Here is a 54997-nt window from a genome sequence, read left to right on the forward strand (position 1 = left end):
CGCCCCGGCCGCGATCATCGAGCGCATCAGCTCGTAGGCGTTGAGCGGGCCGCCGAAGCCGGCCTCGGCGTCGGCGACGATCGGCACGTACCAGTCGCGCTTGGCGCCGCCCTCGGCGTGCTCGATCTGGTCGGCGCGTTGCAGGGTGCGGTTGATGCGGCGGCACAGTTCCGGCGCGGCGTTGGCCGGGTACAGCGACTGGTCCGGATACATGGCGCCCGCGGTGTTGGCGTCGGCCGCGACCTGCCAGCCGGACAGATAGATGGCCTTCAGCCCGGCGCGGACCATCTGCATCGCCTGATTGCCGGTCATGGCCCCGAGCGAATGGACGTAATCCTCGGTGTTGAGCAGCTCCCACAGCTTGAGCGCGCCACGGCGCGCCAGCGTGTGCTCGATCGGCACCGAGCCGCGCAGCTTTGCCACATCATCGGCGGAGTAGGGGCGCTTGATGCCATCGAAGCGGCCGGTGGGGGCGGGAATGAGGTCTTCGAAGGTGGTGGCCACGGTGTTCGTCCCTTTACATCTTTTAATTTCGCGACCGCCTTATCGCGGAAGGTCACACAAAGATCACACTATAACGACCTGAATTCCTGTTGCAGGGTCACGGCACTGGCAACTAGGCTTGCAACTATGTAAAGACTTTACACCTTCTTCAGACCCGTTGAAGCAGGTTTGGGGCGTGTAGGACATGGCGGAACGCAAATTATTGGCCGGCCATGCGGTCCGGCGCGTGCGGCGGAAGGCGGGGTTGACCCAGGCGGCGATGGCGGAGGCGCTGGGGATCAGCGCCAGCTACCTCAATCTGGTCGAGCGCAATGGCCGGCCGGTGTCGGCAGGGCTGCTGGTGCGGCTGGCGGAGCGGTTCGACTTCGACCCGCGCGCGCTGGCGGCGGCGGAGCCCGGGGGCGGCGCCGACGCGATCCGGCGGCGGCTGGCCGATCCGCTGTTCGCCGACCTGGAAATCGACCGCAACGAAGTCGCCGAGTGGCTCGCCGCGGCGCCGGGCGGGGCGGAGGCGTTCGCGCGCGCCTTCGACCGCGGCGGCGCCGCCGACGGCGCGGTGGAGGACAATCCGGGAGCCTTGGCGCGGCAGGCGATCGAGCGGTGGCGCAACCACTTCGCCGATCTCGACGCGCATGCCGAAGCGCTTGCGGACGAGTTGCGGCTGGGCAGCGACGACCTGTACGGCGCGGTCGCCGAGCGACTGCGCGTCAAGCACCACCTAGCCGTGCGGGTGCTGCCAGTCGACGTCATGCCCGACCTGCTGCTGCGGCTGGACCTGCATGCGCGCCAGCTGCAGTTGTCGGAGCTGCTCGACCGGGCCTCGCGCATGTTCGCCGCCGCGTCGCAGCTGGCGCAGATCGAGGCGCGCACGGAAATCGATGCGCTGACCGACGGCGCCGAGCTGGCCGATCGCGGCGCCGAGAAGCTGTTCCGGCGGCATCTCGCCAGCTACTGGGCGGCGGCGCTGATGATGCCCTACGGCCGCTTCTTGCGCGCGTGCGAGGCGACCGGGTACGATGTGGAGCTGTTGCAGCGTCGGTTCGGCGCCGGGTTCGAACAGGTCGCGCACCGCCTGACGACGCTCCAGCGCGTCGGCGCGCGCGGGCTACCCTTCTTCATGGTCCGAATCGATCGGGCCGGGCAGGCGAGCAAACGTTATGCCGGGGCGAGCGGTGCCGCGCTGGCGCTCGCCGAAGAGCGCTGCCCGCTGTGGCGACTGCACCATGCATTCGACCGGCCGGGGGTGCTGACGACGCAGCTGGTGGCGCTGCTGGACGGGGAACGCTGGCTGACCATGGCGCGAACGGTGACGCCACAAGGTCGCCGTGTCGGTGCAGTGGGGGCGGAGTTCGCCATCGGGCTTGGGGTCGAAGCAAGCCAGGCGGGCAGCCTTGCCGCCGCGAGGGGGCTCGACCTGACGGGCGAGGCGACGCCGATCGGGCTCGGCTGCGCGGCGTGCCTACGCCACGACTGCCCGCAACGCTCTTTGCCGCCGAGGGGACGGGCGCTGACCATCAACGAGCGCGAGCGACGGCCGTCGGCGCTGACCTTTGCGGGGGATTAGACGCCGTTACGTCGCGAATTACTTGCAGGCGAGTTGCGGCGTTGCAACCCCGTGATCGCGGCGGGCGTGCCGTGATGAAGGGGAGAGGCTGGATGTTCGGGATCGGAAGCTTGCTGGGCAAGATCGCCACAGGTCTGCCCGTCGGGCAGGCATTGGGTACGATGCCTTCTGCGATGGTGGACGCGTTGGGCAAAACGATGGGCAAGGCCGGCCCGCTGATCAAGGACCGGGCTGGCATCGGGCAGAGCAAGGGCCCGTTCGGGGCATTCGGCGGGGCAGACATAGCGAAGGCTGGCGGTCTCGGCGCCCGCGACACGCACAAGGCGGCTTATATGGCCGCCTTAGCCCACGCGATGGACAAGGCTCACGGCAGTCACGCATTCAACATGGAAACCCACATCAACGACCTGTGGGTCAGACTGTCGAACCTGCGCACGTCCTCTGGGCAACTCGACGGGTTGCACGAGGCGATCGCAGGCAGCACCCAGCATTCGGCCGAACTCAAGCAGTTGCTGTCGGGCCTCGGTGGCGTCATCCAACAGATGATGCCGAAGATCAAATAGCCATCAGGCCGGCTCCGGCATCTTCTGACCCGCGAGTTGGTTGGCGACCGCGAGCGGAGTCAGCTCGCCCTTCATCCAGTAACGGCGGATGATCTCTTCGCGCTTGGCTTTCGCTTCGAGGTCTTGCTGGGCGGTTCGGGTCTGTTCGAACATGGCCTTACACTCCTGTATCAGGCCCGACGACGCGGACCCGAGTGGATTGGCGTTCCTTCTATCCCGAGTCTGTTACCGGCGTGAGACAGTGCGCGACGGGCGGTGCCGCCGCAGCGATCAGCCGCCGGCGTCGGTCAGGCGGCCGAGCTGTTCAGCGCTTAGCTCCAGCGTCATCGCGGGCAACAGCTCCTCGAGCTGCGCGACCGAGGTGGCGCTGGCGATCGGGGCGGTGACGCCGGGCTGCGCGATCAGCCAGGCGAGCGCGATCTGCCCCAAGGTCGCGCCCGTCTCCGCCGCGACCTGATCCATGGCCGCAAGGACAGGGGTGCCGTTGCCGGCGAGCAGGCCTGCCATCCGGCCGCCGCGGACGCTCTTGCCGGCATCGGCCGCCGAGCGATATTTACCGGTCAGGAAACCAGAGGCGAGGCCGTAATAGGGCAGCGCGCCGACATCGGCCTCGACGCAATAGCGCTGCAACTCGCCTGTGAACTTGTCGCGGGCAACGAGGTTGTATTCGGGCTGGAGGACGTCGAAGCGCGGCCGGCCGGCGGCGGCGGCGAGCGCGTTGGCGGATCGTAGGCGCGCGGCGGTAAAGTTGGACGCGCCGAGCACGGAAACCTTGCCGGCCTCGACTAGCCTGGCAAAGGCGGCGAGATACTCCTCCTGCGCCACCGTCTCGTCGTCCTGATGCGCGTAGTAGAGGTCGATGCGCTCGACACCGAGGCGGCGGAGCGACGCGTCGCAGGCGGCGGCGATGCGGGCGGGCGCCAGCTTCGCGCCGCCTTCTCCGGGGAGCATTCCCACCTTGGTGGCGATCAGTACCCGGTCGCGCTTGCCCGACCGCTTCAGCCACTCGCCGATCACCGTTTCCGACTCGCCGCCTTTGTGGCCGGGGGCCCAGGCGGAATAGACATCGGCGGTATCGACCATGGTGCCGCCACCCGCGACGAAGGCGTCGAGCACGGCGAAGCTGGCGGCTTTGTCGGCGGTCCAGCCGAACACGTTGCCGCCAAGAACCAGCGGCGCGATCGTCAGCTCGGTGGCGCCGAGGCGGCGACGCGATGGCGTCATGGCTGGGCCTCGTTGCCGGTGGTTTCGGAGGGAGCGACCTCCTCCAGGTCCACGCTGTTGGCGTCGAGCATCTCGGCCGCCTCGTTCAGCTGTTGCTGATCGTCGGCGGTAAGGCCGCCGGGTTGCGGGTCCGGCTCGGAGGAGCAGGCGGCGAGGAGCAAGGCGACGGCGGGGAGGAAGCGCATGGGCGTGGTCTACGCTTCCTCACCACCTTCGTCACCCGGCCTTGAGCCGGGGACCGGGATCATTTGTTCTCGAGCGCTTCGCCCGTTTCTCGCAGGCCTTCGCCCGCGGCGCGGCGTGCGCCGCCGGCGGTGTTCGAGATCGCCGCACCTGCGCTGTCAGCAGCGTTTTCGAGGCCGTCGCCCGCGCGATCCACCGCGGTGTCCACGTCGCCCAGCGCGGCGCCCGCGCGATCCGCCGTGTTCTCGGCGGCGCCGATCGCGCTATCCGTCGCGGCGTCGACATCGTCGACCGCGTTCTGGGTGGTCGCGGACAAGTCCGCCGCGGCGGCATTGGCGTCGGCGGCGGTCTGGTTATCGACGTTCACCGTGCAGGCGGTGAGTGCCAATATGCTGGCAGCGGCGAGGACGAGCTTCATGGTGCAACTCCTGAACGGGTCGGCGGCATAACGCAGATCAGCTGCTTAGGCTCCGATTGACCCCATATAAAGATTTCTTTATATGACACTGGATGACCCGTGCCCTCGACATCTTCCGCGCGCTCGGCGACGCGACCCGGCTGCGGATTCTGCAGCTGGTGCGGCGCATGGAGCTGTCGGTGGGCGAGCTGGCGCAGGTGCTGGGCCAGAGCCAGCCACGCGTGTCGCGGCATGTGAAGATCCTGTGCGACGCCGGGCTGCTGGCCCGGCGCAAGGAAGGCAGCTGGGTGTTCGTGGCGCTCGGTCAGTCCGACGCGGTGGCGCCGGTCGCGGCGGCGCTCGATGGTTGGGCGGGAGAAGACCACTGGGCGGTGGCGGACACCGCTCGGTTGCAGGCGGTGCGCGCCGATCGTGCGGCGGCCGCGGCCACCTGGTTCGAGAGCCATGCGGGCGAATGGGACGCGATCCGGTCGCTGCATGTCGCCGAGGAACAGGTCGAGGCGGCGATGGCGGCGGTGCTCGGCGAGGAACCGCTGGGGATGCTGGTCGATATCGGCACGGGGACCGGGCGGATGCTGGAGCTGTTCGGCGAGCGCGCGGCGAGCGCGCTGGGGATCGACCGTTCCTCGGAGATGCTGCGTCTGGCGCGGGCCAAGCTGCAGGGGCGCGGCAATACCGAGCTTCGCCAGGCCGACCTCTACAAATTGCCGCTGGCGGACGGGGGGGCGGATGTGGCGATCCTGCACCATGTGCTGCACTTCGCCGAAGACCCAGCGGCGGCGATCGCAGAGGCGGCAAGGGCATTGGGCGATGGCGGGCGGCTGTTGATCGCGGATTTCGCGCCGCACGATCGCGAAGAGCTGCGCGAGCGTGACGCGCATGTGCGCCTCGGCTTCGCCGACGAGCAGGTCGCGGCCTGGTGCGACGCGGCGGGGCTGATGATGGCGCGGGTCGAGACGCTGGGCGGCAGCGAGCTGACGGTGAAATTGTGGCTGGCGCGCAAGGCCGGGCCTGCGCTGAAGAAGGTGGCGGCGGCATGACGATCTCGGTGGACCAGCTGACGGAAGCGCGCCGCGCTCTCGACACGCCGCTGTATGCGGACGTGGGCGGCGACCTTGAGGTGTCGTTCGAGTTCTTCCCGCCCAAGAACGAGGCGATGGAAGCGCAGCTATGGAGCGCGGTGCGGACGCTGGAGCCGCTGGGGCCGCGCTTCGTGTCCGTCACTTACGGCGCGGGTGGCACGACGCGCGAGCGGACGCATGCGACGGTGGCGCGCATCCAGCGCGAGACCTCGCTGGCGGCGGCGGCGCACCTGACCTGCGTCGAGGCGACCAAGGCTGAGATCGACGCGATCGCCGAGGAATATTGGGCGGCGGGCGTGCGGCACATCGTAGCACTTCGCGGCGACCCGCCGGTCGTAGGCGCGAAATACGCTTCGCACCCGGGTGGGTACGAGAACGCGGCCGATCTGGTGGCGGGGCTGAAGCGGCTGCATCCGTTCGAGGTGTCGGTGTCGGCCTATCCTGAGTGTCACCCGGACTCGCCCGACGCGGCGGCCGATCTCGACAACCTCAAGCGCAAGCTGGACGCGGGCGCCAACCGCGCGATCACGCAGTTCTTCTTCGAGCCCGAGACCTTCTTCCGCTATCGCGACGAGGTCGCTGCCGCAGGAGTCGATGCCGAGATCGTGCCCGGGATCATGCCGGTGATGAACTTCGCCAGCGTCAAGCGGATGAGCGCGATGTGCGGCACGGCCGTGCCGCCCTGGATGGCGCGGCTGTTCGAAGGGCTGGACGATCATCCCGCCGCGCGCCAGCTGGTCGCGGCGACGGTGGCGGCGGAACTGTCGCGGCGCCTGTACGCGGGTGGGGTCAAGCAGTTGCATTTCTACACGCTCAACCGGGCGGAGCTGGCGTTCGCCATCTGCCATCTGCTGGGGGTGCGGGCGAAGGCCAAGGTCGAGGCGGCGGCGGCGTAGTTCCCCTCCCGCTTGCGGGAGGGGGCTAGGGGAGGGCCTGTTCCCCCTAGCGACGAGTAAGAAACAGGCCCTCCCCCGACCCCTCCCGCAAGCGGGAGGGAAGGAGAATGAGCATGACACCACGCGAATCCTTCATTGCCGAGGCTTCCCGGCGCATCCTCGTCACCGACGGGGCGTTCGGGACCGAGATCCAGAACTGGAAGCTGCACGAGGCGGATTACGCCGGTGTATTGGGGCTGGGGCATGATCAGAAGGGCAACAACGACATCCTGGCGATCACCAAGCCCGAAGTGCCCGAGGCGATCACGCGCGCCTATCTCGACGCCGGCTCCGACATCGTCTCGACCAATACCTTCTCCGCGAATTCGATCAGCCAGGCGGATTATGGCGCCGAAGCCCTGGTGCGTGAGATCAACGTCGAGAGTGCCCGGATCGCGCGGCGGCTGGCCGATGACTATGCCGAACGCGACGGGCGACCGCGCTTCGTGGCAGGCGCGATCGGGCCGACCAACAAGACGCTGTCGCTGAGCCCCGACGTCAACGATCCCGGCTATCGCGAGATCGACTTCGATTACCTGAAGCAGGTCTATCGCGAGCAGATCGACGCGCTGGTGGAGGGCGGGGTCGACTTCGTGCTGATCGAGACGGTGTTCGATACGCTCAATGCCAAGGCGGGAATCATGGCGGCGATCGAGGCGGGCAATGACCTTGGGCGCGACCTGCCGATCATGCTGTCGATGACGCTGACCGACCTTTCGGGGCGCAACCTGTCGGGGCACACGGTGGAGGCGTTCTGGCATGCGGTGCGCCATGCCAAGCCGCTGACGATCGGGCTGAACTGCTCGTTCGGCGCGGAGCAGCTGCGGCCGCATGTCAAGGTGCTGAGCGATCTCTGCGACACGTTGATCATGGTCTATCCGAATGCTGGGCTGCCCAATGAACTGGGCGCGTATGACGAGGCGCCGGAGACGACCGCCAAGCTGGTCGGCGAATGGGCGGATCGGGGGCAGGTCAATGTGCTGGGCGGATGCTGCGGGTCGACGCCGGCGCACATCGCGGCGATGGCGGAGCGGGTTCGGGGGCTGGCCCCGCGCAAGGTGCCGGTGCCGGCGGTGCGGACCAGGCTCGCTGGGCTGGAGCCGATGACGATGGCGGCCTAATGAGACCTTCGTCGCGACTGCTCCTTGGTTGCTGGGCAGCCATCCCGATCTGGTTTTTAGTCACATCTGCGCTGCTAGTGAGTGCTTCGGCGCTGACTGGCCACGGATGTTCAAATCCGGCAATCTGTGGACCGCTATTCGCAAAGCTGATTGCACAAACCGGCAATACGATAGGCTATATAGTTGCTTATCCCGGGCTATTGTTTGGCATCCCGATTCTTACATTGTGGTCACTCTGGACGATTGGTTCTTGGGTGTGGCGAAAAGTGCGTTCCTAACGCCGAGATCATCTAGGGAAACTGCAAATTCAATGACCTCCACCTCCTCCTTCGTCAACATCGGCGAACGCACCAACGTCACCGGGTCGGCGGCGTTCAAGAAGCTGATCATGGCGGGCGATTACGCCAAGGCCGTCGAGGTCGCGCGCAGCCAGGTCGAGAACGGCGCGCAGGTGGTCGACGTCAACATGGACGAAGGGCTGCTCGACGCCGAGCACGCCATGACTACCTTCCTGAAGCTGATCGCCGCCGAGCCCGATATCGCGCGGGTGCCGGTGATGATCGACAGCTCGAAATGGAGCGTGATCGAGGCGGGGCTGAAGTGCGTCAGCGGCAAGCCGATCGTCAACTCGATCAGCATGAAGGAGGGCGAGGACCAGTTCCTCGACGCGGCGCGCAAGTGCATGGCCTATGGCGCCGCCGTGGTGGTGATGGCGTTCGACGAGGTCGGGCAGGCAGACACCAAGGAGCGCAAGGTGGAGATCTGCGCGCGGGCTTATGCCCTGCTCACCGGCATCGGCTTTCCGCCCGAAGACATCATCTTCGATCCCAATGTGTTCGCGGTCGCGACCGGAATCGAGGAGCACAACAACTACGCGGTCGACTTCATCGAGGCGGTGCGCGAAATCAAGGTGCGCTGCCCGCACGTCCATATCTCAGGCGGGCTGTCGAACCTCTCCTTCTCGTTCCGCGGCAACGAGCCGGTGCGGCGCGCGATGCATTCGGTGTTCCTGTACCACGCGATCCCGGCGGGCATGGACATGGCGATCGTGAACGCGGGCCAGCTCGACGTGTACGACGCCATCGACCCCGAGCTGCGGACGGCCTGCGAGGACGTGGTGCTCAATCGCGATCCGGAAGCGGGCGACCGACTGGTCGCGCTGGCCGAGCGGTATCGCGGCACCGACGTGGTGGCGGAGAAGGCGGCGGCAGAGTGGCGCGGGCTGCCGGTCACCAAGCGGCTCGAATATGCGCTGGTGAAGGGCATCGATGCGCATGTCGTCGACGACACCGAGGAATGCCGCCAGCAGTTCGCCCGCCCGATCGAGGTGATCGAAGGTCCGCTGATGGACGGCATGAACGTCGTCGGCGACCTGTTCGGCAGCGGCAAGATGTTCCTGCCGCAGGTGGTGAAGTCCGCGCGCGTGATGAAGAAGGCGGTGGCGCACCTGCTGCCCTTCATCGAGGCGTCGAAGGAGCCCGGTGCGAAAGGCAAGGGCAAGATCGTGATGGCGACTGTCAAGGGCGACGTCCACGATATCGGCAAGAACATCGTCGGCGTGGTGCTGCAGTGCAACGGCTTCGACGTGGTCGACCTGGGCGTGATGGTGCCGTGGAGCCGCATCCTGGAGGCGGCGAACGAGAACGACGCCGACATGATCGGGCTGAGCGGCCTCATCACGCCATCGCTGGACGAGATGGTGACGGTCGCGGAGGAGATGAAGCGCGCGGGCATGACGATGCCGCTGCTGATCGGCGGCGCGACGACGTCGAAGGTGCATACCGCGCTGCGCATCTCGCCGGCCTATGACGGGCCGATTGTGCATGTGCTGGATGCCAGCCGTGCGGTGGGGGTGGCGACGACGCTGGTGAGCGACACCGGGCGCGATGCTTATGTCACGGGGGTTGCGGCGGAGTATCAGAAGGTCCGCGATGCACGCGCGGGCAAGGGGCAGAACGATCTCTTGCCGCTGGCCGAGGCGCGGGCGCGGGGGTTCACAGCGGACATGGCGCTGAAGCCGCACCCGCCGGCGCAACCCGGGCGGCATGTGTTCGACGGCTGGGACCTGGCCGAGCTGCGCGCGGCGATCGACTGGACGCCGTTCTTCCGCGCTTGGGAGCTGGCGGGGAACTACCCGGCGATCCTGAGCGACCCGGTGGTGGGGGAGAGCGCGACGGGGTTGTTCGCCGATGCGCAGGCGATGCTGGACCGAATTGTGGGAGAAAAGTGGCTGACAGCGCGCGGCGTGGTGGGACTTTGGCCGTGCCGGCGCGAGGGGGATGATGTGGTGCTATCCTCCCCGCTGGGCGGGGAGGGGGACCAGCCGCAGGCTGGTGGAGGGGTGGCTGCCACCGGCGGTTCCCTTGTGGAGAAGCCCCTCCACCACGCCTTCGGCGCGGTCCCCCTTCCCATGAACGGGGAGGAGCTTAGGCTCCCCTTCCTCCGCCAGCAGATCGCCAAGCGGGAGGGGCGCGCCAACATGTGCCTGGCCGACTTCATCGACCCAGCGGGTGACTGGATCGGCGGGTTTGCGGTGGGCATCCACGGCATCGAGCCGCATCTGGCCGCGTTCAAGGCAGGCCATGACGACTATAACGACATCCTGCTGAAGGCGCTGGCGGACCGGCTGGCGGAGGCGTTCGCGGAGGTGCTTCACCGGCATGTGCGGACCACCCTGTGGGGCTATGCGGAGGGCGAGCAGCTGACCAACGAGGCGCTGATCAAGGAGGAATATCGCGGCATCCGCCCGGCGCCCGGCTATCCGGCATGCCCGGAACATTCGCTCAAGACGGTGCTGTTCGACCTGCTCGATGCGGAGGCGGTGGGGCTGGAGCTGACCGAGAGCTTCGCGATGCTGCCGACCGCGGCGGTCAGCGGCTTCTACTTCGGCCACGCGCAGGCGGAGTATTTCGGCGTAGCGCGGATCGGGCGGGATCAGGTGGAGGACTATGCGGCACGGTGCGGGGTGAGCGTCGCGCAGGCGGAACGGTGGCTGCGGCCGAACTTGGATTAATTGCGGGCCGCGGCGAAGCCGCGTCCTGACGTCGGACGGGTCGACTGTGCCGCCCGCCGGCCGCGCTGGTGGCGTGCGCGCCTGCTTGCGCTGGCGCGGCTCGCCACTGGCGCGTTACTTATGCCCGCCGTGCCCGGCGTTCTGGCCATCGGTGCCTTTGCCGTCGTTCTTCAGGCTGTTGTCCTGCTTCTTGTTGCCGCCTTCGCGCTCGGCGTGGCTGTCGGTCTTGTGGAAGTCGCCCTTCTTCTTGTGGTCGGTCATCGGCTTTCTCCTTCGAGAGCGCAGAACGCCGAAGGGCGGGCAAGTGTCCCGTTCGAGGACGGGGCCGGGCGACACTAACAAAGCCTCGTCCCATCGAGCGGCCTTAACCTTCAATCCGGCTAGCCGACCGGCGCACGCGGGCGCAGCAGGAGGGAAAGGAAACCGATTATGCGCTATGCCCTCCTGCTCGCCCTCGCCGCACCCGCGGCCGCGCAACCGTCCGCGCCGTTCGTCATCGAAGAGACGGGGCAGGGCTATCGCACCCTGGAGGCGGCGGTGGATGCGATCCGCGTCGGGACGGGGACGATCCTGATCGCGCCCGGCGTCTATCGCGAGTGCGTCGTGCAGTCGGGCGGCTCGATCACCTATCGCGCGCGGCAAGCCGGGACGGCGATCTTCGAGCGGACGGCATGCGAGGACAAGGCGGTGCTGGTGCTGCGCGGCGACCGCTCGACGGTGGACGGGCTGGTGTTCCGCAACATCCGTGTGCCCGACGGCAACGGGGCGGGGATCAGGACCGAGATCGGCGACCTGACCGTCACCAACTCGATGTTCCTGGACAGCCAGGAGGGCATCCTGGGCGGCAATGCGGGCGAGCAGCGGATCACGATCGACCGCTCGACCTTTTCGGGGCTTGGCCAGTGTCACGAGACCGAGGACTGCGCGCATTCGATCTATCTGGGGCTGGGCGGGCCGGTGAGGATCACCAATTCGCGTTTCGAGCGCGGGCGCGGGGGGCATTACGTCAAGGTGCGCGCGCCGCGGGTGACGATCACGAACAACTCGTTCGACGATACCGGCGGGCAGCGGACCAACTATATGATCGACCTGCCGGAGGGCGCGCAGGGGCTGATCTCCGGCAACAGCTTCGTGCAGGGGAAGGGCAAGGAGAACCATTCGGGGTTCGTCGTCGTCGCGGCGGAGAAGCGGACGTTCCCTTCCACGGGCTTGCGGATCGAGAACAACGACGCGCGGCTGGCGCCGGGGGCGCCGACCAACCCGGCTTTCGTGGCAGACCTGAGCGGCGACAGCCTGGCGGTGGGGGCGAACCGGCTGGGCGCGGGGATACGGATGTTCGAGCGGCGCTGAGTTCCCCTCCCGCTTGCGGGAGAGGCCAGGGGAGGGGATGTGCGGAGCGGCGGATGACAAGCCCTCCCCCAACCCTCCCGCAAGCGGGAGGGGAGCTTAATCGCGCCTCCCGCAAACGGGGAGGGAGCTTAGGTGGCCTCCCGCTTGCGGGAGGGCGATCTCAGCGGCAGCTGTCGCGTTCGCCGGGGTCGAGATCGAGGCAGCGACCGTCTACGCCCGGCATCGCGACGCCCAGCTCTGCCGCCAGTGTCGGGGCGATGTCGATCGTCTCCACGGACAGCGGCTGCTCGAAGCCCGGCGCGCCCTTGCGCCAGAAGACGATCGGTACGCGGCGGTCGTAATCCCAGGGCGAGCCGTGGGTTTCGACATAGCCGGGGCCGGGTCTGGCGATCGGGGTCACGCGGGCGCCGAGCAGCAGGACGATGTCTCCGGATCGCTCGGGATCGAAGCTGGCACGCGCGCGCTGCAGCAGCGACCAGGTCTCGGGCGGGCCGCTCGGGGCAGGTGCCGCGGCGAGTTCTGCCTGGGTGAAGACGGCGGCGACTTGCGGTAGCGCGCGGGCGCGGCGGACGGTTTCCGCCAGCGCGCGGGTGCGCTGGGCGGGGGTGAGTGCGACGTTGAGCCAGATGTCGCCCTCTTCGCCGAACAGGACACGTCCGGCGAAGCCGACGGCCTTGCCGACGGCTTCGCCGACGACGCGGGCATCGGTGTCCGGCAACAGCCGGTGCGCGTCCGAAATCGCGCGCTGGTTGACGCGCTCGGTCATGTCGTGCGCGCCGTGGTCGGCGGTCAGCACCACTTGATAGTCGACACCGAGCGCATCGAGCTCGTCGAAGAAGCCGCCCAGCGCCTGGTCGAGCTGATCCTGCTGGATGCACATCTCGGTGCCGCCGGTTCCGAAGCGGTGGCCGATATAATCCGTGGCGGACAGGCCGATCGCGAGCAGGTCGGGCGCCGGGCCGCGGCCGAGCCTCATCTCCTGCACGAGCCCGGCGGCGAGCGCGAGCACGGCGGCATCGGCAGCAGGTGACGCGCGGAACAGCGCGGTGTCGCCCGCCGGCCGGGCATGGCGGCCTTGGCCCAGCACCTGATCGCCGACGCGCACGGGGCGATCGGTCGAGCGGCACCAGCCCGGCAGCGGCAGCGCGGGCTGCGGGGCGGCGACCAGTGCTGCGACGGCGTCGCGGGTGCGCTGGACCACCGGCGGCACGGCGCGGCCGGCATAGGAGCTGTAGGTCTTGCCGTCCCACCACCAGATCTCGTCGGTCCGGTGGCCACCCATCATCACCGCCGCGCGATCCTTGCCCGCGACGGATACGACGCGGCTGCGCGGATCGGCGCGCTTCATCAGCTCGCCCAGCGTCGGTACCTTCAGGTGGACGGGCGAGACGGTGTAGGCGCGGCTGGTCGAGCCGGCGACGCTCGGGTCCTCCGCGCAGTACACGGTCTTGTCCTCGCGGCCGACGCGCTGGTCGACCCACTGGTTGGCGATGATCCCCGTCTTGTCGGGACGAAAGCCGGTCAGAATCGTGGAGTGGCCGGGGCAGGTCTCGGTCGCGGCGTGGCTTTGGTAGCCGGACGGGAACACCTGGCCCTCCAGGAGGCGGGCAAAGCCGCGGGTGTAACGGTTGCGGTACTGGGCGAAGAGATCGGCGGAGAGCTGGTCGACCGCGATCGCCACGATCAACTTCGGCCTGGTCGTGGGCGCGGCGACGGGCGGAGCAGCCTGCTGCGCCATCGCAGGCGTACTGGCGAGGAGCAGGGCGGCGAGCAACTTGCGCATGACATGGTCCTTGGGGCCGGGCGGCGGGAAGGCTATGATGCCCCGATGAGAATAGGGCAATGATGCGCGCGCTGCTTTGCATGGTGATGACATGGCTGCTGGCGGGCGCGGCGCTGGCGGCGGAGTCTCGGCATCTCGCGGTGACGCTGGTGGCGGAGACGGCACGGCCGGCGGCGGGATCGAGCGTGACGCTGGCGTTCGACTCGCGGCCGGAGCCGGAGTGGCACGGCTATTGGATCAACGGCGGCGACGCGGGCGTGCCGACTACCGCGAAGTGGACGCTGCCGGCGGGGGTGACGGCGGGCGAGCTGCAATATCCGGTGCCTGGGCGGCTGCTCGTCTCCGGGCTGATGAACTATGTGTACGAGAAGCCCTATGCGCATCTCGTCGAGCTGAGGGTGCCGGCGGGGCTGGCGTCGGGCACGCGGCTGCCGATCTCGGTCAAGCTCGACTATCTGGTCTGCACGCGCGAGATCTGCGTGCCCGAGAGCCAGACGCTTTCGACCGAGCTGACGGTCGGCGACGGCGCGGTCGAGCCGGGCACGCGGGCGCCGTTCGACGCGTGGCGGCAGGCGATGCCCAAGCCGCTGGGATCGCAGGCGCGCTTCGCGGTGGCCGACGGCAAGTTCCGCATGGCGGTGCCGTTTCCGGCGGACGCGGCGCTGGGAGAGGCTTATTTTTTTCCGCTCGCGGGCGGGGCAATCGACTTCGCCGCGCCGCAGACCGTGACGAGGTCGGGCGATGCGCTGATCGTCGAGACCAAGGCGGCCCCGATCGGCACGCCGCCGACCACGCTCGAGGGCGTCCTGACCGTTGGCGAGCGCGGCGGCTTCCTGGTCAGCGCCAGCCCGGGGGCGGCGGCAGCCGGCGAGACGGCGGGGTCCGAAGTGGGATGGCGAGCGGCGCTGTTGGCGTTCGGCGGCGCGGTGCTCGGCGGGCTGCTGCTCAACATCATGCCGTGCGTGTTCCCGATCCTGAGCCTGAAGGCGTTGAGCCTGGCCCGGAGCGGGGCCGATACCAGCGCGGCACGGCGCGAGGCGCTCGCCTACACCGGTGGCGCGGTGCTGGCGTGTCTTGGCCTCGGCGCGGTCATCCTGGCGCTGCGGGCGGGTGGAAGCGCGGTCGGCTGGGCGTTCCAGCTGCAGGATCCGCGCGTGATCGTGGTCCTGCTGGCGCTGACGGTGGCGATCGCGCTCAACCTCTCCGGCCTGTTCGAGGTGCCGACGCCGCGCTTCGCGGGCCGCGAGGGCAGCGGCGGCGCGTTCGCGACCGGCGCGCTGGCGGCGTTCGTGGCGACGCCTTGCACCGGGCCGTTCATGGGTGCCGCCCTCGGTGCGGCGCTGGTGCTGCCGGTGGCAGCGGCGCTGGCCGTGTTCGCGGGGCTGGGGCTAGGGCTGGCGCTGCCGTTCCTGTTGATCGGCTTCGTGCCCGCGCTGCGGCGGCGCCTGCCCAAACCGGGCGCGTGGATGGCCACGTTCCGACGGGTGCTCGCCGTGCCGATGTGGCTGACCGCGCTGGCGCTCGCCTGGGTGCTGGGGCGGCAGGCGGGCGTCAATGCGATGACCTGGGGACTGGGCGCGTCGCTGGTGGTCGGCTTCGCGCTGTGGCTGGCGGGGCGGCGGCAAGCGCGCGGGCTGGGCGCCGGGCTGCCGCTGGCGGCGGCGCTCGTGCTGGCGGTCGGACTCGCGGTTGCGGTGCCACGCTCGGCGCCGGCGGCCGAAGTCGCCGGCGGGGACGAGGCGTTTTCCGAAACCCGGCTCGCGGCACTGAGGGCCGAGAAGCGGCCCGTATTCGCCTACTTTACCGCCGACTGGTGCCTGACCTGCAAGGTCAACGAAGCGGGTGCGATCGATCGGGCCGCGGTGCGCGACGCGTTCGGGGCGCAGAAGGTGGCGGTGCTGGTCGGTGACTGGACCGACGGCGATGCCGAGCTCGGCCGCTTCATCGCCAAGCACAATCGTGCGGGCGTGCCGTTGTATCTGTGGTATGAGCCGGGTGCGTCGGAGCCGACGGTACTGCCGCAGGTGCTGACGCCGTCGTTATTGACCGACCTCGCCGAAAAGCGGGGCTGAAGAGGAGTAGGTGTCGATGCGTATCTTTCCCCTTGTAACCGTGATGACGCTGGCGGCCGTGCCCGCGCTGGGCCAGCAGGCGACCAACGCGCCTGCGGGCAATTTCCGCCTTATGGATATGAACGGCAAGCCGGTGCAGCTCAGCGATTATCGCGGCAAGACGGTGGTGCTGGAGTGGAACAACCCCGGCTGCCCCTATGTGAAGAAGCATTACGCCGGGAACATGCAGAAGACGCAAAGCCTCGCGCGCAAGGATGGCGCGGTTTGGCTGACGATCAACTCGGGCGCACCGGGCAAGCAGGGCCATATGAGCGGTGCCGAAGCCAAGGCGATGGTCGCGAGCGCAAACGCACAGCCCACCGCCTATCTGCTCGATCCCGAAGGTCGGGTCGGCAAGGGCTATGGCGCCAAGACGACGCCCCATTTGTACGTCATCGATGGCAAGGGTGTGCTGCGCTATCAGGGTGGCATCGACGATAAGCCGACCAACGACGTTGCCGACATTCCGGGCGCCCGCAATCATGTGCTGGCGGCGCTGGGCGAGCTGAAGGCGGGCAAGCCGGTGTCGGTGGCGGAGACGCGGCCTTATGGGTGTTCGGTGAAGTACGCGGGCTGAGAAGATTTGGTTCACGCGGAGACGCGGAGAAGAAGATCGGATTGTCCCATCACGACCTGCGCACAGGCGCGCGTTGATCCGTCAGCCTGGGATGATGGGCGGCCGGCGCGGCCGGGCGCACACCCCCGCGTCTCCGCGTGAACCAGCTTTTTGCCTCGTCGTACCTCCGCCGCATAGCTTGCATCCTGCTCTGCCGCGGCGCAGCATGGAACCTCGCTTGCTTGCGAGGGTATAGTCCAGGTGGGATCAAGGCCGGCTTTCGACGAGATCAGGGACAGGCAGGGATCGGGTTTCGACGCGGTCGCGCACTGGCTCGACGCGACGCCGGGCGAGGAGCTGCGGCGGCGACAGGCGGCGGCCGAGGCGACGTTCCGGCAGTTGGGGATCACCTTTGCCGTCTATGGCGACAGTGATGCGGCGGAGCGGATCATCCCGTTCGACATCGTGCCGCGCGTCTTCCTGCCGGGCGAATGGTCGCGGCTGTCCGATGGACTGATCCAGCGCGTCGAGGCAATCAACGCCTTTCTCGACGACATCTATGGCGCGCAGAAGATCCTGCGCGACGGCGTGCTGCCGGTCGATCTGGTGCTCGGCAATGCGCAGTTCCGGCCCGAAGTCCACAATGTGCGCAGCCCGCACGGGGTGCGCGCGCATATCTGCGGCATCGACTTGGTGCGGACCGGGCCCGACGATTTCTGGGTGCTGGAGGACAACGCCCGCACCCCGTCGGGGGTGAGCTATATGCTCGAGAACCGCGAGGCGATGCTGCGGCTATGCCCAGAGCTGTTCCGCTCGATGCGGGTCGCGGCGGTGGACAGCTATCCGGATCGCCTGTTGCAGACGATGCAGTCGGTGGCGCCGAGCGTGCGGGGCGGCGGCAACTCGCGGCCGGTCTGCGTGGTGCTGACGCCGGGGCATTATAACTCGGCCTATTACGAGCACAGTTTCCTTGCCGATTCGATGGGGATCGAGCTGGTCGAGGGCGCCGATCTGCTGGTCGATGACGATATCGTATGGATGCGGACGGTGCAGGGCCGGGTGCGGGTGGACGTGATCTATCGCCGCATCGACGACGATTTCCTGGATCCGCTGGTGTTCCGCCCGGACAGCGCGCTCGGCGTGCCGGGGCTGATCGCCGCCTATGCGGCAGGCAATGTTGCGATCATCAACGCGCCCGGCAACGGCATCGCGGACGACAAGGCGATCTATAGCTATATGCCCGAGATCGTGCGCTATTACTCGGGTGGCGAGCCGAAGCTGCCCAATGTCGAAACCTGGCGTTGTCGCGAGCCGCAGTCTTTGCGCTATGTCCTCGAGCATCTCGATGAAGTGGTGGTAAAACTGGTCGACGGCTCGGGCGGCTATGGGATGCTGGTCGGCCCGACTGCGTCGCGTCAGGAGATCGAGGACTTCCGTAAGGCGCTGGAGGCGGAGCCGCACCGCTACATCGCGCAGCCGACGCTGGCGTTGTCGACGGTTCCGACCATGGCTGAAGCGGGGCTGGCGCCGCGGCACGTCGACTTCCGCCCGTTCGTGCTGAGCGGCGCGAAGGGTGTGCAGGTGGTGCCCGGCGGGCTGACCAGGGTGGCGCTGCGCGAGGGGTCGCTGGTGGTGAACTCCAGCCAAGGCGGCGGCACCAAGGACAGTTTCGTACTGATGGACGAGCCGCGGATGGCGCAACGGCAGAGCATGGGCGGGATGAGCCAATCGCAGCTTATGGGAGGGGCGGCATGATCCCTTCTGCTTCCCCGACGAATGCCGGGACCAAGTCGGCCGCGCCGGAGCTTAATGCTGCGGCTTGTCGGAAATACCGCATCTGGGCCCCGGCTTTCGCCGGGCAGGGTGAAGGTGCCGAGGTGCGGACACTATGCTGAGCCGCACGGCTTCCTCGCTCTACTGGCTCGGCCGCTATTTCGAACGGGCGGACTTTGTCGCGCGGCTGGTGGAGGCGACGGCGCGGCTGGATACCCTGTCGTCGCGGCCGGCGGGCGAGGCGGCCTGGGAATCGGCGCTGGCGGTTACCGATCGCGAAGAGGCGTTCGCCGCCACCGGCGCGCATGCCGGGCAGACGGAGGTGGCATGCTTTCTGACGGTGGATGCGTCGAACCCGGGGTCGGTGGTGCGCTGCCTCGACATGGCGCGGATGAACGCCAAGGCGGTGCGGACCGCCCTGACGCGCGAAGCCTGGGCGGCGATCAACCGCGCCTGGCTGTCCTTCGCGCAGCGGCCGGAGCATTGCGAGCTGTCGGATTCGCTGCGGATGGTCGAGGCGGTGCAGAACGAGTGCCGCGGCTTCGAGGGCGCCGTGCACCGGATGCTGCGCAATCAGGCGACCTGGTTCATCCGCCTTGGTCAGGCGGTGGAACGCGCCGACAACACCGCGCGGCTGGTCGACGTCAAATACCATCTGCTGCTGCCGGAGGGCGAGAGCGTCGGCGGCGTGCTGGACCGCGACCAATGGACCACCATCCTGCAGACGGTGTCGGCGGTGACTGCCTATCGCTGGCTGTATTCGGATGGGCTGACGATCGCCAACGTTGTCGAGCTGCTGCTTGCGCGCTCGGAGATGCCGCGCAGCCTCGCGGCGTCGGCGGAGGAGGTGGTCGAGGTGCTGGGGCAACTGGCCAAGCATACTGGGCGGCATGGCGAGGCGGATCGGATGGCGCGGCTGCGCGCGACCCGCATGGCGCGCACCCGCTCGCGCGAAGTGATCGCGGCGGGACTGCACCAGTATCTGGAGGCGTTCATCGAGGAGAACGCGCAGCTCCATGCCGCGATCGGGCGGCAGTTCACGTTCGTGTAATGGGTACCCTCGCCGACGTGGTGCCTTCATGAGGCTGTCGGTCGATCATCGCACCACCTATCGTTTCACGGTGCCGCAGAGCCGCGTCGTGCAGCTGTTGCGGCTGACGCCAGGCAACTCGCATGACCAGACGGTCGCCTCGTGGCGGGTGCATGTCGATTGCGATGCGCGGATGCGCGAGGGGCGCGACGGCTTCGGCAATCACGTTACCATGCTGTATGCCGAGGGGCCGCTGACCACCGTCGAAATCGCGGTGCAAGGTGAGGTACTGACCAGCCATTCCGACGGCTGTGTGCTAGGGGTTGCGGAGCCGCTTCCACCGGCGCTGTTCCTGCGTCCCACCGGGGCGACACCGGCCGATCCGGCGATCTGTCGCTGGTCACGGGAGGTCGCGACGGGAACCGCCGTCGAGCGGCTGCACACGCTGAACCGCGCGCTGCACGCCCGGTTCGCGATCGAGCGCGGGCGCGGCGACCCGGGGCTGGACGCGGGCGCCGCTTGGGCGCGAGACAGTGCCACGCCGCGCGACTTGGCGCAGATCTTCTGCGTTGCGGCGCGTGCGCTCGGCGCACCGGCTCGGTTCGTATCGGGCTATCACCTGTGGGAGATCGATGGCGAGCACCGCCCCGCGCCGCATGGCTGGGCGGAGGCGCATGTCGAAGGTCTGGGATGGATCGGGTTCGACCCGACGACGGGCATGTCGCCCGAAGAGGAATATGTGCGCGTGGCAGTGGCGCTGGACGCGGCCGGTGCGGCGCCGGTGGCGGGATCGCGGCTGGGCGCGGGCGCGGAGGAACTGGAGGTCGATGTGGCGGTGAGCCGGGAGGCGTAGAGGGAGAGCAGGGCTTCCCCGCCGCAGTACGGATCTCGTTTCGAGATGCTCGGCGGCATGTGCCGACCGCTCCGATCGAGTTGGTGGCGCTTGGGCCCGGCCTTCGCCGGGGAAGATGCAGGAGGGAAGGTCCTGCTCGCTGCTACCCGCAACCTCGGCTCAGGCCAGCTCCAGCTCGCGCGCGGGGGCCAGCTCGCGCTCGGTCATCAGTCGCCAGCCGGCGGGGCCGAGCACCTCGATCGGGCGGTAGCGGACCTTGTAGGCCATCCGCCGCGAGCCTTTGATCCAGTAGCCGAGATAGACATAGGGGAGCCCCGCGTCGCGGGCGCGCAGGATGTGGTCCATGATGATGAAGTTGCCGAGCCCCGGCCGGTCGGGCAGGTCGGCGGCGAAGAAGCTGTAGATCATCGACAGCCCGTCCGCCTGGCGGTCGGTGAGGCAGGCGCCGAGCAGCTTGCCGCGCCGCCCGTGCGCCGCGGGCTGACGATATTCCATCATCAGCGAGTTGACGGGCGAATGCTCCACCATGTCGGCGAAGTCTTCTTCGTCCATCCCGGCCATGCCGCCGCCGGGGTGGCGCGTCGCCAGATAGCGGCGGAGCAGCTGATACTGCTCGTCGGTCGCCCAAGGCCGGCAGGCGGTGACCTCGACATCGGCATGGCGTTTCAGGAGCTTGCGCTGCGTCGCGTTTGGCACGAAGTCCGGCGTGACTACGCGGACGGAGACGCAGGCAGTGCAGCCCGCGCAACTCGGCCGATAGGCGACGCCCTGCGACCGGCGAAAGCCGATGCGACCGAGCGCGTCGTTGAGCTCGGTCGCATGGACACCGGTCAGCTCGGTGAACACCTTGCGCTCCTGCTTGCCCGGTAGATAGGGGCACGCCGTCGGGCTGGTGACGAAGAAACGCGGGAATCGAAACGGCGCGGTCACCGGCGGGGGAGCTCCTGAACAGCGATAGCGGCCGTTATGAATCGTTCGGGGCGTACTGAAAAGCGGCTTTACCATCAAAGAGGGTTAATGGTGTCGACCTATCATTCAACTGCGCGCCGGACGGAACGGATTGCCTGACGGCGACGTTCTAGCGCGGAATGTCAGGGAGTTGGCATATGAGTTTCAAGTACTTCGCGGCCTTCGCGGCTGCATCGGCGATGGTGATGGCGCCAGTTGCGGCGAGTGCCGCGCCCGCGACCACCATTTCCCAGCCGTCGCGTTCCAGCACACCGACCGTTGACGAGAGTCAGCTTGCCGGCGGCGGTGGTGGCGTGTTCGCGCTGCTTCTCCTTGGCGGTATCATCGCGATCGTGGTGATCGCCATCCTCAATGATGATGGGGATGACAGGCCGACCAGCCCGTGAGCTCGTGACGGGCTCATGCGATGCTGACCAGTTCGGTGACGTAGTTCGCGGCGCGTAACGCCGTTAGCAAGCCATCAAGATGGCGCTGATCTCGCGTCTCGCACTCGACGTCGAGGCTGAGTCCCTTCGCCGGCAGGTTGGTGAAGATGCGCTGGTGTGACAGTTCGAGGATGTTGACCCGCTCCTGATCAAAGATACGCGCGACGTTGAACAGCGCGCCGGGCTGATCCTGCAACCGGATGCGGATGCGCGCGAGGCGGCCGGAGCGGGCGAGGTCGCGGAGCAGGACGTTGGCGAGCAGACGGGTGTCGATGTTGCCGCCGCACAGCACGACGCCGACGGTGCGGCCGGCGAAGCGTTCCGGATAGGCGAGCAGTGCCGCCAGCCCGGCCGCGCCTGCGCCCTCGACCACCGTCTTTTCGATCTGCAGCAACAGGCTGACAGACTCCTCCAGCCGCCGTTCCGACACGAGCACGATGTCGTCGACCAGAGCGCCCACCATGCGCGCGGTGATGCCGCCGGGCTCCTTCACTGCGATCCCCTCCGCAAGCGTGTCGCCGGCGCACGGCAGTTCGGTACCGTTGAGGCGGTTGTACATCGAGGGGAACAGCTCTGCCTCGACCCCGATCACCTCGATCGAGCGGGACTGTGCGCGCGCGACGGTCGCCATGCCCGAGATCAGGCCGCCGCCGCCGATCGGGGTGACTACCGTGTCGATCGCGGGCACGTCGGCGAGCATCTCCACCGCCACCGTGCCAGCGCCGGCGATGATGCGTGGATCGTCGAACGGGTGGACGAAGGTGAAGCCGCGCTGGCCCTCCAGCACACGGGCATGGGCGTAGGCGGCGTCGAAGGTGTCGCCGACCAGGATGACGTCAGCGCCGTGTCCTTGCGTCTGCGTCACCTTCACCGTCGGGGTGGTGGTCGGCATGACGATGGTGGCGGGGACGCCGAGGCGGTGGGCGTGATAGGCCAAGCCCTGGGCGTGGTTGCCGGCGGACGCGGCGATCACGCCCTTCGCCTTGGCCGCGTCGGACAGCAGCAGCAGCGTGTTGAGCGCGCCGCGCTCCTTATAGGCGGCGGTGAACTGCAGGTTCTCGAACTTCAGATACACGGTCGCGCCGGTGAGTTCGGATAGCGTGCGGCTGATCAGCGTCGGCGTGCGGACGATCGCGTCGGCGATACGGGCGTGCGCGGCGCGGACGTCGTCGATCGAGACGGGCAGCGCGTCGTCGGACATGGAACGGGCAGGGGTGGCCATGGTGCCGGCTAGACCATCTGGCGCGGTGGGGGAACACGGCTTATCCGGTGAGGATGTTCAGCTCACCTTTCCGTCACCCCGGCCTTGAGCCGGGGGCCCGCTTCCTCGACCGGCTGAAGGCAGCGGGACCCCGGCTCAAGGCCGGGCTGACGATGGGGGTGTTGCTTGCGCTGGTCCCAACGGCCGCGTTCGCCGACGCGCTGGTCGACAACGTCAACGGCGTGACGATGGACAAGGACGGCAAGGTCGTCCGCTTCACCGGGCTGCTGCTGTCGCCCGACGGCAAGGTGACGGCGCTGCTGCGGCGGGAGGACAAGCGGCCGGCGAAGCTCGACTGGCGCGCGGACATGAAGGGCCGCGTGCTGCTGCCCGGCTTCATCGACGCGCACGGGCATGTGCTCGATCTCGGCTTCCGGGCGATGGCGCTCGATCTGTCGGACTCCAACAGCCTGGCGGAGGCGCAGGCGAAGATCCGCGCCTATGCCGCCGCCAATCCGGAGCGGAAGTGGATCCTGGGCGGCGGCTGGAACCAGGAGCGGTGGAAGCTCGGACGCTTTCCCACCACAGCCGATCTCGACGCGGCAGTGAGCGATCGGCCGGTGTGGCTGTCGCGCGCCGATGGCCATGCCAGCTGGGGAAACACGATGGCGTTGCGCGAAGCGGGGGTGACCGCGCGCACCGTGTCACCGGCGGGCGGACGGATCGAGAAGACGGGCGCGCAGGTTGGGGGAGCTCCTGGGGGCGTGTTCGTCGACGCGGCGCAGGAGCTGGTGCAGCGCGTTGTGCCGCCGCCCTTGCCCAAGGAGCGCGACGCGGCTTTCGTCCAGGCGCAGCGGCTGCTGCTGGCGAGCGGCGTCACCGCTGCCGCCGATATGGGCACGACGATCGACGACTGGCTGACCTATCGCCGGATGGGAGATCGCGGCGCGCTGCGGGTGCGGGTGATCGGCTATAGCAGCGGCGTCGAGACGGCGCTGCAGGTCGGCGGCGCCGGGCCGACGCCGTGGTTGTACGGTGACAAGCTGCGGATGGTCGGCGTGAAGCTCTACGCCGATGGTGCGCTCGGTTCGCGCGGGGCGTGGCTGAAACAGCCCTATGCCGATGCGCCCGGACAGGTCGGCGCCGGCTTCATGACCGATGCGCAGCTGCAGAACCGGATGAGCCGCGCGGCGATGGACGGCTGGCAGGTGGCGGTGCACGCGATCGGCGACCGCGCCGACGCGCAGGTGCTCGATGCGATCGCGCTGATGGCGGAAACCTACAAGGGCGACCGTCGCTGGCGGGTCGAACACGCCCAGATCGTCGATCCCGCCGACCTGCCGCGCTTTGCGAAGTTCGGCACGATCGCGTCGATGCAGCCGGTCCACCAGACCAGCGACCGGACCATGGCGGAGGCGCGGCTCGGGCCGGCGCGGCTGACCGGCGCCTATGCCTGGGCGACGATGCTGAGGAACGGCAGCAAGCTCGCCTTCGGCTCCGACTTCCCGGTCGAGCGGCCGGACCCCTGGGCGGGCTGGGCGGCGGCGTTCACGCGCGCGGACGAAGCCGGCCAGCCGTTCGGCGGCTGGCAGCCGCAGGAGCGGGTGACGCGCGAGCAGGCCTGGTGGGCGTTCACCGGGGGAGCGGCCTATGCCGGCTTTGCGGAGAAGCAGTTCGGGACGCTGGCGGTGGGGCAGCGCGCGGATTTCATCATCGTCGACCGCGATCCGATGCTGGCGAGCCCGAGCGAGCTGCGCGCGACGCGGGTGGAAGAGACGTGGGTGAGTGGCGAGAAGGTATGGGAACGCGGGAAGTAGTCGCCAAGGCTCGGCCATTGCGAGCCGCCTCTCTGGTGAGGTGAGCGGTCGGCTACTGAATGCGTGGGGACTGGGGCCCGGCCTTCACCGCGGAAGATGCGGACGAGTCGACCGGCAGCGCCATCAGAGGATGGACTGGTCCTGCAGAGTCGCGGCCACGCGGTCGGCCAGTGCGTTCAGCCGGTCGAGCTTGGCCGGGTCGGGCGAGCCGGTCGATAGCCCGAGGACGCATAGCGTACCAAGATTGACGCCGGCGCTGCTGGTCACGGGCGCGCTCGCTTGCGTGGATGGCTCGGGCCGGTCCGGATCGTCCAAGTGGCGCGAGAATAGCGCGATCGGTGCGTCGAACTCGCGCGCGGCGTCGCGAAGCACGGCATCCAGTCGTCCTCTGGACGGCGGTCCATCCTGTGCTTCGAACCGTAGTGACGCGTCCATGATCCCGTCCCCTCAAGCGGGGGGGGGGATAGAACAACGCGCCGATCTGCCCTTGACCTATGTCAGGCTACGAACGGCTAAGCTACTGTATTTGCAACCTACGTTACGGTCACGCAACCTTCGCCGCAACAACCTCGTCGGGCTCGCGCAGCACATAGCCGCGACCCCAGACAGTCTCGATATAGTTCTCGCCCTCGCAGGCCATGCTGAGCTTCTTGCGGAGCTTGCAGATGAAGACGTCGATGATCTTCAGTTCGGGCTCGTCCATGCCGCCATACAGGTGGTTGAGGAACATTTCCTTGGTCAGCGTCGTGCTCTTGCGGAGCGAGAGCAGCTCCAGCATCGCATATTCCTTGCCGGTCAGGTGGACGCGGGCGCCGTCGACCTCGACGGTCTTGGCGTCCAGGTTGACCGCCAGCTTGCCGGTCTTGATGACCGATTGCGAATGGCCCTTCGACCGGCGGACGACGGCGTGGATGCGGGCGACCAGCTCTTCGCGATGGAAGGGCTTGGTGACGTAATCGTCCGCGCCGAAACCGAAGGAGCGGACCTTGGAGTCCATCTCGTTGACGCCGGACAGGATCAGAACCGGCGTGGAGACGCGCGCGACGCGGAGCTTCTTGAGCACGTCGTAACCGTGCATGTCCGGCAGGTTGAGATCGAGGCAGATGATGTCGTAATCGTACAGCTTGCCCAGGTCCAAGCCCTCTTCACCGAGGTCGGTCGTGTAGACGTTGAACCCCTCGGTCGTGAGCATCAGTTCGATCGCCTTGGCGGTCGTCGGCTCGTCCTCGATCAGCAATACGCGCATCTGGCACTCCCCCCGTTTGCTGTCCGTTACCGAACCGCCGAGATCAATTAACCAAAGAACATCTGAAGGCAAAAGGTTAATTTGGCATTAAGCGAGGAATCCCGGCGAGTCGCGGGACACGATGCCACCGACTCAGGACGTGCGACCGGCGGGTGTTTAGGGAAAATTTAGGCCTAGAAACGTCGTCGCGATCCGGCCGATCATCATCGTCGGGTGAGGGCATGGCTGGTCATGACTCGGCGTTGACAGGTCGGCGGCGTGTAGGACAGCGCCCTTTCATGCGCCTTCGCACGGATCACGCAGATGCTCGCCTAGGAATGCGATCAACGCCTCGACTCGCGCCGGCCGCAACCGCCCGGGTGGGGTCAGCAGATGGAGGCCGATCGCCGGCGCGGGCCAGTCGGGAAGGAGCTCGACCAACGCGCCAGATCGCAGATGCGGACCGATGATGAAGCCGGGCAGGCGCGCGATGCCGAGGCCCGCGAGGAGGGACGGCACCAGCGCCTCGCCGGAGTTGGCGGCAAGCGGCCCGTGCGGGTGGATGCTCGCCTCTTCGCCGCTCCCGCTATGGAAGCGCCAGGAACCGGGCGTGTTGCTGTAGGTGAGCAGGCGATGGCGGGCGAGTTCGAAGGGGTGGCTGGGGGTGCCGTACGCCGCGAGATAGTCGGGGGCGGCGACCAGGTGGGTGCGGATGTCGCCGAGCCGGCGGGCGCGTAGAGAGCTATCGGGAAGATCGGCTATCCTGAGCGCGACGTCGACGCCTTCCGCAACGATGTCGATCCGGACATCGGAGAGCTGGAGGTCGATCTCGACCCGCGGATGTTCCGCGAGGAAGCGGGCCAGCAAGGGCGCGACGTTGGCGATGCCGAAGCCGAGCGGGGCGGCGACGCGGATCCGTCCGCCCGGGGACTGCGCCCCGTCGCGCGCGGCCTCCTCGGCGGCGTGGGCGTCGGCGAGCAGGCGGCGGGCGTGCTCGGCGAGTGGCTTGCCGGCCTCGGTCAGCGCCAGCCGGCGCGAGGTGCGGTGGAAGAGCGACTGGCCGAGCCGCGCCTCCAGCCGCGCGATCGCCTTGGACACGGTCGCCTTGTTGACTCCGATCGCCTGCGCGGCGGCGGAGAAGGAGCGGTGTTCCACCACGCTGGCGAACACTGCCCAGGCTTCGAGGTCGGGTAGTTTCATGTCTCATTGCCCTCCCGCAAGCGGGAGGGGCCACCTGATCTCACCTCCCGCTTGCGGGAGGGGTTGAGGGGATGGGTGTGACAGACCACGATTAGAACATGCCCTCCCCCAGCCCCCCCCCGCAAGCGGGAGGGGGATTTAGGCAACGATGCGTTGCCAGGGTTTCCGTTTACTTGCCTAAGGCGCGCTCCATATTACCCTCAACAGACAGGAGGCGAACATGACCACCGACACCCTGACCCGCATCGATGCCAAGGCCGACCGGCGCCCGTTCGCCAGCCTCGGCCATGCCGACCATGGCTGGCTGAACGCGCGGCATCATTTCTCGTTTGCAAGCTATCATGATCCCGCCCGCATGGGCTGGGGCGCGATCCGGGTCTGGAACGACGACGAGATCGCCGCCGGCGCCGGCTTTCCGCCGCACCCGCACCGCGACATGGAGATCATCACCTATGTCCGCTCGGGCGCGATCAGCCATGAGGATTCGATGGGCAATCGCGGCCGCACCGTCGCGGGCGACGTGCAGGTGATGAGCGCGGGCAGCGGTGTGCGCCACGCCGAGTTCAACGCGGAGGACCAAACGACGACGATCTTCCAGATCTGGATCGAGCCCATGACGAAGGGCGGCCGGCCGAGCTGGGGGGCGAAGCCATTTCCGAAGGACGACCGATCGGGGCAGTGGGTGACGCTGGCGAGCGGGTTCGCGAACGACGCCGACGCGCTGCCGATCCGGGCGGAGGCGCGGGTCATGGCGGCGACGCTGGCGGCCGGTGGAACGCTGACCCACGACGTGGGCGAGGGGCGGCATGCTTATCTCGTGCCGGCCACCGGAGCCTTGCAGATTGACGGCGAGCGCATCGAGGCGCGCGACGGCGTGGCGCTGGCGGCCGGCAGCTATCGGATCGAGGCGATCGAGGATGCCGAGATCGTCCTGGTAGACGCGGAATAAGAAGAAGCGGGATCCCGGCTCAAGGCCGCGATGACGGAAGTACGCGTCACCCCGGACTTGATCCGGGGTCCCGCTGTCCCTGCCATTTCATGGAGAAACGACGATGACCAAGGTTCTGGTGCTTTATTATTCCTCCTACGGCCATATCGAACGGATGGCGGACGCCGTAGCCGAGGGCGCTCGCGCAGGCGGCGCGGAGGTGGATATCCGCCGGGTCGCCGAAACCGCGCCCGACGCGGTGGTGCAGGCGGCGCACTTCAAGACCGACAGCTCCCACCCGCTGATCGAGGGGCCGGAGGCGCTCGCCGGCTATGATGCGATCGTCGTCGGGGCGCCGACGCGCTATGGGCGGATGCCGAGCCAGATGGCGGCGTTCTGGGACACCACGGGCGGGCTGTGGGCGCGCGGCGCGCTCAACGGCAAGGTCGGCGCTGCGTTCACCTCCACTGCCAGCCAGCATGGCGGGCAGGAGACGACCTTGTTCTCGATCATTACCAATCTGCTCCACATGGGCATGACCATCGTCGGGCTCGACTATGGTTTTGCCGGACAGAATGGGGTGGACACGGTCAAGGGCGGTTCGCCCTATGGCGCGACGACGATCGCCGATGGGGACGGGTCGCGGCAGCCGAGCGCGGCGGAGCTGGATGGGGCGCGGTATCTGGGCAAGCGGGTGGCGGAGACGGCGGGGAAGTTGCGGGCTTGACGCTCCTCCCCATGAATGGGGAGGTGGCAGCTGCTGCAAGCACCTGACGGAGGGGCTCTCCACGGGAGCAACTGTTTGTGGCCCGCCCCCTCCACCACTCGGCTGCGCCGAGCGGTCCCCCTCCCCGTGAACGGGGAGGATCAGGGGACCGTCGGCCCCGCTGGGTACAGCTTCCGCGCCTTGGCGAACAGGAACCTGGCCCTCGCAGCACCCGGCGCCGCTGCGGTTGCGCCGACCCAGCGCCAGTGCCAGGGCTCCCACTTCACGCCCTGCTTGTTGCCGGCCGGGAAGCTCTGTTCGAAGCCGAAACGGGCGGCGTTCCTTACCAGCCAGCGATAGGGCGGCAGGGCGGCCATGCAGCCGGCGACGTCGGGGCAGTTGGGCGAGGGGCGGATCGCGAAATCGACCGCGAAGCCGGTGGCGTGCTCGCTGTGTCCCGGTGGTGCGACCGAGATGGCGCGCAAAGCCGGATCGCGATGACTTTCGGCGCAGAACACGCTCGCCTGCCAGGTGAGGCTGCGGTGGCAGGATGCGCCGCGCAATTCGCCGCCGGTGGTCGGGTCGCTGGCGGCAGCGGCGAGCAGGCGCGCGAGGTCGGCCGCCACTTCGGCGCGCATCCGGCAGCCTGCCCGCAGCGCGAAGCCTTCGGGCGCCTCGACCAGCAACTCGGGCGCGACGCCGCCATAGGGAAGGTGGCCGAGCACCCGGCCATCCGCGGCGATCGCGCTGGTCGGCACGCAGGGTTGCGCAAGCGCGGCGGCTGGCCAGAGCGCGGCGAGGGCGAGGAGGCTGCGCATCGCCGCGGCACTGGCACGGAGGTGCGCGTGGTGGCAAGGCGCGGGTATGTTCGAATCCGACCGCATCCTCTTTCTCGACGGCGAAGCGTTGGTGATCGACAAGCCCGCCGGCCTGCCGGTCGATCGCCCGCGCGACGGCTCGCTCAGCCTCGAGAACCATATGGAGCAGCTGCGCTTCGGCTTTCAGCGCTGGCCGGTGGCGGTGCACCGGCTCGACCGCGACACCAGCGGCTGCCTGTTGCTGGCGCGCAATCCGAAGGCCGGCGCGCGGTTCCAGCGCGCGTTCGAGGCGGGCGAGGTGGACAAGACCTATCTGGCGGTGCTCGACGGCGTACCGGAGGGTGAGGAGGGGTTGATCGACCTGCCGCTGCTGAAAGTGTCGAGCGCGGCGGCGGGCTGGCGCATGGTCGCCGACCCCAAGGGCAAGGCCTCGCGCACCGCCTGGCGCGTGCTGCGGACGGAGGATGGGCGGTCGCTCGTCGAGTTTCGCCCGGAGACGGGCCGCACCCACCAGATTCGGGTTCATGCCGCCACCGGGCTCGGCGCGGCGGTGGTCGGTGATCCGGTGTACGGGCGGGCCGACAAGGGTGGCACGCTGCTCCATGCGGCGAAGCTGGTGGTGCCGAGGGGCGCGAAGCCGCCGATCGAAGCGGAGGCGCCCTTGCCGGAGCGGTTCGGGGCTTGGCGGGATTAAGGTTTCTAAGCGTAGTGATTAGCTGCCGCTGTCAGAAGAAGCGCCGAACTACCGGCCTTCTGCAAGCTTTGCCAACGTAAAGAACGTGAACAGAGCAAGCAAAAACCACCAACCCGCGTTCCGCCTACGAGTGTTTAGCCAAAGGATTGCCAGCGGCAATCCAAATACGGTAGCTGCACCCATAATGAGGACAGTCCATGTAAGCGCCATCGGGCCGTGTTATAGCCGCTTTGCCACGCAGGCAAGGTGCCAGCTATTAGAGCGCCTCTGCAGGCACCTCATCTTGCGTTCTCAGTCGCAAGTTTCGGTCAAGACGTGAGCGTCCGCAATTGAGCAAGATGGAGCGCTGCTCCGGGCGCGCCGCCGTTTTGTGAACCCGGCGACGGAGTGATAAACGAGAAGACATGGCCGCGATCCCCGTCACCCGCTCCATCGCGATCGACAGCGACGAGATCGAGGAGAGCTTCACCCGTTCCGGCGGGGCGGGCGGGCAGCATGTCAATACCACGGACAGCGCGGTGCTGCTGCGCTTCGACGTCGCCGCGTCGCCGAACCTGCCCGAGGCGGTGAAGGACCGGCTCGCGATCCTGGCGGGAACGCGGATGACGCGCGATGGGGTGCTGGTGCTGCGCAGCGAGGGCTCGCGGTCGCAGCTGCTCAACCGGCAGGAGGTGCGCGAGCGGCTGCTGGAGCTGATCCGCGAGGCCACGGTCGTGCCCAAGCGCCGACGCCCGACCAAGCCGTCCAAGGCCGCCAAGGCGCGGCGGGTGGACAGCAAGGTCAAACGCTCGGCGGTGAAGGCGGGTCGGGGGAAGGTGACGGAGTAGCGGGTAATCCTCCCCTTGCAGGGGAGGAATGGCTACATCGTACTCCATGTACGACTTCACCATCGCCGCGGGCACCAAGGCCGACCTCTACCGCGACCTGCTCGCCGCCATCGACGCGCTGACCGCCAGCGAGCCGGACGCCGTCGCCAATATGGCCAATGCAGCGGCGGTGATCTGGCAATATCTGCCCGACTTGAATTGGGCGGGCTTCTACAGGCTGCTCGACGGCGAACTCGTGCTCGGGCCGTTTCAGGGCAAGGCGGCGTGCATCCGCATCCCGCTCGGCCAAGGCGTGTGCGGCACGGCGGCGGCGTCACGGGAGACGCAGGTGGTGGCCGACGTCCACGCGTTTCCTGGCCACATCGCCTGCGATGCCGCGAGCCGGTCGGAGCTGGTGGTGCCGATCGTCGCGGGGGAGCGGCTGATCGGCGTACTCGATCTCGACAGTCCGTCGCCGGGGCGGTTCGACGCGGAGGATGCGGCCGGGTGCGAAGCGTTGGCGCGGCTGCTCGGCGCGCGGCTGGGCTGACCCGGAACGGGACAGCCGCGCGGCTGGCGACTCCCCGGCCGCGATGGTAAGCAACCCGTTAAGGGATGCAGGCGTTGCGCCGCCGAACAGGGAGATCAGGTCATGCGAAGCATGGTGATGGCAAGCGCGGGCGCCGCGCTGATGTTGACGACGGCGGCCGCGGGCGCGCAGCAGCGGGTGGTGCAGCGCGGGCCGGGCGCCGCTTACCCGATGCCCACCCATCAGATGCATGCGCGGCCCAACATGCCGATGCCGCAGGTGCCGCGGGGGCGGTCGCGCGGCGCGCGCTGGGGCAGCAAGATCGGCGGCCAGTGGTGGGGCGGCGTCAACGCGCCCGGGGGCTGGGCGGCGTATCGCCAGCCGTTCCGCGGCTATCGCCTGCCGACCTATTGGGTGGCGCCGCGTTTCTACGTCACCGACTGGAGCTATTACGGCCTGCCCGCGCCGGTCAGCGGGTATAACTGGGTGCGCTATTACGACGACGCGGTGATGGTCGACCGGCAGGGCGCGGTCTACGATCATCGCGGCGCGATCGACTGGGAGCGCGAGCATGAGGGCCGTAGCGGCGCCGGTGGGGCGATCGCGGGCGCGGTCGTGGGCGGCGTCGCGGGCAACGTGATCGCCGGGCGCGGCGACAAGCTGGCCGGCACGCTGCTCGGTGCCGGCGTGGGCGCGGCGGCGGGCTATGGCACCGACCGCGCGACCGACACGAAGCGCGGCCGCCACGAGGGCATGGACCATCGCGACGGTTACGCCGGACGTGACGGTCATGACGGGCGTGAAGGGTATGACGAGCCGCCGATGGCGCCCGACTATCCTCCGGAGCCCGGCATGCGCGAGCGGCGCGAGGTCATCATCCATCGTCGCGGACCGGACTATCCACCGCCGCCGATGGGTGGACCGGGTGGCTGGACGTCGCGCGACGGGCGCACGACGGTGGTGACGAGTGGCGGCTATGGTGGCAGCTATCAGGCGGCACCGGGCGCGCCGGTGATCGTCACCGCGCCCTATGGCTCGGTGACCACGGTGACGGTGCAGAGCGCGCCGGTGGTGACGACCACGACGACGACCGAGATCATCGAGGAGGACAGCGTCACCTGGACGCGGCCGACGGTGATCAAGCGCAAGGTCTACGCGGGCAAACGGGTGTGGCGGGCGAAGGGCAAACTCAGGCCGCGCTGCGTCTGCCGCTGAGGTAGCGGCCCGCCTTGTGCGAGCCCGCGCCGGCGCCGCTTCGTTTCCCTTTCGGGGCGGCGCCGTGTTTTTGTTAACCGTTCGTGCTGAGCCCTTCGGCAGGCTGGCAGAGCCAGCCGCTCAGGACAGGCTTCGCTGCCTTACAGCGAAGTCGAAGCACATGTGGCCGGGCTTGCCCTTCGACTTCGCTCAGGGCGAACGGAGGTTGGCTGCCTCGCCCTTCCCCTTTCTCGGTTAGCGCCGCGTACGATCCCTACCGCCAAAGGTGACGAGGCTCTCGCTGCCGTCCGCCGCCAGCGCGGACACGCCGATGAAATGATCGTCGACCGGCACCTCGGTCAGCACCGCCGTCGTGCCGGTCACGTCGCGCGAGCCCGTCCAGCCCGTCACATCGGTGCGGCGCCAGCGGATGCGGTACTTCGCGGCGCTGGCGACCGGCGCCCAGGTGACGGTGGTGTCGCGCGACAGGTCGCCCCGGAGCGCGACGGTAGCAGGTGCGGCCGGCGCACCGGCGAAGCGGCGGATCGCGGCGACGTTGATCGCGGTCACTTTCGCCAGATAGCCGAAATCCATGCGGTCGGCGGTGTCGCCATAGACGCGGCCGTTTTCCGTGCGCACGTCCTGGTGTTGCGCGTCCCAATTCTCCGCGGCGACCGAGAAGCGTACGGCAGGGATGCCCACGCGCAGGAACGGCTCGTGATCGCCGCCGCGCCCGAACCGGTCGGGACGGCGGTCGACGAACACGTCGAGGCCGCCGCGAACGCCGGCGGCGATGCCATCGATCGCTTTAGCCAGGGCGCGCGACGGGCCATCGTCCTCGCCACCGTCGCCGCGTCGCGCGATCTGTTCGGGCAGGGCTTCGGACGCGCGGATGCCTTCGGAGAAGACGCGGACATGGCCGGCGACGCGCTTGCCCCCTTGCGCGACCGTGTTGCCGACGATGTCGTTGTTGAGCATGGCCGACACGGTCCAGCCGCGCTGTTTCGCGGTGTCGGCGAGCAGCTCGCCGCCCCACAGTCCCTGCTCCTCGCCCGAGAAGACGGCATAGACGATCGTCGCGTCGAATCGGTGTTTGGAGAGGATCCGGGCGGCCTCCAGCACCAGCGCGACGCCGCTGGCGTTGTCGTTGGCGCCCGGCGCGTCGTCGGTCGCGTTCATCACGTCGGTGATGCGGCTGTCGATGTGCGCGCCGACGATCACCACGCGATTGGGGTCGCGCCCGCGCTGGATGCCGAGCACATTCTCGACATTGACCCCCTCGGGCGCGCGCGGGCCGGTAAAGCGGCGGGCGACACGCTCCACGGTGATGCAGCCGCCGCACACGCGGCCGATGTCCGTGAACTGCCGCGCCGTCCAGTCGCGCGCCGCGCCGATCCCGCGGCGCGGGTCGGTGGTGGTGGACAGTGTGTGGCGGGTACCGAAGGCGACCATTGCCTCCACGTCCGAGCGGAGGCGCTGGGGATCGGGTGCGGGGAGCGCCGGCGTGGCGGCGGCGAGGAGCAGCGTGATCATGGCGCCACCGTGGCGGCAAGTGCGCCGGGGCTCAAGCTTTGACTCGACTCACCGGCCCCGGATAGCACGCGCGCAAACCGAACAACGGTCGCGCTCACCTCCAGACGAACAGGGGAATATGATGCCGACAATGTTGTGGAAGCTCGCCGCCGGCGGGCTGATCTTCGCCACCGCGCCTGCGCTCGCGCAAAGTCCGTTCGACGGGACCTGGAAGGCGCAGCTGTCGTCCATGAAGAACCAGGCCAAGCCGCAGACCTATGCGCTGCAGGGCAGCACCTATCGCTGCGTGACCTGCACGCCGCCCTATAGTGTGCCGGCCGACGGCCAGTTCCACAAGGTCACCGGCATGGACTACTGGGACGAGGTGGCGATCTCCACCCCCGACGATCGCACCGTGACTTATCAGTTCAAGCGCGCCGGCCAGGTGATCGCGAACAATACCAGCACCATCTCCGCCGACGGGCTGACGCTTTCGACCGTCAGCTCCAACACCAACAACGGCGCCGGTACGCCGGTCGAGACGAAGGGCAGCGCCACCCGCGTCGGCAAACCGGCGGCGGGCGCGCACCTGCTGTCGGGCAGCTGGGCCTTCGCGCCGCCTACCGCGGTCTCGGACGCCGGCATGACCGTGAGCATCAAAACCGACGGCGACAAGCTGCAGCTGACGAGCCTGGGCGAGACGCTGAATGCCACGTTCGGCGGCCCCTTCGCGCTCAACGAGGGCGATCCGGGCAAGACGATGACCAAGGCGGAGCGAGTGGGGCCGCGCTCGATGCGGCTGACCGACATGCGCGGCGGAAAGGTGGTGGGCGTCACCACCTATACAGTCGCACCCGACGGCAAGACGCTGACCGGCATGGGGCGCAACATGCTCAACGGCTCGACGAACAGCTTCACGGCGACGAAGCAATAGACCGGTGGCACTCTCCGGTTTGGGAGAGGGCCGTCAGGACAGCCGGTCGATCTGCTCGCGCGTCAGGCTGCCCGGGATGATCATCACGGGCACCGGCAGCGCGCCCGCGTCCGCACCGGCGAAATGGGCGACCAGCGGCCCTGGCACACCGCTGGCCGCGGCGCCGAGCACCAGCGCCGCGATCGCGTCGTTGGCGGCGATCAGCTCGCGGATGATGCTGGGACCATCGCCGCTGCGCACGGTGATGGTCGGGCGCAGGCCGGATTCCTGCAGCAGCGTCCCCGCCGCGGCGGCGACCAAAGCTTCTGCGTGGTGGCGCGCTTCCTCCTCGATCGTCGCCTGGACCCCGGCAAAGGCGATGAACTCCTGCGGCTCGGCGAGGCTGAGGATCTCGACGCCGCCGCCGGTCTTGACCGCGCGCCGGGCGGCGAAGCGCAGCGCGATCTCCGCCTCGGGACTGTCGTCGATCACCACGAGATAGGTGCGCATCGGGATGAAGCGTGGACCGGCCCGCGCGCCCGCGCAAGGCTTGACCCGTCGCGGGCCGGGCGCAAAGGGTTGCCGCGTCCAGGAACGGGAACCCCCATGGCGATCGAGATCAAGATGCCCGCGCTGTCGCCGACGATGGAGGAGGGGACGCTCGCCAAGTGGCTGGTCAAGGCCGGCGACACGGTCAAGTCGGGCGACATCCTGGCGGAGATCGAGACCGACAAGGCGACCATGGAGTTCGAGGCGGTCGACGAGGGCGTGATCGCCTCGATCGCGGTGGCCGAGGGCACGGATGGGGTGAAGGTCGGGACCGTGATTGCCACGATCTCCGAGGAAGGGGAGAGCGCCGCGCTTGCGCCGAAGGCGGAGGCCGCCGCACCACCCGCCCAGGGGGCCGAGCCGGTCGCGCGCTCGGAGGAGCAGGCCGAGGATCACGGCCTGCCGCCGAACCCGGGCGAGAAGGCGAGCGCGATGCCTGATGCTGGACGCGAGCGGGTGAAGGCAAGCCCGCTGGCGCGGCGGATCGCGGCGCAGAAGGGGGTGGAGCTGTCGTCGTTGTCGGGGTCCGGGCCGAACGGGAGGATCGTCCGGGCCGATGTGGAAGGCCTTCAGTCGGGGGACGGTCGGGCACCGATCACGCCACAGCTCGAGACTGGGCCCCGGCCTTCGTCGGGGAAGGAAGAAGTGGCCAACGTGGCATCGGTCGCGGCGTCCAAGCCGGTGGCCATTCCGGAGATCCCGCACGCGGCGACCAAGCTTTCCAACGTACGCAAGACGATCGCGCGCCGCCTCACCGAGGCGAAGCAGACGGTGCCCCACATCTACCTGACGGTGGACGTGCAGCTGGACGCGCTGCTCGCGCTGCGGGCCGAGCTCAACGACGCGCTGGAGGCGCGTGGCGTCAAGCTGTCGGTCAACGACCTGCTGGTGAAGGCGCTCGCGGCGTCGCTGATGCAGGTGCCCAAGTGCAACGTCATGTTCACGCCCGACCAGCTGATCGCGTTCAAACGCGCAGACATCTCCGTCGCCGTGTCGACGCCGGCCGGCTTGATCACGCCGATCGTCAGCGAGGCGGATACCAAGCCGGTGTCGGTGATCGCGACCGAGATCAAGGAACTCGCCGGCCGCGCCCGCGAGGGCAAGCTCAAGCCCGAGGAATATCAGGGCGGCACCGCGTCGATCAGCAACATGGGCATGTACGGGATCAAGCAGTTCGACGCGGTCATCAACCCGCCCCAGGGCATGATCCTGGCGGTCGGCGCGGGCGAGAAGCGGCCCTGGGTGATGCCGGACGGAACGCTGGGCGTGGCGACGATCATGTCGGCCACCGGCAGCTTCGACCACCGCGCGATCGACGGCGCGGACGGGGCGGAGTTGATGCAGGCGTTCAAAGGGCTGGTGGAGAAGCCGCTGGGATTGCTGGCGTAGATGGGCGAGGCCTCAGCCTTTCCCTCTTCCGTTGTGGGAGAGGGAGGGGCCCGCCGCGCAGCGGTGGGAGGCAGAGGGGTGCTGCTCGATCGCGCGCGGTCGATGCGAGCGGAGCCGACGCAGGCGGAACGCGTGCTCTGGGGTCTGTTGCGCGGCAAGCGGCTCGCCGATTTCAAGTGGAAGCGTCAACAACCTATCGGCCGCTACATCGTCGACTTCGTCTGCTTCGAGGCACGGCTGATTGTCGAAGCGAACGGCTCGCAGCACGTCGACAACGACTATGACGAACGGCGCGATACGTGGCTGAGGTCGCAGGGCTTCCGCTTGTTGCGCTTATGGAACAACGATGTTCTCGCCAGACCCACGCAAGTCGCGGATGCCGTCTACGCGGCGCTGAACGGCGAGCCTGACGGCTCGCCGACCCCTCTCCCCGGCCCTCCCCCGCAAGGGGGGAGGGAGCAGAAGGACGAACCCCTTGCCTGACACCTACGACCTCATCATCCTCGGCTCCGGGCCCGGCGGCTATGTCGCGGCGATCCGAGCGGCGCAGCTCGGGCTGAAGACGGCGATGGTCGAGCGGGAGCGGTTGGGGGGGATTTGCCTCAACTGGGGGTGCATCCCGACCAAGGCGTTGCTGCGGACGTCGGAAATCTACCACTACATGCAGCATGCGGCCGATTACGGGCTGAAAGCGGAGAAGATCGGCTTCGACCTCGATGCGATCGTGCAGCGCAGCCGCAAGGTGGCGGGGCAGCTGAATGCGGGCGTCAAGGGGCTGATGAAGAAGCACAAGGTCGCGGTGCATGAGGGCGTCGGCAAGCTGACCGCGCCGGGCAAGCTGACGGTGACGCAGGGCGATGCTTCCGTCGAGCTACAGGCCAAGCACATCCTGATTGCCACCGGCGCGCGCGCACGAGACCTGCCGTTTGCCAAGGCCGACGGCAAGCGCATCTGGACCTATCGCCACGCAATGGTGCCGGCCGAGATGCCGACAAAGCTGCTGGTGATCGGCTCGGGCGCGATCGGGGTGGAGTTCGCGAGCTTCTATCGCGACATGGGCGCCGAGGTGACGATCGTCGAGATGCTGCCGCGCATCCTGCCGGTCGAGGACGAGGAGGTCAGCGCCTTCATGGCCAAGCGGCTGGTCAAGGAGGGCATCCGGATCGTCACCGGCGCAGGCGTCGAGAAGATCGAGGTGGCGGGCTCCGGCGTCACGGCCAGCATCAAGGGCGGGGACGGCAAGGTCTCGACGGAGGATTACAGCCACGTCGTCGTCGCGATCGGGATCGTGCCCAATACGGAGGAGATCGGGCTGGAGGCGCTGGGGGTGAAGACCGAGCGCGGGCATATCGCCGTGGACGGTTTCGGCCGCACCAACGTCCCCGGCGTCTATGCGATCGGCGACGTCACCGGCGCGCCGTGGCTGGCGCACAAGGCGAGCCATGAGGGGATCGTCTGCGTCGAGAAGCTGGCCGGCGGCAACCCGCATCCGTTCGAGGTCTGGAACATCCCGGGCTGCACCTACTCCCGTCCGCAGGTCGCCTCGGTCGGCTTGACCGAGGCCAAGGCCAAGGAGGCAGGACATGAGGTCAAGGTGGGCAAGTTCCCCTTCATTGGCAACGGCAAGGCGATCGCGCTCGGCGAGGCGGACGGGTTTGTGAAGACGGTGTTCGACGCTGGCACCGGCGCGCTGCTCGGCGCGCACATGGTCGGCGCCGAGGTCACCGAGCTGATCCAGGGCTATGTCGTCGCGCGGCAGCTGGAGACGACCGAGGCCGAGCTGATGGAGACGGTGTTCGCGCATCCGACGCTCAGCGAGATGATGCACGAGAGCGTGCTCGCCGCCTATGGGCGGCCCATCCACATCTAGCCGGCGAGGGTGGCGTAGAGCTGCCGCGCCGCATGCGCCCAGGTGGCGGTGTGACGATTCGCCCAGGCGGTATCGCGCAGCCGGTGGTAGGTGTCGCCGCGGCGGGCAAGCTCGCCCAGCAGACGCGCGATGTCGGCGGGCGTCGCGTCCGGCCCGACGAGCAGTGCGCCCGGGCCCGCATGCTCGGGCGCGCCATCGACGTCCGGACCCAGGCCGGCCAGCGCTAGGGCCGCGAATTCACGCTGCGCCATGCCACCGAACTCCGAGCGCGACAGCAGGCAGCCTACCTCCGACCCGGCGACCAGGTCGATGAAGCGGTCAGCATCCCGCCGCTTGTCGACCAGGCCCAGCCACTCGACACCGGGGGTCGCCGCGAGTTGCGCCGGCATCGAAGCCTGCGGACAGCCGATCACGCTCAAGGTCAGCTCAGCGCCAGCCGCCCGGGCAAGCGGCAACGCCTCCAGCAGCCGGTCGAGCCCCTTGCGCATCCCGCCCATGCCGACGAACACTAGGCGCAGAGGCCCCGTCGGCGTGGGCGCGCGCGGTCGCGCGCTCCAGCGCGCATAGCTGCCCGGCTCCACATTGGCGCCCGGCACGACCACATGGACCCGATCCTCCGGCACCCCATAATCCGTGATGACGCTGCGGGCGGCCCAGTGGCTGTGACAGATGACGCCCGTCGCGCTGTGGTAGCCGCGCCGCTCGCGTTCCAGCGCAGCCTTCGCCCGGCGGGGCGGCAATGGCCGGGCGGTGTAGTCCGCGGAGGCCCATAATTGCGTCAGTGTACCGTCGATATAGAACCAGCGCGTCACGTCGGGGGCGTCGATCACCCAGTCTGGCAGCACCTGATAGCAGCTTGCGACGGTTCGTCCGCCCAGGGCTTGGCCCTGCCACATGCGGTTCAGGAACAGCGGTGAATATTGGAAGCCACCGAAGCGGCCGGTGGTGGCAAGGCTCATGATGTTCCAGGCCTTGCGCAGGCGCTCGCCGGGACGTCCCAGCACCAGCCCATCGAATGGCAAGCCCGCCGCGCGCGCGCCCTCGATCAGGTGCGCGGTGATGCCGCTCCAAACCGCGCGGTCGGTGGCGTCGCCGGCGGCCGACATCCAGACGGTCGGTCCGACTGCCGGCGCAACGTCGTGCGGCATGATATCCCCCCAGAAGTCCGGGCGCTTTGCCTGCTGGGCGGACGCAGGGCAACCCAGGCGAGGCGGGCGATCGAGCCGGGCCGGACCCTAAGCCGCGTCGCGTTCCGAGAATTGTCGCATGGCGAGTTCGCGCGCCTCGGTGACCGGCAGCGGCCGGCCGAAATAATAGCCCTGCACCTTCGAGCAGCCGAGCTCTTCGACCATCTTGTGCTCGGCCTCGGTCTCAACGCCTTCGGCAGTGGTGGCCATGCCCAAACTTTTGGCGAGCGCGACCACGGCGCGGATGATGGCGATCGCCTCGCGGACGCCCTTGGACGCGCCCTTGACGAAGCTGCGGTCGATCTTGATCGACGAGAAGCGGGTGCGCGACAGGTAACCCAGCGACGAATAGCCGGTGCCGAAATCGTCGAGGCTGAGCTTCACGCCCAGGTCGAGGACACGCTCCAGCACCTTGGTCGCGCCCAGCTCCTCATGCATGAAGACGCTCTCGGTCACCTCCAGCTCGAGCCGGTCTGCGTAAAGGCCGCTGCTCGCGAGCGCCGAGGTGACGGTGGCCACGAACTGCGGGTTGCGCAGCTGTTCGGCGGAGACGTTGACCGCGATGCGGATCGCGTGCGGCCATTGCGCGGCCTCGGCGCAGGCGGTGCGCAGCACCCATTCGCCGATCGGTTCGATCAGCCGAGCTTCCTCGGCGAGCGGGATGAACTTGGCCGGGCTGACGCTGCCGAATTCAGCCGAGTCCCAACGCAGCAGCGCCTCAAAGCCGGTCAGTCGGCCGGAGCCGGCGTCGACCACGGGCTGATAATGGAGGTGCATCTCGCCATTCTCGAGCGCGCCGCGCAGCGCGATCTCGAGTACGCGGCGCTCTTCGGCCTGGACATGCAAGGCGGGCTCATAGGACTGGAAGATGCCGCGGCCGCCGTCCTTCGCGCGATACAGCGCCAGATCGGCCGAACGGATCAGCATCTCCGCGGTGCGGCCGTCGCGCGGACCGGTGGCGAGCCCCACCGAGGCGCCGATGTACAGCGTGTGCTGATCGACCTCGTAGGGCCGCGACAAGGTCTCGATAATCGCGCCCGCCAGTCGCTCGACTCCCGCCGTGTCGGTCGCGTCGCGAATGACGACCGCGAACTCGTCGCCGCCCAGCCGACCGCACATCTCGTTGGCGCCCATCAGTTGCGCGAGCCGCTGCGACACGCGGCTCAGCAAGCGGTCGCCGACCGGATGACCCAGCGTATCGTTGACCGCCTTGAAGCGGTCGAGGTCGATCATCATGAAGGCACAACGGCGCCCCCATTTCTCGGCCTCCGCCATCGCGCGTACCAAGGTCTCGTTGATCATCAGCCGGTTGGGCAGGCCGGTGAGCGTGTCAAAGCGCGCCATCCGGTTGATCTTGTCGGCCGAGGCGCGCTGTTCCGTCACATCGGAGCCGACGCCCCGGAAGCCCACGAACGCACCGCGTTCATCCTGACGCGGGCTGGCGGACAGCTCCCACCAGCGCTCCTCGCCATTGATGTACACCGGCAAGCGCAGGTCGCGGAAGCTCTCGCGCGCCTTCATCTTCTCGGCCAGCGTGCGCAGCGCATTGGCGAAATTGCCGGTTTCCCAGGTCGGTCCGGCCAGCACCTGCAGGAAAGGCATGCCGTTGATCGAGACGAGATCGAGCCCGCATGCGACCGCGAAACGCGGCGAAGCCTTAACCACCCGCCTGGCGGCGTCGGTTTCCCACAGCCAGTCAGCGCCTTGTTCCTCGAACTCGCGCAGCAGCAGGCTGACCGTTTCGTCACGTTCCGCGAGCGCCATCTGACCGGCGCGGATCATGACCAACGCGCGGGTACGCCCGATGCACATTATGACCATGATGGCGGCGAACAGGCCGACACCGGCAGCGGCGGCGTGCGCCTGATGCATCACCAAAGCCCCGGCCATGCTGGCGCCGACGATGATCAGAAAGGCCAGGGTCGCCAATGCAAGCGGCGCGAGCGCGACCGCGGCCGCGCTCATCAGCACGACGAGCACGAGGCCGATCCCCGCGGTGGCCACCGGGCCGGCGTTCCCGGCGAGCATGAGCGGTACTATGCTCCAGACCAGCCCGAGCGCGACTCCGCCCCAAGCGGTGCCACGCAGATCCTGGAGTCGCGCATAGCCGTCGGCGCGATGATGCGATCCAAGCCGCCGCAAGGTGATGACGGTAGCGATGACGCCGACCGACGCGGCCCAGGTTCCGAGCGGCAGCCAGGCGACGCTGCCCGCCAGCAGCAGGACGGTGGCGACGGCGCCGATCAGATTGGCGCTGAGCAGGAACAGCGCCAGTTCTCTTCCGGCATGAAGCTGGGCGGCGCGGATGCGACCCCACTCGGGCGAATCGACGCCGTCGCTGATCCCGAGCAGCGTCTTGAGAGCGAACCCGGTGGGTCCGGCGTGAGCGGGGGAAAGCGGTTGCACGAGAACGCTGCTAGCGACCGAGGGTTATCGCTTGGTTTCCCTCGATCCGATTTGCGTGATTTAATTGACGCAGATCAGGTTTTATTGCGCTTACACGATCTTTGAAGGCGCCGGTCGCTTCGCACCGGTCGCTGCGGCTCGATCATGCGGCGATGGCGTAGGGCTTTATGTCGCCGCTGAGATACAGATTGCGTGCCTTCGCGCGGCTCAGTTTACCCGAGCTCGTGCGCGGCAGCGTCCGCGGGGGGATCAGCTCGATCACGCAGTTCATGCCGGTGACCGAGCGGACGCGCTCCCGGATCTCCTCGCGCAGGCGGTTGCGCTCGCCGTCGTCGAGACTGCGGCACTGGACCAGCACCGCCGGCGTCTCCTCGCCCGACGGAGTGGTGATCGCAAAGGCGGCGATATCGCCCGCCTTGAAGCCGGGCAGCTGCTCCACCGCCCATTCGATGTCCTGCGGCCAGTGGTTGCGGCCGTTGACGATGATCATGTCCTTGGCGCGGCCGACGATGTAGATGTAGCCACCCGACATGTAGCCCATGTCGCCGGTGTCGAGCCAACCGTCCGCCATGCACGCCGCCGTCGCGTCTGCATCGCGGAAATAACCGACCATCACCGAAGGGCCCTTGCACCAGACCTTGCCGATCGCGCCTTCGGGAAGGAGCGCGCCGTCCTCCTCACGGATCTCGACGGTCATGTCGCGCACCGGCTTGCCGCAGTTGACGATGGCGCGAAAGCGCGGCGGGCGGGGGCCGTCGTTTTCGCCGAGACTGCCGCCGCCCGACAGCTGCGTCTCCTCGACCAGCTCGACCCGGATGCCTTCGCCCGGCGGCATGATCGACACCGCCAGCGTCGCCTCAGCGAGGCCGTAGGAGGGAAGAAAGGCCGATGCCTTGAAGCCCGCGTGCGCGAACCCGTCGACGAACGCCTGCATGACATCGGGTCGGATCATGTCCGCGCCGTTGCCGGCCACCCGCCAGCGCGACAGGTCGAAACGGCCCGACGCTTTGGTCTGCGAGGACATGCGCCGGGCGCAGATGTCATAGCCGAAGGTCGGCGAATAGGAGAGGCTGGTGCCTTCGTTGCGGGTGATCAAGTCGAGCCAGGCGAGCGGACGCCGCGCGAAATCCTCCGTTTTCAGATAGTCGGTCGAAACCTGGTTCGCGACCGGCGACAGGAAGCAGCCGACCAGTCCCATGTCATGGTACCATGGCAGCCAGGACACGCAGCGGTCGCTCGGCTGCAGCTCCATGCCGTGGCCGTGCGCCGCGAGGTTGTTGAGCAGCGCGTGGTGGGTGATCGCAACGCCGTGCGGAAACCGCGTCGAACCGCTGGAATATTGCAAATAGGCGATCGCATCGCCGCTCGCCTGCGGCAGGGGCGCATCGGGCACCGACCGGGCGGCGAATGCCTCCCAATCGGCCGGCTCAACCGCCGCCAGCTGCGCCGCTTCCGCGGCAAAGGTGGCAAGCTCGGGCGGAAAGAGGAGCATGCGCGGATCGCAGCTTGTCAGCTGGACCCGGAGCTGCTCGACATAGGAGTCGCGCCCGCCGAACGAGGTCGGCAGCGGCAGCGGCACCGGCCAGGCACCGGCATAGATCGCGCCGAAGAATAGCGCCGCGAATTCCGGTCCGGTCTCCGCGACCAACGCCACCCGGTCCTCGGGCACGATGCCGGCGGCGATCAGCCGCCGCGCCGCCATCAGCGCATCCTCGCGTAGCTCGGCAAACGGGTAGGGCCGGGTCAGCTGGCCGCGCGCATCGTGGAAGTTGAGGCCGCGCGTTCCCAGCGCGGCATAATCCAGCGCCTCGCCCAGGGTGGAGAAGTCGGCATAACGGCGGGCCCGGCCATCGTCGGTAGGCGTGGGAGCAGGCGCGGCGTCACCGGCCTGATCGGGGTCACTCGCCATAAGGGTCCTTTGATCCAAACTGGGACGCCCGATCGTCCACCCAACGTCTTAGCGCGCCGCAACGTTCGCATTCAGGTGCTACTGTGGCACAAACATGGCGCATGAACCGCGAGCGCCGCCCACCCCCGCCGCTGGACGGCGCTGCCCTGGAGCGGCTGGCGCTGCGGTATGTAGAGCGGTTCGCGACCACGCGCGGCAAGCTGACCGATTATCTGCGCCGCAAGGTGCGCGAGCGGGGTTGGGAAGGAGAGCCCGCCGAGCCGGTCGCGATGGCGGAGCGGATGGCCGAACTGGGGTATATCGACGACCTCGCCTTTGCCCAGGCCAAGGCGGCCGCCTTGGGTCGGCGCGGACTGGGGGCGCGGCGGGTGTCGGGGGCGCTGATCCAGGCGCGGGTCGAGGAGGCCGATCGCGACACGGTCGCGCCCGAAGTCGCGGGGCGGGCGATCGAGGCCGCGCTCGCCTTCGCAAGGCGCAAGCGGCTCGGGCCGTGGGCGCGAGTGGAAGTGGACCGCGCGGGGCGGGACAAGCAGCTGGCGGCGATGTTGCGGGCCGGACACCCGCTGGACCTGTCGCGGCGGATACTCGCGCTCCCGCAAGGCGTTGAACCTAGTGCGGATGAACTAGGTTAGGTTTTAGTGTACTACGCGTTGCGGCGACCGTGCCGCGTGGCTAGCAGGCCGACAAAGGTAATGCGTGTTATGCGTGGCGAGACACGAGCAGCGGAGGACGATAGCGGTGCCGGCGGCGCGTCCGACGCTGTGCGCGTCGCGGGCGTGATCAAGTGGTTCGACGTGACCCGCGGGTTCGGATTCGCGGTGGCAGACGACCCGGAGATCGGGGACGTGCTAATCCATTTCTCGGTGCTGCAGCCGCACGGCCGGCGCTCGCTGCCCGAGGGGGCGCGGGTCGATACGCTGGCGGTGCAGCGCGGGCGTGGCTTCCAGGCGCGTGACGTCCTGTCGATTGACCTGTCCGAGGCGGTGATGGAGCCGCCGCCCAGCCGCCGTTTTGACAGCGACCGGGTCGATCCCATCGCGCTGGTCGACGAGGCGGGTCCGTTCGAGCCGGTGGCCGTCAAGTGGTTCAACCGGCTCAAGGGCTATGGCTTCCTGGTGCGCGGGTCGGATGGGGCCGACGTGTTCGTGCACATGGAAACGCTGCGCCGCGGCGGCATCCAATCGGTGGAGCCGGATCAGCCGCTGCGCGCACGCGTGGTTGCGGGACGAAAAGGGCCGCTGGCGGTCGCGGTGGACGACCGGACGTGACGTGGCGGCTGGTCCTCGCCGCACTGGCGCTGACCGCGCCGGGCTGCGCCCGTGGCGACGGCGACACCGAGGCGGCGGCCACGGTCGCGACGCTGCTGCCCGTGACGATCACCGGCGCGGGCGGAACCCATGTCTTCCAGGTCGAGGCGGCGAAGACCGCCGCTGCGCAGGCGCGGGGGCTGATGTATCGCACCGACCTGCGCCCGAATGGCGGCATGCTGTTCTGGCCCTATCCCCCCGATGGCGGTCCGCCGCGCCCGGCGAGCTTCTGGATGAAGAACACCCCGAAGCCGCTCGATATCATCTTCATCCGCGCCGACGGCACCATCGCTCGCATCGCGGAGAACACCATCCCCTTCTCCGAAGAGCAGGTTCCCTCCGGCGAGCCCGTCACGGCCGTGCTGGAGGTGATCGGCGGGCGTGCCGCGGAACTTGGCATCAGCGAGGGCGACAGGGTCAGCTGGCCGGGACGGTAGCGCCGGTTGAAGCGCCCCGCGCCAGCCGCTAGGGCGCGCGGATGGGCATCAACCTCAATCCATTCACCTGGTGGAACGGCGCCAGCTGGGGCACCATGATCGGGCTGCGCGGCAAGACGCGGGTCGGCGAGGATGCCGCCGGCAACGTCTATTGGGAGGGCGGCCGCGACACCGGCGGGCTTCCGCGCCGCTGGGTCATCTATCAGGGCGCCAACGACGCCAGTCGGGTCTCGCCGGGCTGGTTCGCGTGGCTGCACCATCAACTCGACTCCGTGCCCGACCAGGCGCTGCCGCCGCCGCGCGAATGGGAGAAGCCGGGGATCGCGAACATGACCGGCACGGCGCTGGCGTATCGCCCGTCGGGCGCGTTGGAGAAGGGTGGCCAGCGGGCGACCGCCACGGGCGATTACGAAGCCTGGACTCCGGAATGACGGGTCGAACGCGGTGGCTGGCCGCGGCGGCACTGATCCTTGTGTTGGCGGTGGCGGGCTGGTTCGGCTGGCGCGCGATGCGCGGGCCGGCGGCCGAGCCCGCGCCGGTGGTGCAGGAGGTGACGGACGAGGCCGCGGACGCCGAGACGGTCCAGACCGTCCGGACCGATGCGCCGACCATCGTCACGGCCGGAACGACGCCGATGCCGCAACGGGTGGCGGTGCTCGGCCTGCTCAACAAGCGCAACAGCCAGGCCCGCGACGTGACGCTGAAGCCGGGGCAGGGGGTCGAGATCGGCGACGTCCGCATCCGCCTGCGGGCATGCGAGACAACCGCGCCCTGGGAGACGCAGCAGCTGACCGGCGCGTTCACCCAGGTGGACGTGCGGGGTCCGGATGGAGTCTGGCGGCGGCCCTTTTCCGGCTGGCTCTACAAGGAGCGGCCCGGCATCAACGTCGTGCAGCACGCCATCTATGACGTCTGGGTCAAGAGCTGCACGATGTCTTTCCCCGCCACCGGCCCGGAGACCGAGAAGTTGTCGGGCCCGGCGCCGCGATCGAGCGCGCGGAAGTCGCCTGGCGCTCCGTCCGCCGTCGTCAGCGAGACGCCGGGCACGCCCGCCAACGCCGCGGACACTGCCGACAGGTAGTCCGCGCGGTCGACTTCCACCGCACCGAGCGTGGCGAGATGCGCGGTCTGGAACTGGCAGTCGAGCAGGGTGAAGCCGCCGACACGAAGCCGTGCGACCAGCCATGCCAGTGCGACCTTCGATGCGTCGGTGGCACGGCTGACCATCGATTCGCCGAAGAACGCGCGGCCGAGCGCCAGGCCATACAGTCCGCCGACCAGCCGCTCGCCGTCCCAGCATTCGACCGAATGCGCGAAGCCGCGTTGGTGGAGCTGCAGGAAGACCTGCTCGATACTCGTGTTGATCCACGTCTCCGGCCGGTCGTCCGCCGCCTGCGCGCACAATGCAATGACATTGGCGAAGGCGTGATCGGCGGTGACGCGGAAGCGATCGGCGGCAATGGTGCGCCGCAGCGAACGGCTGAGATGGAACCCGTCGAGCGGCAGAATGGCGCGACGGCGGGGCTCCACCCAATAGACCGACCGCGCGTCGCGGGAATCGGCCATCGGGAACACGCCGACCGAATAGGCGCCCAGGACCAGCTGAGGATCCAGTGCTTCCATCAGCGAGGCGGGCGGGACCGCCGTAGTCCCGCGTTGCTAGCCGTCAGGCGCGGCAGGACATCGCGGCCTTGCCCGGTCGCGTGAGGGTAACGCCCGCTTCGCTGTCGCCGGTCATCGACCAGCCACCCTCGGCGGTCAGCGGCTCACCCGCGGCCGGTGCCTTGAGCAGGACCGGCGTGCCGTCCGCCTTGTCCTTGACCACCGCCTGCATGTCGCCCTCGAAGAAGGTCACGAACGCGAGGCTGTTGTCCTTGCAGCGAAAGGTCTTGTCGGCCTTGATCGCGGGCGGCAGCTCGGTGGAGGTGACGTTGGCGGCGACGGCCTCGTTCGCGGCGTCGGCGGCATTGGCGGCGCGCTCGCTGGGCGACGGGCCGCACGCCGAGAGCAGCATCGCGGCAGAGAGGATGAGGAGGGGCGAGGTGCGGAGGGCTTGGCTCTTCATGGCCCGGTGCTTCGCGCATGCAGCATAATGCGTCAAGACGGGTCATTCGTGGAATTCATCGAGCTCGGGAATGCGGCCGAACGCGATCTTGGTGCCGACCCGGTCGAGGCGGCCGCCGCCGAGCGGCCCGACGCTGACCGCGTTGCGCCCCCAACGCTCGTTGATCCGGTCCATCGCGCGGCTGAGCTGCAAGCCGCGGGTCTCGCGCGCCAGCGGATCCTCCGGATCGAGATGCACCCAAAGCGATGCCTGCTCGCCGGCGACGGCCTCGATCTCGGCCAGCGTGACGCCGATCATGCGCAGCCGGAAACCGCCCGGCCGCCCGCGCCCCACGTCGCGCAACCGGGGGAACAGCGCATCGAGGCGCGACAGGATGACGAAGCTGTCCTGCGTCGCAGGCAGCCGGATCGATGCGCGCCACCCCGACCTGTCGTCCTCCCATTTGGCATGAAGGATCAGCAGCCGGGCACGGTAGCCCTTGCGTCGTAGCCGGCTGCCCCCCTTCAAAGCCGGCCTCCGCGCGGTCAGCCGGGCCGGCTCCAGGCCGCGATGGGCGGGGGAGAGGACGTGGCTGTGACCGATGGTGCGGCTTGGCGGGAAGGTCGACGCCGTGAAGCTGATACCAGAGTCGGTCGCCGTCGATGCCGCCCCAGGCGTGACCGGCGTCACGCGGGCGGCGCGCGAGCAGCTGGCGGATGTCGTTCACCCCGTCGCGCGCGAGCCGCGCCTCCATCTTCGCGCCGATGCCCGAGATTTGACGCAATGCCAGCGGGTAGAGCGCGTGCGGCAGGTCGCTCGCCTCGAACACGACGAGGCCGTCTGGCTTCTGGAGATCGGAGGCGAGCTTGGCCAGGAGGCGGTTGGGCGCGATCCCGACCGAGCTGGTCAGCCGCTCGCCGACATGCGCACGGATGCCGGCCTTGATGCGGTGGGCCAACGCCGTGGCGGCATCGCGGCTGTTCTCGTTGTCGAGCAGCCGGCAGGCCATCTCGTCGATCGAGCAGACCTGCGTCACCGGAATGTGCCGCCATACCTCGGCGACGATCGCCTCGTGGAACTCGACATAGCGTTCATGGCGCGCAGGCGTGACGATCAGCTCGCGGCACTTCTGCTTCGCCTCCCATACCGGCGTCCCCGTCCTGATGCCGAACCGCTTCGCCTCGACCGAGGCGGCGATCGCGACCGTGGTATCGGAGTCGACCGGCGCGACGATCACCGGCTTGCCGCGTAGCGAGGGCTGCAGCTGCTGCTCGACCGAGGCGAAATAGGAGTTGAGGTCGAGGAACAGCCAGCGCAGCGGGCGGGGCGGGAGGTCGGGGCCGCGAAGTTGTCGAAGTTGCCGGCATCGCGCTTCAATCTCGCCCGCTAGGTCGTCCGCGACGAACGGGTCGGTTGCGAGAGGCGACTCGGAAGCGAGCATGGCGGCAGAACAATAGCGGAACGTTCGTCTGTAGGACAGGACGGGATCATTGGTCGGCTGCAACTTACGGCAGCGCAATGCCCAACCGGTGATACTCCGCGATGATCAAACGATGGAGCCGCCTCCGGCGAGCAATTCCACTGGCGGCAGGCTCCTCGATCCCGGCGACGACATCCGGATCGTCGATGACCAAGCCTTCGCCACTGTTGTCCATCGTTCAATGAACCTTAGCGGTATGTCACGAGGAGAGACGACAGACGGGGCCGTCGTGGTTCAATCGGGGTGCCGCGAAGCCCGCGCATGACGCGTCCAAGCAAGCTTTGCTTGGACCGCAATCGGGCCAGGCCTATTGCACCGCCATGCCCACGCTCCCCGACACCCTCGCGCTCATCGGCAATACCCCCCTCGTCCGGCTCAAGGGCCCGAGCGACGCCGCCGGCGCCGACATCTTCGGCAAGTGCGAGTTCACCAATCCGGGTGCGTCCGTGAAGGACCGGGCGGCACTGGCGATCGTGCAGGACTATGAGGAGCGCGGGCAGCTTCAGCCCGGCGGCACGATCGTCGAGGGGACGGCGGGCAACACCGGTATCGGCATGGCGCTGGTGGCGAACGCCAGGGGCTACAAGACGATCATCGTCATGCCCGAGACCCAGTCCAGGGAGAAGATGGACACGCTGCGCGCGCTCGGCGCCGAGCTCGTGCTGGTGCCGGCGGCACCCTATTCCAGTCCGTGCCACTTCGTGCACACCTCGCGTCGGCTGGCGGAAGAGACGCCCGGCGCGGCGTGGGCCAATCAGTTCGACAACGTCGCCAACCGCCGCGCGCATGTCACCGGCACCGCCGAGGAGATTTGGACGCAGATGGAGGGGCGGGTGGACGGCTTCACCTGCGCGGTCGGGACGGGGGGGACGCTGGCGGGCGTGGGGCTGGGGCTGAAGGCCAAGGACGAGCGGGTCACCATCGCGCTGAGCGATCCCCACGGCGCGGCGCTGTACGATTATTATGCCTGTGGCGAGCTGCGCGCCGAGGGATCGTCGGTCGCGGAAGGGATCGGACAAGGGCGGATCACCGCCAATCTGGAGGGCGCGCCGATCGACACGCAGTTCCGGATCAGCGATCAGGAGGGATGGACCTGGGTCAAGCGGCTGCTGGAGGAGGAGGGGCTTTGCCTGGGTCTGTCGTCGGGGATCAACGTCGCCGGCGCGATCCACCTGGCGCGGCGCTTGGGGCCGGGCAGCCGGGTGGCGACGATCCTGTGCGACACCGGTTTCAGGTACCTTTCGACGCTACATGACCCTGCCTGGCGCGCCGCCAAGGGCCTCGAGTGAGGCATGAGCCGAGCACGTCGCGCGACCAAGAGTCGACAGGGGCGTAGCGACTCGGTACATCCCGACACTTGAGCATGGCGTCTTCTCACCAGACCAGCCAGCGCGTGAAGGTCGGCGCGATCGGGCTGGTCGTCGTCATCCTGCTGATCGCGCTCGCCAGCGCCATTCTCGGATCCGCCAGCCGCGACCGGCCCATCGAGGTGTCGGGCAGCGCGAAGCCGGACGTCGTCGCCAACATGGCGCTGGGTAACGAACAGACGCAGTCGAGCGAACCGCTTGCCGACATGGGTGTCTCGCCCGGCGGGCAGAATGATTCCAGCGCGGCGCAATGAGGCGAGCGATGGCACTTGTCGTGGTGGCCGACCTGATTTGGCCGGAGTCTGCGCGCGCGCACCGGTGCGTCAGTAATGTCGAGGGCTCCAGCTGAAGAACCGGGAGCAAATTCCCCGCAGATCCCGTAAAATCCCGTTGCGTCCCCGCCGGCGCCCATGTACATCCTGCGTCACAGCAGGGGCATCATCTTCGTTTGCGTGATCCGCAGGCGAGAGGCGGCGAAGGTCGCTTCTCGCGCCGGGGAAGGTGCGCGCTGCTACGGGGAATGTGCGCGTGTCGGACCGGGGCTGGTATCAGGGGGATGGCATCGGCCTTGTCGACGACAAGGGCCGCGTCTCCATCCCTGCCGCGCTTCGCCAGACACTCAGCGCCAACTACCCCAAGGCAAACGGTAAGGACGGCGGCACCGTCATCGTCGGCGCGCATCAGAAGCATCGCTGCCTAGTCGCCTATGACCCCGCCTACCTCGACATCCTCGCTGCCCAGCTAGACAGCCGCGAGGCGGCGCACACCGCCGAGGACGGCGAGCGCGACTATAACATCAAGCGGCGCGCCGCGATGGGCGAGGCGGTGCCGTTTGACGGCTCCGGCCGCTTCATCATGCCGGCTTTCCCCCGCTTTCACGCAGGGATCGGCGCACACGCCTTCTTCTATGGCGTCCTCGATTACATCGAGATCTGGGACCCCAAGACGCTGATCGAGACGTCGGACTATCCCGACGTCGTGAAGTCGATGGCCAAATTCTACATGGCCGAACGCGGGGTGACGCTGTGAGCGGCGCCCCCCACCACATCCCGGTCCTCCTCGACGAGGTCGTCTGTGCACTCGCTCCTTCCCCCGGCGAGCGACATGTGGACGCGACCTTCGGGGCGGGCGGGTACGCGCGGGCGCTTCTGGAACGGGGCGCCCGCGTGATCGCTTTCGATCGCGATCCCGACGCGATCGCCGCCGGCCGTGCCGCGGCATTGGAGGGACTGACGCTGGTCGAGGGCGAGTTCTCCGCGCTCGAGCAATCGGTCGACGCGCCGGTCGACGGGCTGACGATGGATGTCGGTGTGTCATCGATGCAGCTCGACCAGCCCGAGCGCGGCTTCGCCTTCTCCACCGATGGGCCGCTCGACATGCGGATGAGCCAGGCGGGGCCGAGCGCCGCCGACTTCCTCAACGAGGCCGACGAAGAAGCGATCGCCGACGTGTTGTATCGCTATGGCGACGAGCCTAAATCGCGCCGCATCGCGCGCGCCATCGTCGCCGCGCGGCCGCTGACCCGCACGGCCGAGCTGGCCGCGCTGGTGCGCAAGGCGCTGGGGCACCGGCCGCACGACAAGAAGGACCCGGCGACGCGGACCTTTCAGGCGGTGCGCATCCACATCAACCGCGAGCTGGACGAGCTGGCCGACGGGCTGGCGGCGGCGGAGCGGGTGCTGAAGCCCGGCGGACGGCTGGCGGTGGTGACGTTCCATAGTTTGGAGGACCGGCTGGTGAAGCGGTTCCTGCGCGACCGCTCGGGCGCGACGCCGGCGGGCTCGCGGCACCTGCCGGCGGTCGCGGCGGGACCGGCGGCCAGTTTCGAGGCGGTCGGCAAGGCGATCCGCCCGAGCGAGGCCGAGCTGACGCGCAACCCGCGCGCGCGATCGGCGACATTACGGACGGCGCGGCGGACGGCCGCGCCCGCGTGGCTAGTAGGGGTAGGCGTATGACGGCGGCGTATCGCCTTAAGGGCATCGGCTGGTTCATGGTGTTGGTGGGCGTCGTGCTCGGCTTCTACCTGATCTCGTTGCAGGTCGCGACCGAGCGCAAGAAGCTCGACGGCATGAACCGCGCGATCGCGGCGGCGGAGCGCGACATCCGCGCGCTGGAGACCGAGTTCGATACGCGCGCGAACCTGTCGCAGCTGGAGAAGTGGAACGGCGATACGCTGGCGCTGGCGGCACCCGTGGCGGCGCAGTTCGTGTCGGATGCCGCGTTGGCGACGCTCGACCCACATCGCCCCGGGCTGTCGAGCGTGCAGACCGCGGCGTTGGTGGTGCCTGCCTATGCGGTCCCTGCGCTGCCGGAGGTGGTCCCGCCGCCGGTGGCCGCGCCGGCTCCTGCTCGCGTCGCCGTCGCCGCTGCGACGGCGACGGCGCGGACGACGAATCCTCGGGGGAATACCCTCACAGAGGCGATCCGCACGGTGGCGCCCTCCGGGCGCGATGCGCCGGCGATCGCCAGGCTGGCGGAGGCGGCGCGCGTGACCGCAGCGATGGCAAAGGTGCGCCCGCAGGCGGTGGCAATGCTGGACCGCAAGCTGCTGTCGGACACCACCTTTGGTGACATCATGAGCGGGGCGCGCCGCGAAGCGGGCCGCAACCGTTGAGCATCGTCGTTGCCCGTCCGATGCCGGCCCGGCGCGGCGCGCAGCGCGGCCAGCTGGTGGCGCTCGCGCATACCCGGCTGATGATGCTTATGCTGCTGTTCGCCGCCGCGGTCGCGCTGGTGATCGGGCGGCTGGCAATGCTCGCCGCGTTCGGCGGCGCCGAGATCAGGGTCAACGTCGCGACGCTGGCGGCGCGCGCCGACATCGTCGACCGCAACGGCCAGCCGCTGGCGCGCACCATCGACGCCTGGACGATCGCCGTCCACCCGCGCCAGCTGATGGGCGACAAGATGGAGCTGGCGGCCAAGCTCGCGGCGCTGATGCCCGAGCGCGGCGACCAGGCATGGTTCTATGGCCAGCTGAGCAAGGATGTGAGTTTCAGCTACCTGCAGCGCCGCGCCTCGCCGACGCTGGTCGAGCAGGTCAACGCGCTGGGCGAGCCGGCGCTGGTGTTCGCGCGCGAGACGCAGCGGCTGTACCCGCAATCGACGCTGGCGGCGCATGCGCTGGGCTTCCTGTCGACGGACGGCCACGGGATGAGCGGGATGGAGCGGGTGCTCGACGCCCGCTTGCTTGATCCGAAGAACGACGGCCCGCCGGTGGCGCTGTCGCTCGACACGCGGGTGCAGGCGGCGATGGAGTCCGAGTTGGGCCGCGCGATGGGCGCGTATCAGGCCAAGGCGGCGTCCGGGCTGGTGCTCGACGTGCATACCGGCGAACTGCTGGCGATGGTGTCGCTGCCGGTGTTCAACCCCAACCGCGTCGGCATGGCGGGCAGCGAGCAACTGCGCAACGTCAATACCCAGAGCGTTTACGAGCTCGGCTCGGCGCTGAAGCCCATCGCGATCGCCGCCGCGATCGACACCGGCGTGGTCAGCTCGATGTCGCGGCGCTTCGACGCCACCGCACCGCTGCAGGTCGGCCGCTTCAAGATCAAGGACGACCACGCGCAGAACCGCTGGCTCAACATTCCCGAGACGCTGATCCATTCGTCCAACATCGCCACGGCGCGGATCGCCGACGAACTGGGTGCGGCACGGCTGCAGACCTGGTTCCGCAAGCTCGGCTTCGATCAGAAGCCCGAGATCGAGCTGCGCGAGAAGGGGCGGCCGCTGTGGCCGGTGTTCTGGGCGCGGACGACGACCATGACGACCGCTTACGGTCACGGCATGGCGGTGACGCCGCTGCACCTGGCCAACGCCTATGCGACGCTGGTCAATGGCGGCATCGCGCGGCCGGCAACGCTGCTGAAGAAGGCGCCCGGCGCGGTGGCGGGGACGCGGGTGATGAGCGAGGCGACCAGCGCGCGTTTGCGGCAGCTGCTGCGGCTGATCGTGCTGGAGGGCACCGGGCGCAAGGCGGAGGCGCCGGGCTATCGCGTCGGCGGCAAGACCGGGACGGCCGAGGTGGCGCAGGGCGGCGGTTATGCCAAGAACGC

Annotated in this window: 55 protein-coding genes and 3 pseudogenes (1 of these 58 cut by a window edge); 35 read left to right on the forward strand and 23 right to left on the reverse strand. The window is 68.6% G+C overall.

Features of this window, described 5'->3' with window-relative positions; genetic code table 11:
- Positions 1 to 504, reverse strand: a pseudogene (locus VFQ64_RS06820) (isocitrate lyase); the annotation flags it as partial.
- A gap of 184 nt (positions 505 to 688) precedes the next feature.
- Between VFQ64_RS06820 and VFQ64_RS06825 the strand changes: the two are divergent.
- On the forward strand, positions 689 to 2068 hold the full coding sequence (locus tag VFQ64_RS06825; RefSeq protein ID WP_325102554.1) for a helix-turn-helix domain-containing protein: 1380 nt from the start codon (positions 689 to 691) through the stop codon (positions 2066 to 2068).
- Positions 2069 to 2160: 92 nt separating this feature from the next.
- Positions 2161 to 2631, forward strand: a complete 471-nt coding sequence (locus VFQ64_RS06830; protein ID WP_325102555.1) for a hypothetical protein — start codon at positions 2161 to 2163, stop codon at positions 2629 to 2631.
- 3 nt (positions 2632 to 2634) lie between these two features.
- On the opposite strand, the gene VFQ64_RS06835 is transcribed toward VFQ64_RS06830, so the two are convergent.
- The 4 genes from VFQ64_RS06835 to VFQ64_RS06850 form a co-directional block, all read right to left on the reverse strand.
- Positions 2635 to 2784 (reverse strand): hypothetical protein, encoded by a 150-nt coding sequence (locus VFQ64_RS06835; RefSeq protein ID WP_325102556.1) that lies wholly within the window; start codon positions 2782 to 2784, stop codon positions 2635 to 2637.
- A 117-nt stretch (positions 2785 to 2901) separates the two neighbouring features.
- Positions 2902 to 3855, reverse strand: a complete 954-nt coding sequence (locus VFQ64_RS06840) for an aldo/keto reductase (RefSeq protein ID WP_325102557.1) — start codon at positions 3853 to 3855, stop codon at positions 2902 to 2904.
- Positions 3852 to 4040, reverse strand: a complete 189-nt coding sequence (locus VFQ64_RS06845) for a hypothetical protein (RefSeq protein ID WP_325102558.1) — start codon at positions 4038 to 4040, stop codon at positions 3852 to 3854. Before VFQ64_RS06845 ends, VFQ64_RS06840 begins: the two co-directional genes overlap by 4 nt.
- A 59-nt stretch (positions 4041 to 4099) precedes the next feature.
- Positions 4100 to 4456 (reverse strand): hypothetical protein, encoded by a 357-nt coding sequence (locus VFQ64_RS06850; RefSeq protein ID WP_325102559.1) that lies wholly within the window; start codon positions 4454 to 4456, stop codon positions 4100 to 4102.
- 92 nt (positions 4457 to 4548) lie between these two features.
- Between VFQ64_RS06850 and VFQ64_RS06855 the strand changes: the two genes are divergently transcribed.
- The 4 genes from VFQ64_RS06855 (at position 4549) to metH (ending at position 10607) form a co-directional block, all read left to right on the forward strand.
- Positions 4549 to 5496 (forward strand): metalloregulator ArsR/SmtB family transcription factor, encoded by a 948-nt coding sequence (locus tag VFQ64_RS06855; RefSeq protein ID WP_325102560.1) that lies wholly within the window; start codon positions 4549 to 4551, stop codon positions 5494 to 5496.
- On the forward strand, positions 5493 to 6434 hold the full coding sequence (metF, locus tag VFQ64_RS06860; protein ID WP_325102561.1) for a methylenetetrahydrofolate reductase [NAD(P)H]: 942 nt from the start codon (positions 5493 to 5495) through the stop codon (positions 6432 to 6434). Before VFQ64_RS06855 ends, metF begins: the two co-directional genes overlap by 4 nt.
- Positions 6435 to 6547: 113 nt before the next feature.
- Positions 6548 to 7594, forward strand: a complete 1047-nt coding sequence (locus VFQ64_RS06865; protein WP_325102562.1) for a homocysteine S-methyltransferase family protein — start codon at positions 6548 to 6550, stop codon at positions 7592 to 7594.
- Positions 7595 to 7904: 310 nt separating this feature from the next.
- Complete coding sequence (gene metH / locus VFQ64_RS06870) at positions 7905 to 10607, forward strand: methionine synthase (protein ID WP_414712876.1); 2703 nt, start codon at positions 7905 to 7907, stop codon at positions 10605 to 10607.
- Between the two features lie 114 nt (positions 10608 to 10721).
- Here metH and VFQ64_RS06875 read toward each other — a convergent pair whose 3' ends face one another.
- Entirely contained in the window at positions 10722 to 10868 is a 147-nt protein-coding gene (locus VFQ64_RS06875; RefSeq protein ID WP_299650695.1) for a hypothetical protein, read from the reverse strand.
- A 168-nt stretch (positions 10869 to 11036) separates the two neighbouring features.
- On the opposite strand from VFQ64_RS06875, the gene VFQ64_RS06880 reads away from it, so the two are divergent.
- The gene (locus VFQ64_RS06880) at positions 11037 to 11957 is read left to right on the forward strand and encodes a right-handed parallel beta-helix repeat-containing protein (protein ID WP_325102564.1); all 921 of its coding nucleotides are present in this window, start codon (positions 11037 to 11039) and stop codon (positions 11955 to 11957) included.
- A 160-nt stretch (positions 11958 to 12117) separates the two neighbouring features.
- Here VFQ64_RS06880 and VFQ64_RS06885 read toward each other — a convergent pair whose 3' ends face one another.
- Complete coding sequence (locus tag VFQ64_RS06885; RefSeq protein WP_325102565.1) at positions 12118 to 13740, reverse strand: alkaline phosphatase family protein; 1623 nt, start codon at positions 13738 to 13740, stop codon at positions 12118 to 12120.
- 62 nt (positions 13741 to 13802) lie between these two features.
- On the opposite strand from VFQ64_RS06885, the gene VFQ64_RS06890 reads away from it, so the two are divergent.
- From VFQ64_RS06890 to VFQ64_RS06910, 5 genes are all read left to right on the forward strand, one after another.
- Positions 13803 to 15812 carry a protein-disulfide reductase DsbD family protein gene (locus VFQ64_RS06890; RefSeq protein ID WP_325102566.1) on the forward strand — a complete coding sequence of 670 codons (2010 nt, stop codon included), beginning with the start codon at positions 13803 to 13805 and terminating at the stop codon, positions 15810 to 15812.
- A 16-nt stretch (positions 15813 to 15828) separates the two neighbouring features.
- The gene (locus tag VFQ64_RS06895) at positions 15829 to 16428 is read left to right on the forward strand and encodes a redoxin domain-containing protein (protein ID WP_325102567.1); all 600 of its coding nucleotides are present in this window, start codon (positions 15829 to 15831) and stop codon (positions 16426 to 16428) included.
- Between the two features lie 240 nt (positions 16429 to 16668).
- Positions 16669 to 18162: a circularly permuted type 2 ATP-grasp protein gene (locus tag VFQ64_RS06900; RefSeq protein WP_414712877.1), complete on the forward strand. Its 1494-nt coding sequence runs from the start codon at positions 16669 to 16671 to the stop codon at positions 18160 to 18162.
- Between the two features lie 133 nt (positions 18163 to 18295).
- Entirely contained in the window at positions 18296 to 19231 is a 936-nt protein-coding gene (locus VFQ64_RS06905; protein WP_325102568.1) for an alpha-E domain-containing protein, read from the forward strand.
- A 28-nt stretch (positions 19232 to 19259) separates the two neighbouring features.
- Positions 19260 to 20063 carry a transglutaminase family protein gene (locus VFQ64_RS06910; RefSeq protein ID WP_325102569.1) on the forward strand — a complete coding sequence of 268 codons (804 nt, stop codon included), beginning with the start codon at positions 19260 to 19262 and terminating at the stop codon, positions 20061 to 20063.
- A 159-nt stretch (positions 20064 to 20222) separates the two neighbouring features.
- Here the strand turns inward: VFQ64_RS06910 and VFQ64_RS06915 are convergent, their stop codons facing one another.
- Positions 20223 to 20993, reverse strand: coding sequence for an arginyltransferase (locus VFQ64_RS06915; protein ID WP_325102570.1), 771 nt, complete (start codon positions 20991 to 20993; stop codon positions 20223 to 20225).
- Positions 20994 to 21169: 176 nt separating this feature from the next.
- On the opposite strand from VFQ64_RS06915, the gene VFQ64_RS06920 reads away from it, so the two are divergent.
- Positions 21170 to 21418, forward strand: coding sequence for a hypothetical protein (locus VFQ64_RS06920; protein WP_325102571.1), 249 nt, complete (start codon positions 21170 to 21172; stop codon positions 21416 to 21418).
- Positions 21419 to 21431: 13 nt separating this feature from the next.
- On the opposite strand, the gene VFQ64_RS06925 is transcribed toward VFQ64_RS06920, so the two are convergent.
- Positions 21432 to 22679: a threonine ammonia-lyase gene (locus tag VFQ64_RS06925; RefSeq protein ID WP_325102572.1), complete on the reverse strand. Its 1248-nt coding sequence runs from the start codon at positions 22677 to 22679 to the stop codon at positions 21432 to 21434.
- A 152-nt stretch (positions 22680 to 22831) separates the two neighbouring features.
- Between VFQ64_RS06925 and VFQ64_RS06930 the strand changes: the two genes are divergently transcribed.
- A complete protein-coding gene (locus VFQ64_RS06930; RefSeq protein WP_325103403.1) occupies positions 22832 to 24475 on the forward strand; it encodes an amidohydrolase in 1644 nt (547 codons plus the stop codon).
- 123 nt (positions 24476 to 24598) lie between these two features.
- Here VFQ64_RS06930 and VFQ64_RS06935 read toward each other — a convergent pair whose 3' ends face one another.
- The 3 genes from VFQ64_RS06935 to VFQ64_RS06945 all read right to left on the reverse strand — a co-directional run bounded on the left by VFQ64_RS06935 (position 24599) and on the right by VFQ64_RS06945 (position 26900).
- Complete coding sequence (locus VFQ64_RS06935) at positions 24599 to 24847, reverse strand: hypothetical protein (protein ID WP_325102573.1); 249 nt, start codon at positions 24845 to 24847, stop codon at positions 24599 to 24601.
- Between the two features lie 172 nt (positions 24848 to 25019).
- Positions 25020 to 25721, reverse strand: a complete 702-nt coding sequence (gene ctrA, locus VFQ64_RS06940) for a response regulator transcription factor CtrA (RefSeq protein WP_325102574.1) — start codon at positions 25719 to 25721, stop codon at positions 25020 to 25022.
- Between the two features lie 276 nt (positions 25722 to 25997).
- On the reverse strand, positions 25998 to 26900 hold the full coding sequence (locus VFQ64_RS06945) for a LysR family transcriptional regulator (RefSeq protein WP_325102575.1): 903 nt from the start codon (positions 26898 to 26900) through the stop codon (positions 25998 to 26000).
- Between the two features lie 220 nt (positions 26901 to 27120).
- Here VFQ64_RS06945 and VFQ64_RS06950 point away from each other — a divergent pair, with 220 nt between their 5' ends.
- On the forward strand, positions 27121 to 27849 hold the full coding sequence (locus VFQ64_RS06950; protein ID WP_325102576.1) for a pirin family protein: 729 nt from the start codon (positions 27121 to 27123) through the stop codon (positions 27847 to 27849).
- A 103-nt stretch (positions 27850 to 27952) separates the two neighbouring features.
- Entirely contained in the window at positions 27953 to 28555 is a 603-nt protein-coding gene (gene wrbA / locus VFQ64_RS06955) for an NAD(P)H:quinone oxidoreductase (protein ID WP_325102577.1), read from the forward strand.
- A 140-nt stretch (positions 28556 to 28695) separates the two neighbouring features.
- Here the strand turns inward: wrbA and VFQ64_RS06960 are convergent, their stop codons facing one another.
- The gene (locus tag VFQ64_RS06960; RefSeq protein ID WP_325102578.1) at positions 28696 to 29352 is read right to left on the reverse strand and encodes a M15 family metallopeptidase; all 657 of its coding nucleotides are present in this window, start codon (positions 29350 to 29352) and stop codon (positions 28696 to 28698) included.
- A gap of 46 nt (positions 29353 to 29398) precedes the next feature.
- Between VFQ64_RS06960 and VFQ64_RS06965 the strand changes: the two genes are divergently transcribed.
- From VFQ64_RS06965 to VFQ64_RS06980, 4 genes are all read left to right on the forward strand, one after another.
- Positions 29399 to 30046: an RNA pseudouridine synthase gene (locus tag VFQ64_RS06965; RefSeq protein WP_325102579.1), complete on the forward strand. Its 648-nt coding sequence runs from the start codon at positions 29399 to 29401 to the stop codon at positions 30044 to 30046.
- 404 nt (positions 30047 to 30450) lie between these two features.
- Entirely contained in the window at positions 30451 to 30873 is a 423-nt protein-coding gene (gene arfB, locus VFQ64_RS06970; RefSeq protein ID WP_325102580.1) for an alternative ribosome rescue aminoacyl-tRNA hydrolase ArfB, read from the forward strand.
- A 46-nt stretch (positions 30874 to 30919) separates the two neighbouring features.
- Positions 30920 to 31402 carry a GAF domain-containing protein gene (locus VFQ64_RS06975; protein WP_325102581.1) on the forward strand — a complete coding sequence of 161 codons (483 nt, stop codon included), beginning with the start codon at positions 30920 to 30922 and terminating at the stop codon, positions 31400 to 31402.
- 102 nt (positions 31403 to 31504) lie between these two features.
- The gene (locus tag VFQ64_RS06980; RefSeq protein ID WP_325102582.1) at positions 31505 to 32596 is read left to right on the forward strand and encodes an RcnB family protein; all 1092 of its coding nucleotides are present in this window, start codon (positions 31505 to 31507) and stop codon (positions 32594 to 32596) included.
- A 234-nt stretch (positions 32597 to 32830) separates the two neighbouring features.
- On the opposite strand, the gene VFQ64_RS06985 is transcribed toward VFQ64_RS06980, so the two are convergent.
- Complete coding sequence (locus tag VFQ64_RS06985; protein WP_325102583.1) at positions 32831 to 34108, reverse strand: M28 family peptidase; 1278 nt, start codon at positions 34106 to 34108, stop codon at positions 32831 to 32833.
- A gap of 130 nt (positions 34109 to 34238) precedes the next feature.
- Between VFQ64_RS06985 and VFQ64_RS06990 the strand changes: the two genes are divergently transcribed.
- Positions 34239 to 35021 carry a hypothetical protein gene (locus tag VFQ64_RS06990; protein WP_325102584.1) on the forward strand — a complete coding sequence of 261 codons (783 nt, stop codon included), beginning with the start codon at positions 34239 to 34241 and terminating at the stop codon, positions 35019 to 35021.
- Between the two features lie 33 nt (positions 35022 to 35054).
- Here VFQ64_RS06990 and VFQ64_RS06995 read toward each other — a convergent pair whose 3' ends face one another.
- On the reverse strand, positions 35055 to 35510 hold the full coding sequence (locus VFQ64_RS06995; RefSeq protein WP_325102585.1) for a universal stress protein: 456 nt from the start codon (positions 35508 to 35510) through the stop codon (positions 35055 to 35057).
- A gap of 96 nt (positions 35511 to 35606) precedes the next feature.
- On the opposite strand from VFQ64_RS06995, the gene VFQ64_RS07000 reads away from it, so the two are divergent.
- The 3 genes from VFQ64_RS07000 to lpdA all read left to right on the forward strand — a co-directional run bounded on the left by VFQ64_RS07000 (position 35607) and on the right by lpdA (position 38808).
- The gene (locus VFQ64_RS07000; protein WP_325102586.1) at positions 35607 to 36938 is read left to right on the forward strand and encodes a pyruvate dehydrogenase complex dihydrolipoamide acetyltransferase; all 1332 of its coding nucleotides are present in this window, start codon (positions 35607 to 35609) and stop codon (positions 36936 to 36938) included.
- Positions 36939 to 37016: 78 nt separating this feature from the next.
- On the forward strand, positions 37017 to 37421 hold the full coding sequence (locus tag VFQ64_RS07005) for a DUF559 domain-containing protein (protein ID WP_325102587.1): 405 nt from the start codon (positions 37017 to 37019) through the stop codon (positions 37419 to 37421).
- On the forward strand, positions 37414 to 38808 hold the full coding sequence (lpdA, locus tag VFQ64_RS07010) for a dihydrolipoyl dehydrogenase (protein ID WP_325102588.1): 1395 nt from the start codon (positions 37414 to 37416) through the stop codon (positions 38806 to 38808). The genes VFQ64_RS07005 and lpdA overlap by 8 nt, the downstream gene beginning before the upstream one ends.
- Here lpdA and VFQ64_RS07015 read toward each other — a convergent pair.
- The 3 genes from VFQ64_RS07015 to VFQ64_RS07025 form a co-directional block, all read right to left on the reverse strand.
- Positions 38805 to 39956 carry a glycosyltransferase family 4 protein gene (locus tag VFQ64_RS07015; protein WP_325102589.1) on the reverse strand — a complete coding sequence of 384 codons (1152 nt, stop codon included), beginning with the start codon at positions 39954 to 39956 and terminating at the stop codon, positions 38805 to 38807. The two genes, lpdA and VFQ64_RS07015, sit on opposite strands and share 4 nt — an antisense overlap.
- 87 nt (positions 39957 to 40043) lie before the next feature.
- Positions 40044 to 42401 (reverse strand): putative bifunctional diguanylate cyclase/phosphodiesterase, encoded by a 2358-nt coding sequence (locus tag VFQ64_RS07020; RefSeq protein WP_325102590.1) that lies wholly within the window; start codon positions 42399 to 42401, stop codon positions 40044 to 40046.
- Positions 42402 to 42543: 142 nt separating this feature from the next.
- Positions 42544 to 44310 (reverse strand): fatty acyl-AMP ligase, encoded by a 1767-nt coding sequence (locus VFQ64_RS07025; protein WP_325102591.1) that lies wholly within the window; start codon positions 44308 to 44310, stop codon positions 42544 to 42546.
- 101 nt (positions 44311 to 44411) lie between these two features.
- Between VFQ64_RS07025 and VFQ64_RS07030 the strand changes: the two genes are divergently transcribed.
- From VFQ64_RS07030 to VFQ64_RS07050, 5 genes and pseudogenes are all read left to right on the forward strand, one after another.
- Complete coding sequence (locus tag VFQ64_RS07030) at positions 44412 to 44942, forward strand: RecX family transcriptional regulator (RefSeq protein WP_325102592.1); 531 nt, start codon at positions 44412 to 44414, stop codon at positions 44940 to 44942.
- A gap of 69 nt (positions 44943 to 45011) precedes the next feature.
- On the forward strand, positions 45012 to 45578 hold the full coding sequence (locus VFQ64_RS07035) for a cold-shock protein (protein ID WP_325103404.1): 567 nt from the start codon (positions 45012 to 45014) through the stop codon (positions 45576 to 45578).
- Positions 45575 to 46054, forward strand: coding sequence for a DUF192 domain-containing protein (locus VFQ64_RS07040; protein WP_325102593.1), 480 nt, complete (start codon positions 45575 to 45577; stop codon positions 46052 to 46054). Before VFQ64_RS07035 ends, VFQ64_RS07040 begins: the two co-directional genes overlap by 4 nt.
- 41 nt (positions 46055 to 46095) lie before the next feature.
- The gene (locus VFQ64_RS07045; protein ID WP_325102594.1) at positions 46096 to 46485 is read left to right on the forward strand and encodes an NADH:ubiquinone oxidoreductase subunit NDUFA12; all 390 of its coding nucleotides are present in this window, start codon (positions 46096 to 46098) and stop codon (positions 46483 to 46485) included.
- Positions 46486 to 46688: 203 nt separating this feature from the next.
- Positions 46689 to 46922, forward strand: a pseudogene (locus VFQ64_RS07050) (DUF2155 domain-containing protein); the annotation flags it as partial.
- A 35-nt stretch (positions 46923 to 46957) separates the two neighbouring features.
- Here the strand turns inward: VFQ64_RS07050 and aat are convergent.
- From aat to VFQ64_RS07075, 5 genes and pseudogenes are all read right to left on the reverse strand, one after another.
- The gene (gene aat / locus VFQ64_RS07055) at positions 46958 to 47677 is read right to left on the reverse strand and encodes a leucyl/phenylalanyl-tRNA--protein transferase (protein WP_325102595.1); all 720 of its coding nucleotides are present in this window, start codon (positions 47675 to 47677) and stop codon (positions 46958 to 46960) included.
- 43 nt (positions 47678 to 47720) lie between these two features.
- Positions 47721 to 48119: a hypothetical protein gene (locus VFQ64_RS07060; protein WP_325102596.1), complete on the reverse strand. Its 399-nt coding sequence runs from the start codon at positions 48117 to 48119 to the stop codon at positions 47721 to 47723.
- Between the two features lie 42 nt (positions 48120 to 48161).
- Complete coding sequence (locus VFQ64_RS07065; RefSeq protein ID WP_325102597.1) at positions 48162 to 48788, reverse strand: hypothetical protein; 627 nt, start codon at positions 48786 to 48788, stop codon at positions 48162 to 48164.
- Positions 48789 to 49011: 223 nt separating this feature from the next.
- Positions 49012 to 49539: pseudogene (locus tag VFQ64_RS07070) on the reverse strand (DNA polymerase Y family protein); the annotation flags it as partial.
- Positions 49540 to 49603: 64 nt separating this feature from the next.
- Positions 49604 to 49753, reverse strand: a complete 150-nt coding sequence (locus VFQ64_RS07075; RefSeq protein ID WP_325102598.1) for a hypothetical protein — start codon at positions 49751 to 49753, stop codon at positions 49604 to 49606.
- Positions 49754 to 49898: 145 nt separating this feature from the next.
- Here VFQ64_RS07075 and VFQ64_RS07080 point away from each other — a divergent pair, with 145 nt between their 5' ends.
- The 6 genes from VFQ64_RS07080 to VFQ64_RS07105 form a co-directional block, all read left to right on the forward strand.
- Positions 49899 to 50867, forward strand: a complete 969-nt coding sequence (locus VFQ64_RS07080) for a cysteine synthase A (protein WP_325102599.1) — start codon at positions 49899 to 49901, stop codon at positions 50865 to 50867.
- Positions 50868 to 50941: 74 nt separating this feature from the next.
- Positions 50942 to 51199 (forward strand): hypothetical protein, encoded by a 258-nt coding sequence (locus VFQ64_RS07085; protein ID WP_325102600.1) that lies wholly within the window; start codon positions 50942 to 50944, stop codon positions 51197 to 51199.
- A gap of 274 nt (positions 51200 to 51473) precedes the next feature.
- A complete protein-coding gene (locus tag VFQ64_RS07090; RefSeq protein WP_325102601.1) occupies positions 51474 to 51974 on the forward strand; it encodes a division/cell wall cluster transcriptional repressor MraZ in 501 nt (166 codons plus the stop codon).
- Positions 51971 to 52900, forward strand: a complete 930-nt coding sequence (gene rsmH, locus VFQ64_RS07095; RefSeq protein WP_325102602.1) for a 16S rRNA (cytosine(1402)-N(4))-methyltransferase RsmH — start codon at positions 51971 to 51973, stop codon at positions 52898 to 52900. The genes VFQ64_RS07090 and rsmH overlap by 4 nt, the downstream gene beginning before the upstream one ends.
- Complete coding sequence (locus tag VFQ64_RS07100; protein ID WP_325102603.1) at positions 52897 to 53559, forward strand: hypothetical protein; 663 nt, start codon at positions 52897 to 52899, stop codon at positions 53557 to 53559. The genes rsmH and VFQ64_RS07100 overlap by 4 nt, the downstream gene beginning before the upstream one ends.
- On the forward strand, positions 53556 to 54997 hold the 5' portion of the coding sequence (locus VFQ64_RS07105; RefSeq protein WP_325102604.1) for a penicillin-binding protein 2. The gene runs 265 nt beyond the window's last position; the window shows 1442 of its 1707 coding nt (coding positions 1–1442); it begins with the start codon at positions 53556 to 53558; its stop codon lies off the right edge, out of view. The genes VFQ64_RS07100 and VFQ64_RS07105 overlap by 4 nt, the downstream gene beginning before the upstream one ends.

This window comes from Sphingomonas sp., from assembly GCF_035714405.1.
Classification (GTDB): Bacteria; Pseudomonadota; Alphaproteobacteria; order Sphingomonadales; family Sphingomonadaceae; genus Sphingomonas.

What these genes read in the sequence shown, in the direction of transcription:
- VFQ64_RS06825 (WP_325102554.1), top strand. Translation starts at nt 689, where the DNA reads ATGGCGGAACGCAAATTATTGGCCGGCCATGCGGTCCGGCGCGTGCGG.
- VFQ64_RS06830 (WP_325102555.1), top strand. Translation starts at nt 2,161, where the DNA reads ATGTTCGGGATCGGAAGCTTGCTGGGCAAGATCGCCACAGGTCTGCCC.
- VFQ64_RS06835 (WP_325102556.1), bottom strand. Translation starts at nt 2,784, where the DNA reads ATGTTCGAACAGACCCGAACCGCCCAGCAAGACCTCGAAGCGAAAGCC.
- VFQ64_RS06840 (WP_325102557.1), bottom strand. Translation starts at nt 3,855, where the DNA reads ATGACGCCATCGCGTCGCCGCCTCGGCGCCACCGAGCTGACGATCGCG.
- VFQ64_RS06845 (WP_325102558.1), bottom strand. Translation starts at nt 4,040, where the DNA reads ATGCGCTTCCTCCCCGCCGTCGCCTTGCTCCTCGCCGCCTGCTCCTCC.
- VFQ64_RS06850 (WP_325102559.1), bottom strand. Translation starts at nt 4,456, where the DNA reads ATGAAGCTCGTCCTCGCCGCTGCCAGCATATTGGCACTCACCGCCTGC.
- VFQ64_RS06855 (WP_325102560.1), top strand. Translation starts at nt 4,549, where the DNA reads ATGACCCGTGCCCTCGACATCTTCCGCGCGCTCGGCGACGCGACCCGG.
- metF (WP_325102561.1), top strand. Translation starts at nt 5,493, where the DNA reads ATGACGATCTCGGTGGACCAGCTGACGGAAGCGCGCCGCGCTCTCGAC.
- VFQ64_RS06865 (WP_325102562.1), top strand. Translation starts at nt 6,548, where the DNA reads ATGACACCACGCGAATCCTTCATTGCCGAGGCTTCCCGGCGCATCCTC.
- metH (WP_414712876.1), top strand. Translation starts at nt 7,905, where the DNA reads ATGACCTCCACCTCCTCCTTCGTCAACATCGGCGAACGCACCAACGTC.
- VFQ64_RS06875 (WP_299650695.1), bottom strand. Translation starts at nt 10,868, where the DNA reads ATGACCGACCACAAGAAGAAGGGCGACTTCCACAAGACCGACAGCCAC.
- VFQ64_RS06880 (WP_325102564.1), top strand. Translation starts at nt 11,037, where the DNA reads ATGCGCTATGCCCTCCTGCTCGCCCTCGCCGCACCCGCGGCCGCGCAA.
- VFQ64_RS06885 (WP_325102565.1), bottom strand. Translation starts at nt 13,740, where the DNA reads ATGCGCAAGTTGCTCGCCGCCCTGCTCCTCGCCAGTACGCCTGCGATG.
- VFQ64_RS06890 (WP_325102566.1), top strand. Translation starts at nt 13,803, where the DNA reads ATGCGCGCGCTGCTTTGCATGGTGATGACATGGCTGCTGGCGGGCGCG.
- VFQ64_RS06895 (WP_325102567.1), top strand. Translation starts at nt 15,829, where the DNA reads ATGCGTATCTTTCCCCTTGTAACCGTGATGACGCTGGCGGCCGTGCCC.
- VFQ64_RS06905 (WP_325102568.1), top strand. Translation starts at nt 18,296, where the DNA reads ATGCTGAGCCGCACGGCTTCCTCGCTCTACTGGCTCGGCCGCTATTTC.
- VFQ64_RS06910 (WP_325102569.1), top strand. Translation starts at nt 19,260, where the DNA reads ATGAGGCTGTCGGTCGATCATCGCACCACCTATCGTTTCACGGTGCCG.
- VFQ64_RS06920 (WP_325102571.1), top strand. Translation starts at nt 21,170, where the DNA reads ATGAGTTTCAAGTACTTCGCGGCCTTCGCGGCTGCATCGGCGATGGTG.
- VFQ64_RS06925 (WP_325102572.1), bottom strand. Translation starts at nt 22,679, where the DNA reads ATGGCCACCCCTGCCCGTTCCATGTCCGACGACGCGCTGCCCGTCTCG.
- VFQ64_RS06930 (WP_325103403.1), top strand. Translation starts at nt 22,832, where the DNA reads ATGGGGGTGTTGCTTGCGCTGGTCCCAACGGCCGCGTTCGCCGACGCG.
- ctrA (WP_325102574.1), bottom strand. Translation starts at nt 25,721, where the DNA reads ATGCGCGTATTGCTGATCGAGGACGAGCCGACGACCGCCAAGGCGATC.
- VFQ64_RS06945 (WP_325102575.1), bottom strand. Translation starts at nt 26,900, where the DNA reads ATGAAACTACCCGACCTCGAAGCCTGGGCAGTGTTCGCCAGCGTGGTG.
- VFQ64_RS06950 (WP_325102576.1), top strand. Translation starts at nt 27,121, where the DNA reads ATGACCACCGACACCCTGACCCGCATCGATGCCAAGGCCGACCGGCGC.
- wrbA (WP_325102577.1), top strand. Translation starts at nt 27,953, where the DNA reads ATGACCAAGGTTCTGGTGCTTTATTATTCCTCCTACGGCCATATCGAA.
- VFQ64_RS06960 (WP_325102578.1), bottom strand. Translation starts at nt 29,352, where the DNA reads ATGCGCAGCCTCCTCGCCCTCGCCGCGCTCTGGCCAGCCGCCGCGCTT.
- VFQ64_RS06965 (WP_325102579.1), top strand. Translation starts at nt 29,399, where the DNA reads ATGTTCGAATCCGACCGCATCCTCTTTCTCGACGGCGAAGCGTTGGTG.
- arfB (WP_325102580.1), top strand. Translation starts at nt 30,451, where the DNA reads ATGGCCGCGATCCCCGTCACCCGCTCCATCGCGATCGACAGCGACGAG.
- VFQ64_RS06975 (WP_325102581.1), top strand. Translation starts at nt 30,920, where the DNA reads ATGTACGACTTCACCATCGCCGCGGGCACCAAGGCCGACCTCTACCGC.
- VFQ64_RS06980 (WP_325102582.1), top strand. Translation starts at nt 31,505, where the DNA reads ATGCGAAGCATGGTGATGGCAAGCGCGGGCGCCGCGCTGATGTTGACG.
- VFQ64_RS06985 (WP_325102583.1), bottom strand. Translation starts at nt 34,108, where the DNA reads ATGATCACGCTGCTCCTCGCCGCCGCCACGCCGGCGCTCCCCGCACCC.
- VFQ64_RS06990 (WP_325102584.1), top strand. Translation starts at nt 34,239, where the DNA reads ATGTTGTGGAAGCTCGCCGCCGGCGGGCTGATCTTCGCCACCGCGCCT.
- VFQ64_RS06995 (WP_325102585.1), bottom strand. Translation starts at nt 35,510, where the DNA reads ATGCGCACCTATCTCGTGGTGATCGACGACAGTCCCGAGGCGGAGATC.
- VFQ64_RS07000 (WP_325102586.1), top strand. Translation starts at nt 35,607, where the DNA reads ATGGCGATCGAGATCAAGATGCCCGCGCTGTCGCCGACGATGGAGGAG.
- VFQ64_RS07015 (WP_325102589.1), bottom strand. Translation starts at nt 39,956, where the DNA reads ATGCCGCACGACGTTGCGCCGGCAGTCGGACCGACCGTCTGGATGTCG.
- VFQ64_RS07025 (WP_325102591.1), bottom strand. Translation starts at nt 44,310, where the DNA reads ATGGCGAGTGACCCCGATCAGGCCGGTGACGCCGCGCCTGCTCCCACG.
- VFQ64_RS07030 (WP_325102592.1), top strand. Translation starts at nt 44,412, where the DNA reads ATGAACCGCGAGCGCCGCCCACCCCCGCCGCTGGACGGCGCTGCCCTG.
- VFQ64_RS07035 (WP_325103404.1), top strand. Translation starts at nt 45,012, where the DNA reads ATGCGTGGCGAGACACGAGCAGCGGAGGACGATAGCGGTGCCGGCGGC.
- VFQ64_RS07045 (WP_325102594.1), top strand. Translation starts at nt 46,096, where the DNA reads ATGGGCATCAACCTCAATCCATTCACCTGGTGGAACGGCGCCAGCTGG.
- aat (WP_325102595.1), bottom strand. Translation starts at nt 47,677, where the DNA reads ATGGAAGCACTGGATCCTCAGCTGGTCCTGGGCGCCTATTCGGTCGGC.
- VFQ64_RS07060 (WP_325102596.1), bottom strand. Translation starts at nt 48,119, where the DNA reads ATGAAGAGCCAAGCCCTCCGCACCTCGCCCCTCCTCATCCTCTCTGCC.
- VFQ64_RS07075 (WP_325102598.1), bottom strand. Translation starts at nt 49,753, where the DNA reads ATGGACAACAGTGGCGAAGGCTTGGTCATCGACGATCCGGATGTCGTC.
- VFQ64_RS07080 (WP_325102599.1), top strand. Translation starts at nt 49,899, where the DNA reads ATGCCCACGCTCCCCGACACCCTCGCGCTCATCGGCAATACCCCCCTC.
- VFQ64_RS07085 (WP_325102600.1), top strand. Translation starts at nt 50,942, where the DNA reads ATGGCGTCTTCTCACCAGACCAGCCAGCGCGTGAAGGTCGGCGCGATC.
- VFQ64_RS07100 (WP_325102603.1), top strand. Translation starts at nt 52,897, where the DNA reads ATGACGGCGGCGTATCGCCTTAAGGGCATCGGCTGGTTCATGGTGTTG.